At 72.7% G+C, this 41,886-nt stretch carries 42 protein-coding genes (1 of these 42 cut by a window edge); 22 read left to right on the forward strand and 20 right to left on the reverse strand.

All coding sequences use genetic code 11. The features are described from left to right. The 5 genes from ACZ7G3_RS19650 to ACZ7G3_RS19670 all read left to right on the forward strand — a co-directional run. Window positions 1-208, forward strand: the final stretch of a protein-coding gene (locus tag ACZ7G3_RS19650; RefSeq protein WP_426597754.1) for a Ppx/GppA family phosphatase. Its footprint begins 803 nt before the window's first position; the window shows 208 of its 1,011 coding nt (coding positions 804-1,011); its start codon lies beyond the left edge, outside the window; the stop codon is at window positions 206-208. Between the two features lie 75 nt (window positions 209-283). Beyond that, complete coding sequence (locus ACZ7G3_RS19655) at window positions 284-463, forward strand: hypothetical protein (RefSeq protein ID WP_470927083.1); 180 nt, start codon at window positions 284-286, stop codon at window positions 461-463. A gap of 56 nt (window positions 464-519) precedes the next feature. Next, window positions 520-1,551, forward strand: coding sequence for an iron-containing redox enzyme family protein (locus ACZ7G3_RS19660; RefSeq protein WP_470927085.1), 1,032 nt, complete (start codon window positions 520-522; stop codon window positions 1,549-1,551). Window positions 1,552-1,581: 30 nt separating this feature from the next. Continuing rightward, the gene (locus ACZ7G3_RS19665) at window positions 1,582-2,226 is read left to right on the forward strand and encodes a HemK2/MTQ2 family protein methyltransferase (RefSeq protein ID WP_470927087.1); all 645 of its coding nucleotides are present in this window, start codon (window positions 1,582-1,584) and stop codon (window positions 2,224-2,226) included. Next, window positions 2,207-2,470, forward strand: coding sequence for a CDGSH iron-sulfur domain-containing protein (locus ACZ7G3_RS19670; RefSeq protein ID WP_426519078.1), 264 nt, complete (start codon window positions 2,207-2,209; stop codon window positions 2,468-2,470). Before ACZ7G3_RS19665 ends, ACZ7G3_RS19670 begins: the two co-directional genes overlap by 20 nt. Before the next feature lie 156 nt (window positions 2,471-2,626). On the opposite strand, the gene ACZ7G3_RS19675 is transcribed toward ACZ7G3_RS19670, so the two are convergent. The 6 genes from ACZ7G3_RS19675 to ACZ7G3_RS19700 all read right to left on the reverse strand — a co-directional run bounded on the left by ACZ7G3_RS19675 (window position 2,627) and on the right by ACZ7G3_RS19700 (window position 11,815). Beyond that, window positions 2,627-3,061, reverse strand: a complete 435-nt coding sequence (locus tag ACZ7G3_RS19675) for a protease inhibitor (protein ID WP_470927089.1) — start codon at window positions 3,059-3,061, stop codon at window positions 2,627-2,629. A 507-nt stretch (window positions 3,062-3,568) separates the two neighbouring features. Beyond that, window positions 3,569-5,176 carry an RICIN domain-containing protein gene (locus ACZ7G3_RS19680; RefSeq protein WP_470927090.1) on the reverse strand — a complete coding sequence of 536 codons (1,608 nt, stop codon included), beginning with the start codon at window positions 5,174-5,176 and terminating at the stop codon, window positions 3,569-3,571. 389 nt (window positions 5,177-5,565) lie between these two features. After that, a complete protein-coding gene (locus ACZ7G3_RS19685) occupies window positions 5,566-5,943 on the reverse strand; it encodes a toxin Doc (RefSeq protein WP_426597760.1) in 378 nt (125 codons plus the stop codon). Window positions 5,944-5,946: 3 nt separating this feature from the next. Next, entirely contained in the window at window positions 5,947-6,195 is a 249-nt protein-coding gene (locus ACZ7G3_RS19690) for a hypothetical protein (protein ID WP_426519086.1), read from the reverse strand. 98 nt (window positions 6,196-6,293) lie between these two features. Next, window positions 6,294-8,549 (reverse strand): glycoside hydrolase family 9 protein, encoded by a 2,256-nt coding sequence (locus ACZ7G3_RS19695; protein WP_470927141.1) that lies wholly within the window; start codon window positions 8,547-8,549, stop codon window positions 6,294-6,296. A 179-nt stretch (window positions 8,550-8,728) separates the two neighbouring features. After that, window positions 8,729-11,815 carry a glycoside hydrolase family 2 TIM barrel-domain containing protein gene (locus ACZ7G3_RS19700; RefSeq protein ID WP_470927092.1) on the reverse strand — a complete coding sequence of 1,029 codons (3,087 nt, stop codon included), beginning with the start codon at window positions 11,813-11,815 and terminating at the stop codon, window positions 8,729-8,731. A gap of 264 nt (window positions 11,816-12,079) precedes the next feature. Between ACZ7G3_RS19700 and ACZ7G3_RS19705 the strand changes: the two genes are divergently transcribed. Together ACZ7G3_RS19705 and ACZ7G3_RS19710 are read left to right on the forward strand one after the other, a co-directional pair. Continuing rightward, entirely contained in the window at window positions 12,080-14,458 is a 2,379-nt protein-coding gene (locus tag ACZ7G3_RS19705) for a SpoIIE family protein phosphatase (RefSeq protein ID WP_470927093.1), read from the forward strand. A gap of 170 nt (window positions 14,459-14,628) precedes the next feature. Beyond that, entirely contained in the window at window positions 14,629-15,279 is a 651-nt protein-coding gene (locus ACZ7G3_RS19710; protein ID WP_470927095.1) for a DUF4232 domain-containing protein, read from the forward strand. 55 nt (window positions 15,280-15,334) lie between these two features. Here the strand turns inward: ACZ7G3_RS19710 and ACZ7G3_RS19715 are convergent, their stop codons facing one another. The 3 genes from ACZ7G3_RS19715 to ACZ7G3_RS19725 all read right to left on the reverse strand — a co-directional run bounded on the left by ACZ7G3_RS19715 (window position 15,335) and on the right by ACZ7G3_RS19725 (window position 17,413). Beyond that, complete coding sequence (locus ACZ7G3_RS19715; protein WP_470927097.1) at window positions 15,335-16,303, reverse strand: aldo/keto reductase; 969 nt, start codon at window positions 16,301-16,303, stop codon at window positions 15,335-15,337. A 78-nt stretch (window positions 16,304-16,381) separates the two neighbouring features. Continuing rightward, a complete protein-coding gene (locus ACZ7G3_RS19720) occupies window positions 16,382-16,969 on the reverse strand; it encodes a flavoprotein (RefSeq protein ID WP_470927099.1) in 588 nt (195 codons plus the stop codon). Between the two features lie 9 nt (window positions 16,970-16,978). Then, the gene (locus ACZ7G3_RS19725) at window positions 16,979-17,413 is read right to left on the reverse strand and encodes a nuclear transport factor 2 family protein (protein ID WP_470927100.1); all 435 of its coding nucleotides are present in this window, start codon (window positions 17,411-17,413) and stop codon (window positions 16,979-16,981) included. Between the two features lie 120 nt (window positions 17,414-17,533). Between ACZ7G3_RS19725 and ACZ7G3_RS19730 the strand changes: the two genes are divergently transcribed. Further along, window positions 17,534-18,142 carry a TetR/AcrR family transcriptional regulator gene (locus ACZ7G3_RS19730; RefSeq protein WP_470927102.1) on the forward strand — a complete coding sequence of 203 codons (609 nt, stop codon included), beginning with the start codon at window positions 17,534-17,536 and terminating at the stop codon, window positions 18,140-18,142. A 286-nt stretch (window positions 18,143-18,428) separates the two neighbouring features. Further along, complete coding sequence (locus tag ACZ7G3_RS19735) at window positions 18,429-18,878, forward strand: nitroreductase family deazaflavin-dependent oxidoreductase (protein ID WP_426597767.1); 450 nt, start codon at window positions 18,429-18,431, stop codon at window positions 18,876-18,878. A 64-nt stretch (window positions 18,879-18,942) separates the two neighbouring features. Here ACZ7G3_RS19735 and ACZ7G3_RS19740 read toward each other — a convergent pair whose 3' ends face one another. After that, entirely contained in the window at window positions 18,943-19,863 is a 921-nt protein-coding gene (locus ACZ7G3_RS19740) for a cation diffusion facilitator family transporter (RefSeq protein ID WP_426597820.1), read from the reverse strand. Window positions 19,864-20,098: 235 nt separating this feature from the next. Between ACZ7G3_RS19740 and ACZ7G3_RS19745 the strand changes: the two genes are divergently transcribed. Both ACZ7G3_RS19745 and ACZ7G3_RS19750 read left to right on the forward strand, forming a co-directional pair. Continuing rightward, window positions 20,099-21,124 carry a glutathione S-transferase family protein gene (locus ACZ7G3_RS19745; RefSeq protein ID WP_426597768.1) on the forward strand — a complete coding sequence of 342 codons (1,026 nt, stop codon included), beginning with the start codon at window positions 20,099-20,101 and terminating at the stop codon, window positions 21,122-21,124. Window positions 21,125-21,177: 53 nt separating this feature from the next. Next, window positions 21,178-21,477 carry a DUF4235 domain-containing protein gene (locus ACZ7G3_RS19750; protein ID WP_426597769.1) on the forward strand — a complete coding sequence of 100 codons (300 nt, stop codon included), beginning with the start codon at window positions 21,178-21,180 and terminating at the stop codon, window positions 21,475-21,477. Window positions 21,478-21,698: 221 nt separating this feature from the next. Here the strand turns inward: ACZ7G3_RS19750 and ACZ7G3_RS19755 are convergent, their stop codons facing one another. Continuing rightward, window positions 21,699-22,094 carry a VOC family protein gene (locus tag ACZ7G3_RS19755; protein WP_426597770.1) on the reverse strand — a complete coding sequence of 132 codons (396 nt, stop codon included), beginning with the start codon at window positions 22,092-22,094 and terminating at the stop codon, window positions 21,699-21,701. A gap of 78 nt (window positions 22,095-22,172) precedes the next feature. After that, window positions 22,173-22,637, reverse strand: coding sequence for a pyridoxamine 5'-phosphate oxidase family protein (locus ACZ7G3_RS19760; RefSeq protein WP_470927105.1), 465 nt, complete (start codon window positions 22,635-22,637; stop codon window positions 22,173-22,175). A 240-nt stretch (window positions 22,638-22,877) separates the two neighbouring features. Here ACZ7G3_RS19760 and ACZ7G3_RS19765 point away from each other — a divergent pair, with 240 nt between their 5' ends. Further along, on the forward strand, window positions 22,878-23,909 hold the full coding sequence (locus tag ACZ7G3_RS19765; protein ID WP_470927107.1) for a 7-epi-alpha-eudesmol synthase: 1,032 nt from the start codon (window positions 22,878-22,880) through the stop codon (window positions 23,907-23,909). A gap of 59 nt (window positions 23,910-23,968) precedes the next feature. Here ACZ7G3_RS19765 and ACZ7G3_RS19770 read toward each other — a convergent pair whose 3' ends face one another. Genes ACZ7G3_RS19770 through ACZ7G3_RS19790 form a run of 5 tightly spaced genes read right to left on the reverse strand, consistent with a single transcriptional unit; the run spans window position 23,969 to window position 28,340 of the window. After that, entirely contained in the window at window positions 23,969-25,213 is a 1,245-nt protein-coding gene (locus tag ACZ7G3_RS19770) for a cytochrome P450 (protein ID WP_426597773.1), read from the reverse strand. After that, entirely contained in the window at window positions 25,210-25,815 is a 606-nt protein-coding gene (locus tag ACZ7G3_RS19775) for a GTP-binding protein (RefSeq protein ID WP_426597774.1), read from the reverse strand. Before ACZ7G3_RS19775 ends, ACZ7G3_RS19770 begins: the two co-directional genes overlap by 4 nt. Continuing rightward, window positions 25,796-26,167, reverse strand: a complete 372-nt coding sequence (locus tag ACZ7G3_RS19780; RefSeq protein WP_426597775.1) for a DUF742 domain-containing protein — start codon at window positions 26,165-26,167, stop codon at window positions 25,796-25,798. The genes ACZ7G3_RS19775 and ACZ7G3_RS19780 overlap by 20 nt, the downstream gene beginning before the upstream one ends. Then, window positions 26,164-26,574, reverse strand: a complete 411-nt coding sequence (locus ACZ7G3_RS19785) for a roadblock/LC7 domain-containing protein (protein ID WP_310869658.1) — start codon at window positions 26,572-26,574, stop codon at window positions 26,164-26,166. The genes ACZ7G3_RS19780 and ACZ7G3_RS19785 overlap by 4 nt, the downstream gene beginning before the upstream one ends. Window positions 26,575-26,579: 5 nt before the next feature. Then, on the reverse strand, window positions 26,580-28,340 hold the full coding sequence (locus ACZ7G3_RS19790) for a sensor histidine kinase (RefSeq protein ID WP_470927110.1): 1,761 nt from the start codon (window positions 28,338-28,340) through the stop codon (window positions 26,580-26,582). A 448-nt stretch (window positions 28,341-28,788) separates the two neighbouring features. Here ACZ7G3_RS19790 and ACZ7G3_RS19795 point away from each other — a divergent pair, with 448 nt between their 5' ends. Then, entirely contained in the window at window positions 28,789-29,730 is a 942-nt protein-coding gene (locus ACZ7G3_RS19795) for an NADP-dependent oxidoreductase (RefSeq protein ID WP_470927112.1), read from the forward strand. A 287-nt stretch (window positions 29,731-30,017) separates the two neighbouring features. Further along, entirely contained in the window at window positions 30,018-30,404 is a 387-nt protein-coding gene (locus ACZ7G3_RS19800; RefSeq protein ID WP_470927143.1) for an anti-sigma factor antagonist, read from the forward strand. On the opposite strand, the gene ACZ7G3_RS19805 is transcribed toward ACZ7G3_RS19800, so the two are convergent. After that, entirely contained in the window at window positions 30,370-31,323 is a 954-nt protein-coding gene (locus ACZ7G3_RS19805) for a ribose-phosphate diphosphokinase (RefSeq protein ID WP_470927114.1), read from the reverse strand. The genes ACZ7G3_RS19800 and ACZ7G3_RS19805 overlap by 35 nt on opposite strands. Before the next feature lie 190 nt (window positions 31,324-31,513). On the opposite strand from ACZ7G3_RS19805, the gene otr(A) reads away from it, so the two are divergent. The 4 genes from otr(A) to ACZ7G3_RS19825 all read left to right on the forward strand — a co-directional run bounded on the left by otr(A) (window position 31,514) and on the right by ACZ7G3_RS19825 (window position 36,162). Beyond that, complete coding sequence (gene otr(A), locus ACZ7G3_RS19810) at window positions 31,514-33,391, forward strand: tetracycline resistance ribosomal protection protein Otr(A) (protein WP_470927116.1); 1,878 nt, start codon at window positions 31,514-31,516, stop codon at window positions 33,389-33,391. A gap of 108 nt (window positions 33,392-33,499) precedes the next feature. Then, window positions 33,500-34,162, forward strand: coding sequence for a DUF4230 domain-containing protein (locus tag ACZ7G3_RS19815; protein WP_470927118.1), 663 nt, complete (start codon window positions 33,500-33,502; stop codon window positions 34,160-34,162). 82 nt (window positions 34,163-34,244) lie between these two features. Further along, on the forward strand, window positions 34,245-34,784 hold the full coding sequence (locus ACZ7G3_RS19820; protein WP_470927120.1) for a VanZ family protein: 540 nt from the start codon (window positions 34,245-34,247) through the stop codon (window positions 34,782-34,784). 130 nt (window positions 34,785-34,914) lie between these two features. Next, window positions 34,915-36,162 carry a ricin-type beta-trefoil lectin domain protein gene (locus ACZ7G3_RS19825; RefSeq protein ID WP_470927122.1) on the forward strand — a complete coding sequence of 416 codons (1,248 nt, stop codon included), beginning with the start codon at window positions 34,915-34,917 and terminating at the stop codon, window positions 36,160-36,162. A 15-nt stretch (window positions 36,163-36,177) separates the two neighbouring features. Here ACZ7G3_RS19825 and ACZ7G3_RS19830 read toward each other — a convergent pair whose 3' ends face one another. Beyond that, complete coding sequence (locus ACZ7G3_RS19830) at window positions 36,178-36,414, reverse strand: hypothetical protein (RefSeq protein ID WP_426519133.1); 237 nt, start codon at window positions 36,412-36,414, stop codon at window positions 36,178-36,180. A gap of 66 nt (window positions 36,415-36,480) precedes the next feature. Further along, window positions 36,481-37,290 (reverse strand): SDR family oxidoreductase, encoded by an 810-nt coding sequence (locus tag ACZ7G3_RS19835; protein ID WP_470927124.1) that lies wholly within the window; start codon window positions 37,288-37,290, stop codon window positions 36,481-36,483. A 171-nt stretch (window positions 37,291-37,461) separates the two neighbouring features. On the opposite strand from ACZ7G3_RS19835, the gene ACZ7G3_RS19840 reads away from it, so the two are divergent. The 4 genes from ACZ7G3_RS19840 (at window position 37,462) to ACZ7G3_RS19855 (ending at window position 41,784) form a co-directional block, all read left to right on the forward strand. Then, window positions 37,462-38,493 (forward strand): PHP domain-containing protein, encoded by a 1,032-nt coding sequence (locus tag ACZ7G3_RS19840; RefSeq protein ID WP_470927145.1) that lies wholly within the window; start codon window positions 37,462-37,464, stop codon window positions 38,491-38,493. 45 nt (window positions 38,494-38,538) lie between these two features. Beyond that, entirely contained in the window at window positions 38,539-39,195 is a 657-nt protein-coding gene (locus ACZ7G3_RS19845) for an HAD family hydrolase (protein ID WP_470927126.1), read from the forward strand. A 61-nt stretch (window positions 39,196-39,256) separates the two neighbouring features. Next, a complete protein-coding gene (locus ACZ7G3_RS19850; protein WP_470927127.1) occupies window positions 39,257-40,456 on the forward strand; it encodes an FUSC family protein in 1,200 nt (399 codons plus the stop codon). A 296-nt stretch (window positions 40,457-40,752) separates the two neighbouring features. Continuing rightward, the gene (locus ACZ7G3_RS19855) at window positions 40,753-41,784 is read left to right on the forward strand and encodes an SDR family oxidoreductase (protein ID WP_470927128.1); all 1,032 of its coding nucleotides are present in this window, start codon (window positions 40,753-40,755) and stop codon (window positions 41,782-41,784) included. Window positions 41,785-41,886 lie beyond the last annotated feature (102 nt).

The following is a 41,886-nucleotide window of genomic DNA, read 5'->3' on the forward strand; positions in this document are numbered from 1 at the left end:
GAGTCTGGCCGGGGCGGTGGTCGGGCACACCGCGATGAAGCTGACCGGGCTGGAAACGGTCACGCTCTGCCCCTGGGCGATCCGCGAGGGCATCCTGCTGCGCCACATCGAGGACGGCCCGTCCTGGTGGGCGGAGGTCGTCCGCCGCAACGACGAGGCGGCCACTCCGGCCCCGGTGCCCCTGCGTGTCGCGACCGCGCCCGGCTGACCCGCCACGTGGCAGGGGCCGCTCCCGCACCCGGGAGCACACGACCGAACGGTACGAGGAGAGAAGGAGACACCCGTGTCCCAGGATGACGAGCGCACCCACGAGCAGCCCGAGACGGCCATCGAGGAGGTCCTGCGCGAGATCAAGGAGTCCAGGCCCCGCGACGCGGAGTCCGACGAGGCCCGGCGCCGGGGAGAGGCGGGGGACGCCACCTCGCCGAACACCGGGGCCCAGCGGGACGCCGAGGGCGAGTGACGCGGGACCGCGCGCGGGCGGGGGTGCCGCCGCGGTGTGCGGGTACTCGCGACGCCATGGAGTACGACCGCGAAGGACCACAGTTGCCGACGGCCCGGGGCCCGCTCTCCACGGCCGTCGGCGCGTACCTGCTCGGCGCGGGCCCGCTGCCCGGCCCGGAGGCCGTCGCCGCCGCACCGGCGTACGGCGACGACCTGCAGCTCGCCCTGTACCAGTGCTACGAGCTGCACTACCGGGGCTTCGCCGGCGTGTCCGCCGACCTCGAGTGGGACCCGGACCTGCTGCGCGTGCGGGCCGCGCTGGAACACCGCTTCCTGTCCGCGCTACGGGCCGGCACCCGGGTCCACGACAGCGTGGACGAGGCGGTCGGGGCGCTGCTCGTCGAGCCGGTCGACGGGAAGGGCGTCAGCCACTTCCTGCGGGACGAGGGCGAGTTGTGGCATCTGCGCGAGTACGCGGCCCAGCGCTCCCTGTACCACCTGAAGGAGGCCGACCCGCACGCCTGGGTGCTGCCGCGGCTGTCCGGGCGGGCGAAGGCGGCGATGGCGGCGGTGGAGTTCGACGAGTACGGCGGCGGCCGTCCCGACCGGGTGCACGCCCGCCTGTTCGCCGACCTGATGACGGACCTGGGCCTGGACACGACGTACGGGCGCCATCTCGACGCTGCCTCCGCCGAGTGCCTGGCCACGGTGAACATGATGTCCCTGTTCGGTCTGCACCGTGCCCTGCGCGGCGCCCTGGTGGGCCATTTCGCGGCGGTCGAGATCACCTCGTCGCCGGGTTCCCGGCGGCTCGCCGAGGCGATGCGCCGCACCGGCGCCGGGCCCGCCGCCGAGCACTTCTACGACGAGCACGTCGAGGCCGACGCGGTGCACGAGCAGATCGTGCGCCATGAGGTGATCGACGGGCTGCTGGAGCAGGAACCGCACCTCGCGGCGGACGTCGCCTTCGGTATCGGCGCCACCGGGTACGTCGAGGACCGCTTCGGCGCCCGGCTGCTCGCCGACTGGCGGGCCGGCCGGTCGTCCCTGCGCACCCGGCTGCCCGACCCGCCCCGCGAACCCTCCGGGGCCGCCCATATTTCGTGACGGCCGGGGTACGTGGGAGCCGTGAATTTCATGGTGCTTCCGGGCGTCTACGCCCCTCAGGAGGACACCGCCCTGCTGGCCGGGGCGCTGTCCGACGAGTCGCTCTCACCGGACGCGGCCGTGCTCGACGTGGGGACCGGCTCGGGCGCCCTCGCCCTGGCGGCGGCACGGCGGGGCGGCCGGGTGACCGCGGTGGACGTGTCGTGGCGTGCGGTGTGCGCGGCCCGGCTGAACGCCGCGCGGGCCGGGCTGCGGATCCGCGTCCGGCACGGCAACCTCTTCACGCCCGTGCGCGGTGAGTCGTTCGACCTCGTGCTGGCCAATCCGCCGTACGTGCCGGCACCGGGCGGTGGCCGGCGGCCGCGCGGTGCGGCGCGGGCCTGGGACGCGGGCCACGACGGCCGGCTGGTCCTGGACCGGATCTGCCGGGAGGTCCCCGGCCTGCTGCGTCCGGGCGGTGTGCTGCTGCTGGTGCAGTCCGCGCTCAGCGATCCCGAACGGACCGTCGGGCTTCTGCGCGAGGCCGGTCTGAAGGCCGCGGTGACCCGGCGGCAGCGGATCGCGTTCGGTCCCGTGGTGCGCGGACGGGAACGCTGGCTGCGCCAGCGCGGGCTGCTGTCCCTGGCCGAGAACGAGGAGGAACTGGTGGTCGTCCGTGCAGAACTCCCCGTCTGACCCCCCGCGTCCGTCCGGTCCCGCGGGCTCCCCGCGCCGGGTCAGGGTCCAGCGCCGGGGGCCGCTGCTGGTGGAGGGCCCCGTGGAGGTGGAGCTGGAGGACGGGACGACGGTGTCGTCCGACCGCTTCCGGGTCGCGTTGTGCACCTGTCGTCGCAGTCGGCGCTACCCCTGGTGCGACACCAGCCACCGGTCCAGGTCGTCCGGCACCGGTGACGGTGCCGGGCCGGCGGTGAAGGACTGACCGCGCCGCGCCGTGGTTCCGGTTCCGGGGAGGACGGCGGACGGCCCCACTCCGTCCGCCGCCCCCGGTGCGGGACCGCGGGTCCGTACGGCGGCGCTCGCACTCCCCAGTAGCGAGTCGCCGGTCACGCCGCACGGGTCAGGCGGTCCCGGTCCTTCAGAACGTGAAGACGCTCGCGCTGCCCGCGTTCTTCACGCACTCGTTGGCGAAGGTGCGCTCGTAGGAGAGGTACCGGCCCTGCCAGACGCCGTCGACCGTGACGACGACGGGCGCGTACTCCCGGGTGCACAGCACGCCGGAGTCGGCCGTCAGGGCGTCGAAGTCGCCACCCGCGTCCCGCAGTTCCGCGCAGGCGAGGTCGGGGGCGGGGTGGGTGCCGGAGGCCTTCGGGGCACAGGTCAGGGTGACCGCGCGTACGGGTGCGGCGGTGGCAGCGCTCTCTCCGTGTCCCACGGTCAGCACGAGGGCCGAGGGGGCGTGGAGCGACGCGGGGGCGGTGGCCGGGGAGGCGAGGGAGGCCCCGGCGAGGGGCCCGCAGACGGCGGTCGCCGTCAGGCCCAGAGTCGCTGCCCAGCGCGCGGTGTTCCGCATTGTGTGCATCCTTCCGCTCGATATGAGGGTGTCGCCGGCCCAGCTCGGTCGGTGCCGGAACGGCGAGCGCGAGTCTGCCGAGTCCGGCGCCGAAACTCATCTCGACCCCATGGATTTCGGTAACTTTGCGTATTGAATCAGTGGCGTGAAGTCACAGAATTCGAACGTTCCAAGTCCGGAACGGGGTGGTTCTTGATCGGTCATCGAGGCCCGAACTGGCCGAATGGCGTGATCCGCACGTTCGCCAATAGGCCTGAAACACCCCTGTAACAGATCCGTTCCCCCAGCGGCCGGCCTCGGCATGCTCACCGGTACGGGGCCGGCGACGCGAGGCGGGACCTGGGGACGGCGTGCAGCGCCGGTGGCGGCAGCACCGCGCGCCACCGGTGACACCCGCTTCGTCACCCGCGGGTCCGTACCGGTCGCCCCACGCGGCGCAAGCCGCACATCCAGTGGCCCCGCGCCTCCGCGGGGACCCACCTCGCACCGGACCCCGCCCGGCGCCTCTCAGCTGCCCGGCAGCTCCACCCGCCGGGCGTCCGGGGCGCCGGTGCCCGCGACCGACAGGGCACCCTCCGCCGTCGGTACCGGCTCGGTCCGCCAACGCTGGCCGTCGGAGCCGTCACGCACCTTCACCACGAGGTCGGCGTCCGTGGTGACGGTGGTGACGGCGAGGGCGAGCCGCTGCTGCCGGCGCGGCACCAGCTCTCCCTGTCCGGTCAGGTCGTAGCGCACGTCGTCGCCGCGCCCGGTGCCGTCGTCGGCGCAGGTACCGAGAACGACGACCCCGGCGTCCGCCTGCGAGTCCAGACACAGCCCCGGGTCGGCGACGCTGCGCAGCAGTCCGTCGTCCTCGTGGGTCCACTGCTGGGTCCACGCCCCGGAACACGCCGCCAGCCGGGCGCCCGTCCCCGCCTTCGGCTCTCCCCGGACGTCGAGGCAGAGGTCCGCGGCGACGTTGCGCAGCCGCGTGCGGTCCGCCGCCGCGGGGGGCCCGGCCGCACCGGGCGGTTTCGGACGGCTGGTCGCGGACGCCACGCCGTCGCCCCCGGCGGCGCTGGTGGAGGCGGCCGGATCGGCGCCACCGCCGTCGTACGACCACACGCTCACCACGAGCACGATCGCCGTCACCGCGGCCGAGGCCGCGCCGAACTGCCTGAGCACCGACCGGCCGGAGCGCGGCCGGCCCGGGGCCCGGCGTACGGGCACGGGAATCCGGGCCAGCAGCCCCGGGCGTCCGCCTCGGTGCCGGGCGGCGCCCTTGGCGAGGCCTCCCGGCGTCCCGCGCCCCGGACGGGAGTCGAGATAGCGCCGGGCCCCCCAGCCGAGTACCGCTTCGGCGATCAGGGGCCCCAGCCCGCCCTTGAAGTGGCCGAGTTGTTCGGCCGCGTACCGGCAGTGCCGGCAGTCCGTCAGATGCTCGCGGACATCCGGCAGCAGGGCGCCGCCGCGGCGAATCGGAACGTCGAGGAGGCGGCTGTGGAAGCGGCAGTCCTGGGTCGGCGCCAACTGGCCGTGGGCGTGCAGACAACCCTCGCGGAATTTCTCACGCGCTTGTTCGAGCGTGACCGACGCGGTGTCGGCATCCATGCCCAGCAGACCGGCCGGGACGCTTATGCCCTCACCCTCGACTTCTGTGTGCCACAGCAAACAACGGGCCGGTCCGGGAAGCGACGCGAATGCTCGCGCGGCCAGCACCCGGTTTTCCGGGGTCAGGGACTTCGCCGCCCGCACGGCGCGTCCGCCGGCGGGTTTGAGCAGCTGCGGGAGAACGCCGGATATCCCGTCGTCGGCGGACCACTGCCGAACCGTGTCCCGTACGGCCACCAGCAGCCGCGGACGCAGTGCGGTGGCGGGCTCGCCCTGGGCGAGCCGGTCCAGCACCCGGCGCCAGGCGGCGGCGGTGACCATGGCGGCGACCTGGCCCGACGTGGCGAGGCAGAGGGTCGCGTAATCGTGGGCGGGCTGCCAGTGGCGCGCCATCAGCAGCGCGGCGGCCTGGGCGGCCGCGCCCTGGGGGCCGTCCCTCAGCCGCGCGGCCAGGAACTCGTCGGACTCCCCGGGATCCCCGCCGGACGGCGGGTACGCGGGTCGAGGAGGGTGGGGGGTGGGCACTGAGACGTTTCCTTCCCACGCACATGCGACTCAGAAGTTCCGGTCGCCGAAAAGCACCCTGATTGGCATATACCTTTTGAGTGCGGTGCGGAGAGCGTGAATTCGCCACAGCGAAATCGGGCCTGGTTCGTCCAGGCGCGTGCGAGACCCGGCCTTACCCCCCGCACGGGTGCTTCACTCTCGCACAAACCACTCATGGTCAACAAGGAGAACCGGCAACACGAGCCCTGTGTGAAAGAAGGTCGGATCACCCGGCAACTCGTGCGGCTCGCAGCGGCTTTCGCCTTTCTCCCCGCACCCCGTGTGAGACACGTGCACACGCCGGTGCGGGCGCGCACGCTCCCGGCGGGCGCCCTGACGCGGTGGGCCGGCGGCGGCCCTCCGGGGTTTCAGATCTGCCAGGAACGCAGTCGGTCGGCGGCCCCGTAGACGTCGGCCCCGCCGGACATCAGGTCGCGCGCGAGGTCGACCAGGGCGCCGTAGGGCGGGTCGATGCCGACGCCGCTGGCGTACATGTAGGCCACGGCCGTCGCGCAGGCGAAGCGGGCGTTGGCCGAGGGCAGGGGCTTGAGGACGGCGAGGGTGTGCAGCAGGGCCGCGGCCCGCCAGGCGGGGTCGGAATTCACCCCCAGGCGGGGCGGGTCGACGCGGTGCCGGGCGACGGCGGCGACGAGCGCGGAGAAGTCGTTGATGGTGGGCTGCTCCGGCAGTACTTCCTCATGGCGCTGGAGCAGCCAGGGCACGTCGATGTGCAGGACCTCTGCCATGGGTCAGGCGGCCCGCCCCTCGCCTCCGAGGGGCGGTGGTTCGTCGTCGGGGAAGGCGGCCGCGAACTCGTCGGCGTGGGCCGAGAAGAACCGGCGGAAGGCCGCCGCCCCCTCCTGCAGCGCCCGGTGCCGGGCTATGTCGGCGGCGGCGGCCTCCCGCACGAGCGCCTTCATCGACGTACCGCGTTCCTTGGCGATCTGCCGCAGGTCCTCGAGCTCGCGGTCGCTGAACTCCACGTTCAGAGCTGGCATGCCTCCCACGGTACCGCGAGGGTACCGACTCGTAAATAGCCGCAGGTCAAAGCGGCATTGTGTGGGTACCGAGGGAGGCGGTCCCGGTGATCGTGCGGTCAGCCCTGGTCCGCCACGAAGGAGGCCATCCGGGCCAGTGCGGCGTTCCAGTTGATGGTGTGCTCGTTTGTCGACCAGGACTGGATGTCGTCGATGAAGCAGAACTGGGCGACGCAGCCCTGAAGTTTGCTCTGGGCGTAGGGATCCTGGATGTGCGAGTTCGGTCCGCCGGACAGGGTGCCGTCGGGCGGGGCCGGCAGTGACGGGTCGAGCTGCTTGGCGTACCAGCGGCTGTGCTGGTTGTGCGCGTTGACCTCGCCGTAGCCGGTGACGTACGACATGTTCAGCGCGTTGCGGCCCAGGATGTAGTCCATGCTCTGGAGCGCGCCGTCACGGTACTTCGAGGCGCCGGTGATGTCGTAGGCGGTGGCGAGGACGACGGCGTTGTTGAGGATCTGGTGGCTGGAGCCCCAGTCGTAGACGTTGTCCTCGGGGGCGTAGGGCATGCCGTACGGATGCGCCTTGAGCGTGGCCAGGTACCGGTCGGCGCCCTGGACGACGGAGCGGCGGACCTTGTCCCGGCCGGGGAGCCGGTTCGGGACGGTCGCCAGGTCGAGCCGGGCGGCCGCCGCGGTGCGGGCCCAGTCGAAGCCGAGCGGGCCGAAGATGTCGGCGGTGTGGACCGGGGAGTTCAGGACGTACTCCTTGAAGTCCCGCTCCCCCGTCGTCAGGTACAGCTCGGCCGCCGCCCAGTAGAACTCGTCCTGGACCTGGCTGTCGGGGTAGGCGCCGCCGCCGATGCCGTCGCTCTCGTCGGCGAGCACGTCCGGGTGGGCCAGGGCCGCCTTCCACGCCGTGCGGGCCGCGTCGAGCGCCTTCGCGGCGAACTCCCGGTCGTAGGGGCGGTAGAGGCGGGCCGCCTGCGCCGCCGTGGCCGCCAGGTTGAGGGTCGCGGCGGTGGTCGGCGGGTGCAGTTCGCGCTTCTGCGGGTCGTCGCTGGGCAGCAGCGGCAGCCCGGTCCACGCCTCGTCGTGGATCTTGTGGTGGGCCATGCCGGCCAGCGGCTGCCCGTCCGGCACCTGCATCTTCAGCAGGAAGTCCAGCTCCCAGCGGACCTCGTCGAGGAGGTCCGGCACCTTGTTGCCGCTCTCGGGGATGTCGAGGGTGCCGTCGCCGAGCTTGGACGGCTCGCCCGTGCGGGCGTGCAGCGAGCGCTCGTAGGTGCTGAGCAGCTCCCAGGTGGAGATGCCGCCGTTGACGACGTACTTGCCGTGGTCGCCGGCGTCGTACCAGCCGCCGGCGACGTCGAGGGTGTAGTCGCACACGCCCGGCTGGCAGGGCACCTCGGTGTCACCCTGGTTGGGTGCCACGCCCACGTGTCCGGCGGGGCGGCCGTAGCCCGGGCGCAGCTCGTCGCTGATCGGGGTGCCGCTGCGCTGCGTGTAGTAGTACTTCGCGGAGTCGGTGCGCAGCTTCTCGTAGGCGGCGGTGCCGATGTCGAAGGGGCGGCTGGTCTCCCCGTCGGCGACCAGGGTGTAACCCTCGCCGCGCTTCTTGTGGCGGCCGAAGTCGATCGAGTGGACGTTCTGCCCGGAGGAGGCGTCGACGCCGCGTGGCTTGCTCCAGCCGTGGGCGACGACCCGGCCGTGGTCGTTCTTCAGCTGCCAGGGCAGGCGGGAGGTCGCGTCGGTGACCAGCGTGGCGTTCTTCGGGCCGGACGGGAGGTAGCCGACCTGGTTCACCCGGACCCGCGGCCCGGTGTCGGGCACGTACGGCTCGGGGGCCACGCCGCCCAGCAGGGACACGTCGTCCACGCAGAACCGCCAGGCGTCGGGCGTGCCGCCGAGCTGGAAGCCGACCTGGCCCTGGGTGGTGTCGACGGGTGAGGTGAAGGTGTAGGAGTAGGTGTTGCCGGAGACGCTGAGCTGCGGGCTGACCTCGTGGTAGGTGTCGTACGGGGACACCGACAGGCCCACGATCGCCCGGACCACGTGGTCGGCGGGTGTGCCGGTCGCGGTGAAGGAGAACTTGTACGACTCCCCCGCGACGAGGGTGATGTCGTTCTGGCCGACGGCGGCGTCCCAGCGGTTGGCGGTGCCGCCGGGGGCGTCGGCGCACAGCCGGCCGTCGGACACGGCCGCGGTGACGTTGCTGCTCGTCCACCAGGAGTCGGTGCCGTTGTCGAAGGTGCCGTTCTTGACCTGCTCGGTCTCCTCGGCTCCGGCCGGGGCGGCGGGCAGCGCGGTGACGGCCGCCGCGAGGAGGGCCGTCAGGGAGACGAGGGCGGTTCTGCGTCGTGTCGGGCGTTGCGTCAGGCGTCTTGTCACGTCCGGGCTCCTCGGGGGAGGTACGGGTGGCGCGCTCGGATCACAGCGTATGGGAGCGCTCCCAAAAGCGGTCGCAGGACATGCTTGTGGGAGACATGACATTCCGTCAACGGTCCGGACGGGACTCGACGGGACTCGTTTCCCGTCCGGACCGTGTCGCCGGGACCTCAGGCGGCGGGCGCGTCCAGCCGGCTGATGCGGATCGCCCCCTCCACCTCGTCGGGGTGGCGGCTGGTCAGCGTGAGGCGGACACGGGAGCCGCGCAGCGCGTCGAAGGTGACGACGGTGGGCGCGTCGGACTCGGAGGCCCAGTCGGTCCGCGTCCCCTGAGCCGCTCGCCAGACGCGGCCGTCCCAGACGGCGACCTCGATCGCGGCGGGCAGACTGTGCGTGGCGTCCACGGTGAAGGAGACCTCGATCCGGTCGTAGGTGCGCCTGCGCCCGTGGTCGACCGAGACCCAGTCCTCGGCGCGGGCCCCGTCGAAGGCGGGCAACAGGGCGGTGGCCGCCTTGTGGAAGCCGTTGGACCATCCCGTCGCCGGGTCGCCGTCGAGCATGGCGGCCGGGAGTGTGTCGGGGCGGCCGGAGTAACTCGCGTCCGCGTGCGGGTGGTCCACGGGCGCGGGGTGCCCGGGCCGGAACTCCGGGGCGGGCGTGGTGGCGCGGGTCGCGGCCCGGCGGGCGCGGACGGTCGCCGTGTCCGTGCGCAGCCCGTCCGCGCGGGCCGTCACCCGCACCGTGCCCGGCCGGGTGCCGGACCGCACGATGGCGAGGGCCTTGCCGTGGAAGGCGGTGCGGGTACTGGCCTGGTAGCGCTCGGCGCTCTCCTGGCGGCCGTTGTCGAGTCCGGCGAGGGAGCCGCCCGCGACCTCGAAGGAGATCGGATGCTCGGCGCCGGGCACCACGACGCCGCGCCGGTCGACCACCTCGGCGGTCACGAAGACCAGGGAGCGGCCGTCGGCGGCGACGCTCTCGCGGTCCGGGGTGAGGCGCACGGCGTGCGGCGCCCCCGCGGTGCGCAGGACGTCGGTGGCGACCGCCCTGCCGTCCCGCCGGGCGACGGCCTTCAGCTCGCCCGGCTCGAAGGGCACCTTCCAGGTCAGGTGGAGCTTGCCCGCACTGCCGTTCGGACTGGTGTAACTGCCGGGGTAGGGGCCGTCGGTGAAGGTCTTGTCGTCGCCGGTGGCCTCGGTGGTCTCCAGGTACGTCCGGCCGTCGGCCGTCTTCTTGGTGTCGAACGTCCGGGTGCCGAGGGACTTCCCGTTCAGGAACAGCTCGACGGTGTCGACGTTGGCGTACGCCCAGACCTCGACGGTGTCGCCCTCGCGGTGGTTCCAGCCGGCCGGAAGCAGGTGGACCATCGGCTCGTCCGTCCACTGGCTCCGGAACAGGTGGTACATGTCCTTCGGGAAACCGGCGGTGTCGACCGCGCCGAAGAAGGACGCCTTGACCGGGAAGACGTCGTACGGCGTCGGTTCGCCGATGTAGTCGATGCCGGACCACAGGAACTGGCCGGCGAACCACTTCCGGTCCCGGTCCTTCTTGTGGCCGTACTCACCGCTCATGGTCCAGGAGGCGAGGTTGTTGTCGTAGGACGAGGTGGCCCGGCGTCCCGGGGTGTGGTTCTCGCCGGTGTTGAGGTGTTCCGGCTCCTGGTAGGTGCCCCGCGTGGAGGTCTCGGAGGACGACTCGGACTCGAAGAGGAAGAGGTGCGGGTAGGCCGCGTGCAGGTCGTCCACCGACTTGGCGGTGTTGTAGTTGAGGCCGAGACCGTCCAGTTTGGCCAGCATCAGGTCGGCGGCGGAGCCCTTGGCGGGCATGCGCCGGTACTTGTCGGAGCCGATGACGAGCGGTCGGGTGTCGTCGGCGGCGCGGATGGCGTCGATGATCCGGTCGGCCATGGCGAGTCCGGCGGTGGAGGTGGAGTCGGGGACCTCGTTGCCGATGGACCACATGACGACGGCGGGCGAGTTGCGGGCCGCGAGCACCATCTCGGTGGCGTCCTTCTCGCCCCACTCGTCGAAGAACCGGCCGTAGTCGTAGCGGTTCTTGCCGGTGCGCCAGCAGTCGAAGGCCTCCACCAGCATGATGATGCCCATCTCCTCGCAGACCTCGATCATCTCGGGCGCGGGCGGGTTGTGGGAGGTGCGGAAGGCGTTGACGCCCATCGACTTCATGATGGTCATCTGGCGGCGGATCGCGTCGATGCTGACGGCGGCGCCGAGTGCGCCGAGGTCGTGGTGCAGGTCGACGCCCTTGATCTTGGCGTACCTGCCGTTGAGGTGGAAGCCCTCCTCGGGGTCGACGTGGAAGGTGCGGATGCCGAACGGGGTGCGGTAGGTGTCGACGGTCCGCCCGCCGACGCGCAGTTCGGTGTGGAGGGTGTAGCGGTGCGGGTCGGCGAAGTCCCACATCCGGGGGCGGGTGACGGTGAGTTCGTGGATCTCGCTCGTCCCGTCGGTGACGCCCGCCGTGGAGGCGGCGCGGGCGACCGTGCGTCCGCCGGCGTCCTTGACCGTCGACCTGATCTCGACCTCGCGCGCGGTGCCCGAGGCGTTCACGACGGACGTCTCCACCCGGACGACGGCGCGCTCGTCGCTCACCCGCGGCGTGGTGACGTACGTGCCCCAGCGCCGTACGTGCACCGGTTCGGTGACGACCAGGCGGGCCTCGCGGTAGATGCCGCTGCCGGAGTACCAGCGGCTGCTCGGCAGCCGGTTGCGCACCTGGACCGCGAGGACGTTCTCGGTGCGGCCGTCGGTGTGCACCAGGTCGGTCAGGTCGAGGGCGAAGCCGGTGTAGCCGTAGGGGTGGCGCCCGGCCTCCCGGCCGTTGCAGTGGACGACGGCGTCCATGTAGACACCGTCGAACTCGACCGAGATCCGCTTGCCGGCGGCGGCGGGCGGCAGGGTGAAGGCGAGGCGGTACCAGCCGAGTCCGCCCGGCAGGAAGCCGGTACCGCTGGTCGTGCCGTGCTCGGTGGTGGGCGTCTGCTCGATGCTCCAGTCGTGCGGGACGGCGACCTCGCGCCACGCCGAGTCGTCGTGGGCGGGGTCGGCGGCGCCGGTCGAGTCCTCGGCCGCTCCGTCGGGGTCGACCAGCCGAAAGCGCCAGCCGTCGCGCAGGGCTACGGTACTGCGGCCCGCACCGCTCCCCGCCGCGTCCGCGGCCCACGCCGACGGGGCTCCCAGCACTGTCCCGGCCGCCGGCGTCGCGGCGGAGGCGATCAGAACCGATCTGCGTGTGACCGTCATGCCGGATCTCCCTCGTCAAGCTCGTCAAGGCTCAGATGTACTCACAACTGATCGCGATCAAACAGATTCTGACGCTGTGCCACATGCGACCGTCAAGGGTACGGAAAGCTCTTTCTGTCCCGGGCGGCCCAGCCTTCGGGGGACCCGAGTGCCCGCGGAACGGTCACGGGCCCAGTGGTTCGGGTCCGCACGGAGCGCGGACGCACTAGGCTGGGGCCAGGTGACGCGCTGTTCACCGTGGGTGTGCGCAATGGAGTGGCGACGATGAGTCCGGTCAACCCGTTCGACGATGCCGCCACGGCCCGCGCAGTGATCGACGACTCGGGCACCCTGCGGGAGTGGAACGAGGGCGCCCGCCTGCTGCTGGGCCACCGGGCCGCGGACGTCGTGGGACGCCCCGCCGCGGAGCTGCTGGCCGACGGCGACGGCGACCCCCTCCCCGGCCCCGGCGACGAGCGCTGGAACGGCACCCTGGCGCTGCGGCACCGCGACGGACACACCGTGTCCGTGTGGGTGCTCGCTCACCACAGGCCGTCGCAGGGCGGCGGCCCGGGCACGTGGCTCGCCGTCGCCCCGGCGCCCGGTCCCGACCGTCCGGACGACGCGCTGGTCAGAGCAGCCCTCACCCAGTCCCCCTGCGCCACGATGATCTTCGACGACCGGCTCCGGCTGCGCGGCATCAACGACGTCATGGCACAGCTCCTCGGTCTCCCCGCGGACCGCGTCCGCGGTCTGCGGCCCACCGACATCGGCAGCAAACGGCAGAACAGGGAACTCGAACAGCACATGCGGCAGGTACTCGCCACCGGCCGCCACCACGACATGCACACCCACCTCAAGGCCACCGGCGAGAGCCGCGCCCACGCGTGGCACGCCGCCATCGCGCCCCTCACCGACGCCGACGGACAGGTGCGCGGCGTCTGTGTGAGCGCCCACGACTTCACCGAGCAGCACCTCGCCAAGGAGCGGTTGCAACTGGTCAGCGAGGCCAGCGTGCGCATCGGCACCACGCTCGACGTCACCCGCACCGCCCAGGAACTGGCGGACGTGTGCGTCCCCACGCTCGCCGACTTCGTGAGCGTCGACCTGCTGGACCCCCAGGAGCACGGCGGCGAGCCCGCCGCCGTGTCGGCACCGCCGGTGGGCCTGCGCCGCGCGGCCCACCAGTCGGTCAACCCGGGCTGCCCGGAGGCGGTGGCCGAACCGGGCCGACTGGACGTCTACCCGGCCGGCTCACCCCAGGCCGAATGTCTCGTCGCGGGGCGCGCGATCGTGGCCGCGGTGCCCAGCGGCGACGACCTGGAACGGTGGCGGGAGTGGGATCCCGTACGCATCCGCCGGGTCGAGGAGTGCGGCATCCACTCCACGATGTCCGTACCGCTCCAGGCCCGCGGCACCACGCTCGGCGTCGCGGTCTTCACCCGGTTCCGGCGGCCCTACGCCTTCACGGACGACGACCGGCTGCTGGCCGAGGAGGTCACCGCCCGCGCCGCCGTCTGCATCGACAACGCCCGCCGCTACTCCCGGGAGCGCGAGACGACGCTGACCCTGCAGCGGAGCCTGCTCCCCCGCTGGCTGCCGCCGACCGCCGCGGTGGAGGCGGCCTCCCGCTACCTCCCGGCGGCCCGCTCGGGGGTCGGCGGCGACTGGTTCGACGTCATCCCGCTGTCCGGGATGCGGGTCGCCATGGTCGTCGGGGACGTCGTCGGCCACGGGATCCAGGCCTCGGCCACCATGGGCCGCCTGCGCACCGCCGTCCGCACCCTCGCCGACATCGACCTGACGCCCGACGAGCTGCTCACCCACCTCGACGACCTGGTCGTCCGGCTGTCCGAGGAGTCCGGCGACGACGGCGCCGGCGAGGTCGGCGCGACCTGCCTGTACGCGGTGTACGACCCGGTGTCGCGGCGTTGCACCCTGGCCCGTGCCGGGCATCCGGAGCCCGTGCTGGTGCCCCCGGACGGCCCGCCCCAGCAGGTCGAGCTCCCCTCCGGGCCGCCCTTGGGGGTGGGCGGGCTGCCGTTCGAGTCCGCCGAACTGGAACTGCGCGAGGGCAGCGTGCTGGCGTTCTACACCGACGGGCTGGTCGAGAGCCGCGACCGGGACGCCGACGCCGGCCGGGCGCTGCTGCGCGAGACCCTGGCGGCCGCCGCCGGCTCCCTGGACGCGACCGGCGACCGGGTGCTGCACGCCCTGCTCCCGCCCGGCGGCGCCGCCGACGACGCGGCCCTGCTGCTGGCCCGTACCCGGGGACTGCCCGCGGGCCAGGTCGCCACCTGGGACATCCCGGCCGATCCGTCGCTGGTCGCCCCCGTCCGCAAACAGGTCGTCGAGCAACTGTCCTCCTGGGCCCTGCTGGAGTCGTCCTTCACCGCCGAGCTGGTGGTGAGCGAACTGGTCACCAACGCCATCCGGTACGGCTCCTCGCCCATCCGGCTGCGGCTGATCCACGACACGGCCACGTTGATCTGCGAGGTCTCCGACACCAGCCACACCGCGCCGCATCTGCGCCGGGCCAAGACCTGGGACGAGGGCGGGCGGGGTCTGCTGCTGGTGGCCCAGCTCACCCAGCGCTGGGGCAGCCGGCACACGGCCGAGGGCAAGACGATCTGGGCTGAGCTGGGACTGCTCGACGAGGAGTGAGGCACAGCGGCACGCCCCCGCATCCGGACGTCGTTCGCCCCCCCGTATCCGGACATCGCGTGCCCCTCGTTTCCCGCACCGTGCGGCGGGACACTCGAAGGCACAGGGCGTACGGTGCCGCCGCACGGGGCGGGCCGTGCGCGAGAAGCTGACGGGAGTGTGGAGAAGCGATGGCGAACACGTCCCCACCCGTACGCCGCACGGCCCTGCTCGCGAGCGCGGTCGCGCTCCTCGGCCTGCTGAACGCCTGCGGCAGCGAGAGCAGTACGTCGAGCGCCCCACAACCCACCAAGGCTCCCCGCACGACCAGCCCGGACACCGGTGGCGGCATCCGCACCGCACCGGCGGTCACCACCGCGCCCAGCGACACCGCGGGATCGGCCTCCGCCTCCGCGCGGACCGACGGCCGCTGCCACACCTCCGAGCTGCGCGCCGCCGTCGGCCGCGTCGACCCGGGGGCCGGGCAGCGGAACTTCCCGATCGTGCTGACCAACGCGTCCGAGCGCACGTGCACCCTGTACGGCTATCCGGGCGCCGCCTTCGTGGACGCGTCCGGTGCGCAGCTGGGCCCGGACCCCGAACGCGCGCCCGCCTCCCCCGAGACGGTCACGCTGACACCGGGCAGCAGCGCGTGGGCCGGGCTGTCGTTCTCCAGCCCGCAGATCAGCGGCGCCCGCACCGCGACTCCGGCGGCGCTGCTCGTCACCCCGCCGGACGAACGGACCCCGATCGAGGTCGAGTGGACGGCCGGTGAGGTACCGGTGGGCGGCAACGAGTCGTCGGTGTCCGTCACCGCCCTGGACGCCGGGACGGGTCCCTAGGCGCACGCGGAAGCGGGCCCCGGGCCCGTCCCGTCCCGTCCCGTCCCGTCCGGGATCAGTGTCCGGCGATCGGATGCGGTGCGTAGGGCCGCTCCAGTTCCTCCGTCTCCTTCTCGCTGAGCGTCAGTTCGACCGCGGCCACGGCGTCCTCGATGTGCCGCGGCTTCGACGCACCGATGATCGGCGCGGTCACCGTGTCCTGGTGCAGCAGCCAGGCCAGGGCGACCTGGGCGCGCGGCACGCCCCGGTCGCCGGCGATGCGCGTGACGGCTTCGACCACGGCACGGTCACCCTCCTGGTAGAGCGTGCTGCCGAAGTCGTCGGTGGCGCTGCGCTCGGTGGCGGTGTCCCAGTCGCGGGTGAGCCGGCCGCGGGCGAGCGGGCTCCAGGGCAGCACCCCGACGCCCTGGTCCGCGCAGAGGGGCAGCATCTCGCGCTCCTCCTCGCGGTAGACCAGGTTGTAGTGGTTCTGCATGGAGACGAACTTCGTCCAGCCGTGCCGCTCGGCGGTGTACTGCATCTTGGAGAACTGCCAGGCATACATCGAGCTGGCTCCGATGTAGCGGACCTTGCCCGCCTTCACCAGGTCGTGCAGGGTTTCCATCGTCTCCTCGACCGGCGTGTGCGGGTCGAAACGGTGGATCTGGTAGAGGTCGACGTAGTCGGTGCCCAGGCGCCGCAGGCTGTGGTCGATCTCGGTCATGATCGCCTTGCGGGACAGCCCGCCCCCGTTGGGTCCCGGCCGCATCCGGCCGTGCACCTTGGTCGCGAGCACGATGTCGTCGCGGCGGGCGAAGTCGCGCAGGGCCTTGCCGACGATCTCCTCGCTGGTGCCGTCGGAGTAGACGTTGGCCGTGTCGAAGAAGGTGATGCCGGCCTCCAGCGCCTGCCGGATCAGCGGACGCGAGGCCTCCTCGTCGAGGGTCCACTCGTGCGTACCGCGATCGGGCACGCCGTAGGTCATGCAGCCCAGGCAGATCCGTGACACGTCCAGGCCCGTCGAACCGAGCTTCACGTACTGCATCGTTGCTGCTCCTGTCTTCGGGATCATCAGTACCAGTGGGGAGCGTACGTCTTCGTGCGGGCTCGAAGCCGGGGCGGGTCAGCGCCGTTCGAGCAGGTCCAGCGCCCGCTCCCAGCCGAACGCCGGGTGGCCGCCGTCCTCCCCCGCCTCCCCCGCGTACGGGTCGCCGAAGCGCACGCCCATCCCGCGCAGCCGTGCCAGACTCTCCTGGTACGCGGGGTGGGAGGCCAGCGCGTCGGCCACGCAGGGCAGGACGGCGACGGGGACGCCGAGGCCGCAGGCCTCGCACAGCGTGGCCAGGGCGAGCGTGTCGGCCATGCCGGCGGCCCATTTGTTGACCGTGTTGAAGGTGGCGGGCGCGACCACGACGGCGTCCGGCGCCGGGAAGGGGCGCGGTTCGCCGGGGCGGCGCCAGGCCGACCGGATGGGGCGGCCGGTCTGCGCCTCGACGGCGGCGGTGTCGAAGAAGCCGCCCATGGCGACCGGGGTCGCGAAGACGCCGACCTCCCAGTCGCGTTCCTGCGCGGCGGTGACCAACCTGCCGACGTCACCGGCCACGCCGGCGGCGCAGACGACGACGTAGAGGAAGGGTTTCTCGGGCTTCTCAGCGCTCTCGGGCTTGTCGCCGCTCTCGGGGTCCTCGGCGTTCCGGGCCTGTTCGCTCACCCCGGAACCCTACTGAACGGGCCGCGGACCGTGGATGCGGCGGTCCGACTCCTCGATGCGTACGTCGTTGATACTGGCCTCCCGCCGGGTCATCAGGCCGTGCTCGTCGAACTCCCAGAGCTCGTTGCCGTAGGAACGCCACCACTGGCCGTCAGCATCGCGGGACTCGTACTGGAAGCGGACGGCCATGCGGTTGCCGTCGAAGGCCCACAGGTCCTTGCGCAGCGCGTACTCGTGCTCGCGCGCCCACTTGGCGGTGAGGAACTCGACGATGGCGGCGCGGCCCGTGAGGAAGGTGTCGCGGTTGCGCCAGACCGAGTCCTCGGAGTAGGCGAGCGAGACCTTGTGCGGGTCCCGGGTGTTCCACGCGTCCTCGGCGGCCCGCACCTTCCGGGCGGCGGTTTCGCGGGTGAACGGCGGCAGGGGCGGTCGGGCGGGCGTCATGGCTGAACCTCCGTCGGCACGTGTGGAGAACGAGCGTTCTCCACACGGCTGCTACCGTAGGAGAACGCTCGTTCTCGCGTCAAGGAGCGCGTCGAGACACACATCAGGGAAGAGGTCCCCATGGACAGCGAGGTCGCCCGCGAGCGGGCCCTGGACGCGGCGGAGAGGCTCTTCTACGGGCGGGGTGTCCAGGCCGTCGGCATGGACGACGTCCGCGGCGGCTCCGGCGTCTCGCTCAAACGCCTCTACCAGCTGTTCCCGGCCAAGGAGCAGTTGGTGCTGGCCTATCTGGAACGGCGCGACGTGCGCTGGCGTGGGCGGTTGGCGCAGTACGTCGACCGGCACGAGGAGCCCGGCCCGCGGATCCTGGCCGTCTTCGACTGGCTCGGGCAGTGGTTCGCCGAGCCGGACTTCCGCGGCTGCGCCTGGATCAACGCGTACGGCGAACTGGGGGCCGCCTCTCCCCTGGTGGCGGACCGGGTACGGACGCACAAGGGGGCGTTCCGCGAGTACCTCGACGGCCTGGCGGCCGACGCGGGGCTGTCCGCCTCGGTGGGCGGACAGCTGTTCCTGCTGGCCGAGGGCGCCATGGTGACGGCGGGCGTCACCGGCGGTACGGCACCCGCGGGCCAGGCGCGTGAGGCCGCGCGGGTGCTGCTGGGCGCCGCCGGGGTGAACGTCTCGGCGGCGGAGGCTCCCGGGGCCGGCCCACTGTCCGCGACACGCTGAGGGCGCCGACGGGCCGGCGGCCGGGTGGCGCGCAGCGGGTCGTAGGCGGCGGGAGGGCGGCAGGGGCGGGTCCGGCCCTGCGGGTAGGCGACGGGTTCCGTCGCGTCCCCGGCGTGCGGACGGTGACGACCGTGCCGCGAAGCGCCCGGCGGTGCGATGAGATGCGGCGTAATGGCGCCGTCGGGTCGGGGCCGGCGGGCGGGATGGGGTAAGGATGGATCGTGCACCGGCCGGTGTCGCACCACGGTGCCGGTCAGCCGTACGACACGACGATGGGACGGATGCCATGCCTCTTGAGGGCGAGTACGAACCCAGCCCGACGCAGTGGGTGCGTGAACAGGTCGAGCTCTACGAGAGCTCGGGCGGCACGAAGGGCACGACGCTGATGGACACGGGTCTGCCCGTGATCGTGCTGACCACGCGAGGCGCACAGAGCGGAAAGCTCCGCAAGACGCCGCTGATGCGCGTCGAACACGAGGGCCGTTACGCCGTGGTCGCCTCACTGGGCGGGGCGCCCAAGCACCCGGTCTGGTACCACAACGTCAAGGCCGATCCCCACGTGGAACTCCAGGACGGTCCGGTGAAGCGGGACATGACGGCCCGTGAGGTCACCGGCGTGGAGAAGGCCGAGTGGTGGGAGCGCGCCGTCGCCGCGTATCCGTCGTACGCCGATTACCAGAAGAAGACGGACCGAGAAATTCCGGTCTTCGTGCTGGAAGCGGCCGACGGAAGCTGAACCCGGCGGGCGGAAGTTCTCCGGATCCGCGTGCATGGCCCGGCGCCGGCCGGGAACACGTCGTTCAGGCCCCGCCGCGTTCCCCCGTCGCGGCGGGGCTTTCCGCTGTCTCCCGCGCGGGCCGGTCGGTGACGTCGAGGAAGATCTGCCGCGCCTCGGGAACGGTGCGCGCGATCGACCTCTTGATGCGCACGGCGACCTCCTCCACCCGCTCACTGTCCAGTCCCGGCACCAGGTCGACGCGGGCGGCCACCAAGGTCGAGTCGAGGCCCGTCTTCATCGTGAACAGCCCCTCGACGCTGTCTATCTCCGGCTGGGCCCGCAGCAGCGAGCGGATGCGGTCACCGGTCTCCGGGTCGGCGGCCTCGCCGATCAGCTGGTCGCGGGCCTCGCGGCCCAGGCGGTACGCCACGAACACGAGCAGCGCGCCGATCGCGAGCGAGGCGCAGGCCTCCCACACCACCTGTCCGGTGACCATGTGCAGGACCATCCCGGCCATGGCGAGGGTCACGCCGAGCACCGCGGTGCCGTCCTCGGCGACGACCGTGCGCAGGGCCGGGTCGCGCAGCCCGGTGGCCGGCCCGCCCTGGCCCCGTACCTGGTGCAGGGCCCGCAACAGCGAGGCGCCCTCGGCGAGGAGGGCGACGGCGAGCACGACCAGTCCGGCCACGTAGCCGCCGAGCTCCTCCTGGGCGCCCGTGCGCAGGGCCTCGACACCCTGGAAGACGGAGAAGCAGCCGCCCATGACGAAGATGCCGACGGCAGCCAGGAGCGACCAGAAGAACCGCTCCTTGCCGTAGCCGAAGGGGTGCCTCCGGTCGGCGGGGCGACGGCTGCGGCGCAGCGCGGCGAGGAGGAAGACCTCGTTCATGCTGTCCGCCACCGAGTGCGCCGCCTCCGACAGCAGCGCGGGTGACCCCGCGACGAAACCGCCCACCGCCTTGGCGACGGCGATCACCAGGTTGGCCGCCAGGGCGACCAGCACGGTGACGCGCGTCCTGCGGTCGGCGTTTCGCCCGGTCTTCCGTCCGGCGGTCTGCCGTCCGGGGTCGCGGTCGGGTGTCCGGTTCTGCTTCTCTTCCGAGGCTGTCCCACTCACGAGGGGCCGAATGCCCCGGCCGCTGCGGCTCACACACCCCTTGTGGGTGGCCCACCCGTGCCGACGGCCGAAAACGGGGAACGTGTCCCCCAGGGCACACGAAAGACTGGGAGGCAGGCCCATGAGCGGTGACGGCGGAACGCCGGGCAACAGCGGCTACGGCAGGAAGGCGTTCAAGCGTTCCAGGAGCCACTTCGCGGACCGGATCACCGCGGACGGCCGGGACGGCTGGCCGGTGGCGCCCGGCCGGTACCGGCTGGTGGTGAGCCGGGCCTGCCCGTGGGCGAGCCGCGCTCTGGTCTCGCGGCGGCTGCTCGGCCTGGAGGACGCCCTGTCACTGGCGGTCGCCGATCCCCTCCAGGACGACCGCAGCTGGCGCTTCACGCTGGACCCGGACGGCCGCGACCCCGTCCTGGGCATCCGCTATCTCAGCGAGGCCTACGACCGGCGCGAGACCGGCTACCCGGGCGGGGTGAGCGTGCCGGCGATCGTGGACGTACCCAGCGGGAAGCTGGTCACCAACGACTACCAGCAGATCACCCTGGACCTCGCGACCGAGTGGACGTCCCTGCACCGGCCGGGCGCGCCCGACCTGTACCCCGACGCCCTGCGGGAAGAGATCGACGAGGTGATGGCGGACGTCTACGAGGACGTCAACAACGGTGTGTACCGGGCGGGCTTCGCGACCGGCCAGGAGGAGTACGAGGCGGCGTGCGCCGGGGTGTTCCGGCGCCTGGAGCAGCTGACGCCCCGGCTGGAGCGCCGGCGCTACCTGGTCGGCGACACGATCACCGAGGCGGACATCCGGCTGTTCACGACACTGGTCCGCTTCGACGCCGTCTACCACGGTCATTTCAAGTGCAACCGCTGGAAGCTCGCGGAGAATCCGGTGCTGTGGGGGTACGTCCGCGACCTGTTCCAGACGCCCGGCTTCGGCGACACCGTGGACTTCGACCACATCAAACGCCACTACTACCAGGTGCACACCGGCATCAACCCGACCGCCATCGTGCCCCTGGGGCCGGACCTGTCCGGCTGGCTCACGCCCCATCACCGGCAGGAGCTGGGCGGCCGGCCCTTCGGCGACGGGACACCGCCGGGGCCGGTCCGCGCCGACGAGACGGTTCCGGTGCGGGGCAGGCCCTGACCGCGGGACCGGGCCCCGCCGCGGATTCATTTACCGAACACGAGGAGATCCACGTGGCCAGGAAGAAGAAGCAGAAGCTCCCGCTCGCCTACAAGCCCGTCGGCTTCGCGCTGGGCTGGGTGGGCGGCGCGCTGGCCGGGATGGCGTTCCAGAAGACGTGGAAGGTGATCCGGCACGAGGACAACGCGCCCGACGCGCTGGACCCGGACCGCGGCTGGGGGGAGATTCTGCTCGCCGCCGCGATCCAGGGCGCCATCTTCGCCGCGGTGCGCAGCGCGGTGGACCGGACGGGCGCCAAGGTCATCGAACGCTCGACCGGTGTCTGGCCCGGCGGGATGGGCGGGCGGGACTGACCGCATCGTGCCCCGCCCCTCCCCCGTCGCCGACGGCACCCGGCAGACCGCCGCCAGGGCCTGTCCAGCCGTCCCCGTCGCCCGAGGGCGGGCCCTGCGGCGTCAGGTGAGCGCTCCCGGCGTGCCGACCCCTGGCCCTCGTACGGGAGGTACGTGGGCCGGGCGCCTGTACGGCGGGAGCGCGTGCCCGGCGTCGCAGGGCGGGACTCGTCCGTCAGGCCCTAACCCTGCTTGGGTGCCGTCGGCGTGGTGCCGCCGCGCAGGGTGAAGGAGTGGCCCGCCGGATCGGAGAAGCCGCGCTCCTCGTACGGGCCGGCCGGGTCCTTCGCCTCCACCGGGCGGCCGCCGAGCCCCACGATCGCGCGCTCGGCCTCGTCCAGGTCCTCCACCACGAAATCCAGGTGGACCTGGAGGGAGTTCTCGGGGCGGGGCCAGCTCGGCGGGGTGGCGTTGGCGTCCCGTCGGAACGCCATGCGGAAGCCGCCGGGCCCCTCGATCCCGATCCGGTTGGCGGTCACGTCGGTCTCCTCCGCGCCCAGCAGCCCCTTGTAGAACTCGGCGAGCTTCTCGGGCTCGGCGCAGTCGAGCACCACGACGCCCGCGTTGACCAGTGCCATGTCTCCTCCGAAGGATTCCGGACGCGGGACGGTCGTGCCCCGGGCCCTGTACCTTGCGGATATCCCGGCTCCGCCGAATCAGTCGGCCGGCAGCCAGCGGCCGTCGCGCATCAGCTCGCGCCCCTCCAGCTCGTTGGCCTCGCGCCACGCCTGGATCCGCTGCGGGTGGACACGGAAGTACAGGTAGGGCGTGGCGAGTCCGCGCGGGTCGAAGCCGGTCTTGGCCGCGAACAACTCGGCGTCCTGCTCGGACAGTTCGACGGGTTCCACGGTCTCGACGGTGCCCTCGACCATCACCACGTCACGGGTGGGTCCGATGCCGACGCGCGCCCTGCCGCTCGCCGCCAGGTTCCGGCCGGTGGGACTGGCGGCGGGGGTGGAGAACAGCAGGCAGGACCCGTTCCAGAGGAAGGACAGGGGGACGAGGTACGGCGCGCCGGACGCGCCGTCGGCCGTGGCCACCCAGGCGTCCACGTCGTGCTCCAGGCGGTGCAGGGTGTCGTGCTTGCGCTGTTCCGCGCTGCGGGCGGGTGAACGGGTCATCGGTGGACGGCCTCCTGATGCGTCGTCATGCTCTTCGGCCCCGATGGTGCCATGCGGCGTGGGCAGTAACGAAGATCACGACCGGGCCGCCGTGTAGATCATTTAGGGTCGGGGCAGCCTCGTACTGCTCCTCGGTCCAACTTTCGGACCGGGAGGCCCGGTTCGAGTGTGCGGGTGGCCCGGTGACCGCCCGCTCGCAGGGCGGGGGGACTCTGCGTGCCGTCTCCCGAAAGGAAGCACATGTCTCAGGACGTCCGGTTCGACCTCCCCTTCGACACTCCCGTCAGCCCTCATCTCGCCCACGCCCGCGACCGTCATCTGCGCTGGGTCCGTGACCGGGGGCTGGTGCGCAGTCGGGCCGGGTTCGAGGAGTACCAGTCGTGGGACCTCGCCCAGGCCGCCGCCCGCACCTACCCCCATGCGTCGGCGGACGACATGGTCGTCCTGATGAACTGGTTCTCCCTCGCCTTCCTCTTCGACGACCAGTTCGACGCCGGCCGGCCGGACCGCGCGGAACGCATAGCGGAGGTGGCGCGGGAACTCATCGCGACGCCGCTGCGGCCGGCGGGCACCGCGCCGCGGGTGGAGTGCCCCATCACCCTGGCCTGGGCGGAGGTCTGGGCCCACCTTTCGGATGGCATGTCCCTGACATGGAGGTCGCGGTTCGCCGCCTCCTGGGGTCGCTTCCTGGTGGCGCACTGCGAGGAGGTGGACCTGGCGGCCCGCGGCCGGGCGGGGACACTCGGACTCGACGAATACACCGTCTTCCGGCGCCGTACGGTGGGCATCCACCACAGTATCGACGCGGGCGAGCGCAGCCGCGGCTTCGAGGTGCCGGCCGCGGCGATGGCGCATCCGCTGATGGAGCGGATGCGGGACCTGGCCGCGGACACCATCGGGTTCATGAACGACATCCACTCCTTCGAGCGCGAGCGTCGCCGCGGGGACGGCCACAACCTCATCGCCGTCCTGCACCGGGAGCGCGGCTGCTCGTGGCAGGAGGCAGCCGACGAGGCGTACCGCATGACGACCGGCTGCCTCGACGAGTACGTCGCCCTCGAGGCGCGCGTACCGCTGATGTGCGACGAACTGGATCTGGACGCGGACGAGCGGGCCCGGGTGGCGATGGGCGTGGAGGCCATCCAGCACTGGATCAACGGCAACTACGAGTGGGCGCTGACCACCGGCCGGTACGCGGCGGCCAAGGAGGGCCCGGTGGCCACGGCCGAGCTGGCCGGGCGGGGATCGGTGGACGACCTGCTGACCGTGTGAGGCGCGTACGTGCCGCCCGGCCCGGGTGTCAGGCCGGGCGGCACGTACTCCGCACGACGCTAGACGGTGAACTCGACCGGCAGGCTGTCCAGCCGCGACTCCCAGGTGGAGGCGGTGGAGGTCAGTTCGGCCGGCGGCACGGCCAGGCGCAGCCCCGGCAGGCGGTGCAGCAGGACGTCGACGGCCGTCTCGATGATGGCCTGGCCGATGTTCTGCCCCGGGCACTCGTGGGGGCCCGCGCTGAAGGCGAGGTGCGAGGCGTTGCCCTGGACCGAGACGGCGGTGTCGGGGCGGATCTCGGGGTCGTGGTTGCCGGCCGCGAGGCCCAGCACGAGCAGGTCGCCCTCCTTGACCGGGCAGCCGCCGAGTTCCAGGTCGGCGGTGGCGAACCGGCCCGGCAGCACGGCGAGCGGCGGGGAGTTCCACATCACCTCCTCCACGAGCGTGGACAGGTTCAGCTGGCCGCTCACCAGGCCGGAGAGCCAGGAGGTGTCGGTGAGGAGGAGCTGGAGCGCCCGGGCCAGCAGGTTGCTGGTCGTGGTGTGGGCGGTGATCAGGACCAGGCGCAGGTGGTTGACGATCTCGTCCTCGTCGAGACCGGAGTGGTGCTCGATGAGGCCGGAGGCGAAGTCGGATCCGGGCTCCTGGCGCTTGCGCGCGGCGAGTTCGCCGAGGATGCCCATGATGCGCTCGTTGTGCGTGAGCGCGTCCGCACCGCCCTTGATCACCTGCTTGCTGGACTCGGCGAGGTTGCGTCCCTCCCGCTCGGCGAGTCCGAAGACGCGGGTGAGGACCAGCATGGGCAGGTACTCCGCGAAGTCGGCCACCAGGTCGGCACGGCCCGCGTCGGCGAAGGCGTCGATCTGCTTGTTGGCGAAGTGCGTGGCGTGCCGGCGGATGCCCCGGCCGGCCACGGCGTACAGGTTGTCGGTGACCGCCCCGCGCAGCCTGCGGTGCGGTTCGCCGTCCTGGGAGACGCAGTCGGGGCGCCAGCCCAGCATCTGTATCAGCGGGGACGTCTCCTCGACGCGGCCGTCCCGGAAGTCCCGCCAGATCCGGGAGTCGCGGCTGAACTGCAGGGGGTTGTCCAGGACCCGCCGGTTCTCCCGGTAGCCGAGGACCAGCCAGGCGGGGACGTCGCCCTCCAGCAGCACCGGTGCGACGCTGCCGTGCTCCTCGCGCAGCCGCGCGTAGATGTCGTGCGGGTCGGTCGCCGCCTCGGGGCCGTAGAGCCGGGTGACGTCCTCGCCGTGGGCGACGGGGCAGCCACCGGTGGCGCCGGACGGGGTCTGGTCGTCGTTCATCGGGGCTCCAGGGCGGCGGCCGAGCGGTCCTTCAGATGCCGTATGAGGGTGACGAGCACGTCGCGGCTGGCGGTGCGGTCGCGGGCGTCGAAGGCGACGACCGGCGTGTGCGGGGGGATGTCGAGGGCGTCCCGGATCTCCTCGACCGGGTAGTCGCGGGAGTCGGGGAAGACGTTGAGCGCGATGACGAAGGGGACCTTCTGCCGCTCCATCTCCTCGATCGCCCGGAAACTGGAGGCCAGCCGCCGGGTGTCCACCAGGACGACCGCGCCGAGCGCGCCCTTGAACAGGCCGTTCCACAGGAACCAGAACCTCTCCTGGCCGGGGGTGCCGAACAGGTACAGCATCAGCGTGTCGTTGAGGCTGATCTTGCCGAAGTCCAGACTGACGGTGGTCTGCGTCTTGTCGGCGACGCCGACGAGGCGGTCGACGTCGGCGCTGGCCTGGGTGAGGGTCTCCTCGGTGGTCAGCGGCTTGATGTCGCTGACGGAGCGGACCATGGTGGTCTTGCCCGTCCCGAAGCCGCCGGCGATCATCACCTTCACCGAGCGGGTGTCCCCGGCCGTCGGTGACCCCGCTTGGTCAAAGCCTTTCAAGTCCACTGAGTACCTCCTCGAGGAGCGCGATGTCGGGCCCGTGGCCGGCGCCGTGCGCCGGGATGGGGTCACGGGCTTCGACGCGGCCTGCCTGGAGCAGGTCGGACAGCAGCACCGCGAGAATGTTGAAGGGCAGGTGGAGGTGGGCGCCGAGCTCGGCCACCGACAGCGGTTCCCGGCAGCGCCGGAGAATCTCCTCGTGCTCGTGCTGCATGCCCGGTAAGGGGGCGGCGCGGGAGACGACCAGGGTCGCCACGTCGAGGGTCGCCGCCGACCCGCCCGGCCCGCTGCGCCCTCCGGTGAGGACGTAGTAGCGCTCGAGACCGGACGGATCGGTCGGTCGGCGGGGAGCACTCATCCAGAGTGCTCGTCCTGGCGCGGCGTGGTGCCGAGGAGTTCACCCATCCGGCGGGCCAGGTCGCGCATCTGATGGCCGAGCAGGCCCTGGTCGAGGCCTTCGCGGGCGAGGACGCCGAGATACGTCTCCAGGCCCGCCCGGACGACGAAGAGGTGTCCGCCGTCCACTTCGATCATCGCGAGGCGGAGTTGGCCCGCGTGCTGCGGGAACTGCTCGGCGACCGGCTGGGCCAGCGCCTGCAGTCCGGCCACCACGGCGGCGAAACGGTCCACGTCGTCGGGGTCTTCGGCGCCGTAGGAGGTGATGGCCTTGCCGTCGCTGGAGGCCACGAGGGCGAAGCGGATCTCCTGGATGCTCTCCACAAGGTCGCGGAGCGCCCAGCTCACGTCGGTTCCCTGGTGCGTCATGGGGACTAGTCGCTCTCTTCAGTGCGGTGCTCGGTGGACGCGCCACCGGTGGTCGTGTCAAGGGCGTCGGCGGCCTTCGGCGGGGACGCACCGGTCGCGGTGCCGGGGTCACGTCCGGCGGTGGCGAAGGCCGCGAGACCGGCGAAGGAGGCGTCCGGCGGTACGGCGGCCCGGTCGGCCGGGCCGGTCCGGTCGGTGTACGCGGCGGGCCCGGGAGCCGGGGCCTGTCCGGCGGCCGGTTCGGCGCGCCTGCTCCGGCGCCGGGGCAGTCCGCCCGGAGTGGTCTCCACGGTACCGGCGTCACCGTCGGCGGGGGCGGGGGCGGGAACGGTGGCCGGTGCGGGACCCGGGTCCGGGGCCGCGGTGGCGGGTGGTGCCGTGGTGGCCGGCGGGGCCTCCGGCGCGGTGACGGTGGCCGTCGCGGCCGCCGGCAGCGGGCTGAAGTACTTGTGCGGTACAACGACAACGACAGACGTACCCAGCCACGGCGAGTCGGCGAAGGTGACGCGGATGCCGTAGCGGCGGGCGAGTGCGCCGACGACGCGGAGGCCGATGTTGGCGTCCTCCGAGATGCCGCCGAGCCCCGGGCCGGGCGAGGTGCCCGCGAGGGCGTGTTCGGCCTCGCGCTTCTTCTCCTCGCTCAGGCCCTTGCCGGAGTCCTGGATCTCGATGCCGACGCCGTTGGGCACCTCCTTGCCGGAGACGACCACCGGCTCGGTGGGCGGCGAGTAGCGCGCGGCGTTGTCCAGCAGGTGTGCGAAGACCAGCGTGAGGTGGTCGACCAGGCCGCCGTCGACACCGAGCTCGGGCAGATGGCGCAGCTGGACGCGGTGGAAGTCCTTGATCCGGCCGATGCCGCCGCGCATCACGCTCAGCAGGCGCTGCGGCTCCTGCCACTGCCGGCCCGGGCGGTCGGATCCGCCGAGCACGCCGATGCTGGCGGCGAGGCAGTCGGCGGGGCCGATGGCCTGGTCGAGTTCCATCAGGCCCCGGGCGACGGCCGGCAGCCGTCCGTGCTCGCCCTGCATCTCGTGCAGGCGGCCACGGAGTTTGCTGGTCAGGACGTGGATGCGGTTGCCCACACCGATGACGGCCTGTTCGGCGGAGGTCGAGCGGTCGAACTCGGCCTCGACGCCGATCAGCGCGGTCCTGAGGACCTTGCGCAGTTCGGCCTGGAGGTCGGCTCCGACCTTCGCGCACTGCTCGACGGTCGGCAGGATGTCGTCGATGGCGTCACCGGCGCGCAGTCTGCGCATCGCGTCGGGCAGCTGCTCGTCGGCGAGGCGGGAGACCGCGGCCAGCTGGTGACTCAGCCGCTCCTGCCAGGCCTCGGTCTGCTCGGTGAAGCGTGTCTCGTACGTCGTGGCCTGCTCGGCCAACCGGTCCTCGTAGGCCCGGGAGTGTTCCGTCAGCCGGGCCTCGTAGGTCTGTGCCTGCTCGGTGAGCTGTGCGTCCAGCGCGGCGCGCTCGGCGGAGAACGTGCGCTCCAGGCCGGCCACGTGCTGCTGCCACTGCCGGGAGTGCTCGGCCTGCGCGGCGCGGTGGCCTTCCTCGGCCCGGCGCAGCTGTGCCCGGGTGCGCAGGAGGAGGCGTACGCACACGGTGCCGGCCGCCGTCGCCACCACACCGGCGACAGCCGCGGTTATTCGCTCCGAGCTCATGAACGTGGCGGCTGCCGTCCCGCCTCCCAGACCCAGTGGCATCAGCCACCAGCTGTACCAGGCGACAGGGGCCCGCGCCGCCGGTGGCGGAGTGGCGAGTTCCATCTGCATCCTTCGAGCAAAACGATCGAACAGGGGGGGGTGTGCAAGGGGGCCGCACTCATGAGTACGCGCCGCGAGTCGACCCGTCGCGATCGCGTCAACTCGCAGCACCGATCAGGAGCTTATCGGTTGTGAACCCTGAAAGATCAATTTCGCGGCCCAGCGGAAGTGAGGATTCCGTCACGCTCCGCCAGGGGCCGCCCGGGGTCGCCCGGTCGACAAATCCCTTTGCCCGGCAGGCAAGTTGAGCACCGGGGCTCATACGCCCGTCCGGTTCTGCCGGAGGGGCCGTGGCACAGCGGACCCGGGGCGTGGCACCGGCCGGGGTGTGCGGATGCCGACGGATCGGCGCCCCGCTCCTCCGGGTGCCTTCCGGCCCGGGGAGTGACACGATTTCGTCGGAGGTCGCGGATCGTGCCGTGGAAGCCCTCCCCGAGTTGCGAGGTTCACGATGAACAGCATGCGTGCCATCAGCCAGGACGCCCTCGGCGGTCCCGAGGTCCTGAAGGAGGTACGGCGGCAGCGCCCCGAGCCGCGCCCGAACGAGGTACTGGTACGGGTGCGGGCCGCCGGGGTGAACCCGACCGACTGGAAGCACCGGGCGTACGGCGGCTTCCTCGGTGAGCCGCCGTTCGTCCTGGGCTGGGACGTCTCGGGCGTGGTCGAGGCGGTGGGAATCGGCGTGGCCGCGTTCCGTCCCGGTGACGAGGTCTTCGGCATGCTCTCCTACCCGTTCGGCCACGGCTCCCACGCGGAGTACGTCACCGCTCCCGCGCGCACCTTCACGCACAAGCCGTCCGCGATCGACCACGTCCAGGCGGGCGCGCTCCCCCTGGTCTCGCTGACGGCGTGGCAGGCGCTGGTGGAGCGTGCTGAGGTCCTGCCGGGGCAGCGGGTGCTGATCCACGCGGCGGCCGGCGGTGTGGGCCACGTGGCGGTACAGATCGCCAAGGCGCGGGGCGCCCACGTGATCGGCACCGCCAGCGCGGGCAAGCACGGGTTCCTGCGCTCCCTCGGGGCGGACGAGACCGTGGACTACCGGGAGACGGACTTCGCCGAGGTCGTGAAGGACGTCGACGTGGTACTGGACACGATCGGCGGCGACACGTCCCTGCGCTCGCTGCGCGTGCTGCGCCCCGGCGGGGTGGTGGTGTCGATCCTGCCGGTCGGGTCGGACGAGTTCTACGAGGAGGCCGAGCGGCTCGGCGTGCGCGCGGTGCGGATGCTCGTGGACGCCGACCGGGCCGACATGCGGGAGATCGCCGGCCTGGTCGAGTCGGGGAAGCTGCGGGCCACGATCGAGCGGACGTTCCCGCTGGCCGACGCGGCCGAGGCGCACGCGCTCGGCGAGACCGGCCGCACCACGGGCAAGCTCGTCCTCGTGGTCGACTGATCACCCGCCAGCCGGTTGCCGATCGGCTGACCGGGTGATCGGCTGACCGGCAACCGGCCGACGGGCCCGGCCGGCCGATCCGGCCGATCCGGCCTTGAGATGTCCGCTCCGGCCGTGAGATGTCCGCTCCGGCCGTGAGATGTCCGCTCCGGCTGTGAGATATCCGCTCCGGCTGTGAGATTTCAATGACATATGTCAATCGAACATGCTCAAATTTGCTCGTTCTGGGTAACTTCCCGAGCAGCATGGGTAGTTGGCCCCCCGATCCGGTTGGAGGCAAGGTCGCCGTGCGGCAGGAACCCGCGTCGCCCACCTGGCATCTGCGTGTGCGCCACGACCGGGGGCACACGGTGCTGGAGTTCCGGGGCGAGATCGACATCGCGTCGGCCGGGGAGATCGTCCCCCACCTGGACCGGGAGACGGGGCGTCCCGGCACCCCGGTCGTGCTCGACCTGAGCGGGATCGAGTTCTTCGACTGCTCCGGGCTGCGGCTGCTGTACCGGGCCCGGAGCCAGGTGCTCGACCGGGGCGGGCAGGTGCACCTGGTGTGCGCCCACCCGCTGACCCTGCGCATGCTGCGGATCACCGGCCTGGCACGGCTTCTGCCCCCGCGGCCGACCCTGGAGGACGTGCTCGGCGTCAGCGGGCCGGCGGGGCGTCGAACAGGGCGCTGACCGACTCCCCGTCATGGATGCGGCGCACTGCCTCGGCGAGCGCGGGGGCGATGGACAGGACCCGCAGCTTGTCCGTGTGGTCGTCGGCCGGCACCGGCACGGTGTTGGTGCACACGATCTCCAGCACGTCCGGCTGCTCGCTGAGCCGCCCCAGCGCACCGGCCGCGAACAACCCGTGCGTACAGGCGACCCGGATCGTGCGCGGCCCCGCCTCCCGCAGCCGGTCCAGGAGTTCCAGCACGGTGCTGCCCTTGGCGATCTCGTCGTCAAGCACGATGACGTCGCGCCCGGCGACGTCCCCGATCACGGCGCTGATGCTGACCCGGTCGTCGGCGTACCGCTGTTTGGCGCCGGCCGCGACCCGGGCGCCGAGCATCCGGGCGAACGCCGCGGCCTCCTTGGCGTTGCCCAGGTCCGGCGAGACGACCGTGGTGCGGGACAGGTCGTACTGCCGGAAGTGCGAGGCCAGTTCGCGCAGCGCGTGCAGGTGGTCGACCGGGACCGAGAAGAAGCCGTGCACCTGCGGCGCGTGCAGGGTCATGGCGAGCACCCGGTTCGCGCCCGCCGCCACCAGCAGGTCCGCCACCAGGCGCCCGCCCAGCGAGATGCGCGGCGCGTCCTTCTTGTCGGAGCGCGCGTAGGAGTAGTGCGGCATGACCACGGTGATGCGGCCGGCCGACGCCCCGCGGGCCGCGTCGCACATCATCAGCAGCTCGACGAGATGCTCCTGGACCGGCTTGACCAGCGGCTGGACCAGGAAGACGTCCCGCTCCCGGCAGTTGGCCCTCAGCTGCACCTCCAGGCAGTCGTTGGCGAACCTGCTGACCCGGGCGGGGCTGAGGGGCACGCCCAGATGTGCGCAGACCTCCTCGGCCAGCTCGGGATGGGCACTACCGCTGAACACGGCGATGTCTCGCACGGACCGCTCCTGGGGTGATCCTGTCCGGCCGAATCCTCAGCTTACGGAAATCCGGTTGCCACGGGCCCGGGAGGTGACGCCATGATGGTGCCGTCCGTGTTGCCTCAGGTCAGGATCACTCGCATGCGCCGACTCCTCGACATCACCCAGTGCCCCTTCCGGCCCACGGTTGACGAGGACTCGACCCCGCATGCAGACTCCGTACACCCTGAACATCGGCATTCTGGCCCACGTCGACGCCGGTAAGACCAGCCTCACCGAACGGCTCCTGTTCGACCACGGCGCCATCGACCGGCTCGGCAGCGTCGACGCCGGTGACACCCGGACGGACGACGGCGAGATCGAGCGCCGCCGCGGCATCACCATCCGCTCCGCCGTCGCCGCCTTCACCGTCGGCTCCACCCAGGTCAACCTGATCGACACCCCGGGGCACTCCGACTTCGTCGCCGAGGTCGAGCGCGCCCTGGAGGTCCTCGACGGCGCGGTGCTGCTGCTGTCCGCCGTGGAGGGCGTACAGGCGCGGACCCGGATCCTGATGCGCACCCTGCGGCGGCTGCGGTTGCCCACGCTCGTCTTCGCCAACAAGATCGACCGGGCCGGGGCACGCACCGAAGCCCTGCTCGCCGACGTCCGGCGTCTGCTGACGCCGCACGTCGTGCCGCTGACGCAGGTGGCGGGCGCCGGCACCGCGCACGCCCGGGTCACGCGCCGCGCACCGGACGAGCGGACCGCCGAGGCTCTCGCCGAGGTCGACCCGGACATCCTCGCGGCACTGGTGGACGGCCCCGCGCCGACCGCCGGGAAACTCGCCGCGGCGCTCGCCGCCCGCACCGCCGACGGCTCGTTCCACCCGCTGTACCACGGCTCCGCACTCGGCGGCCAAGGCGTCGCGGAGCTGGTGACGGACCTGGTGCGGCTGGTCCCGCCCGCCTCGCCCCGGGCGTCGGGCGGCGCGACACCGCGCGGCACGGTCTTCGCCGTACGTCCCGGACCGGGCGGCGAGCGGACGGCGTACCTGCGCCTGTACGACGGTGAGGTACGCCCGCGCCAGCGGCTGACGTTCCTGCGGCGCGAGTCCGAGGGCCGGACCACCGAGGTCCCCGTCCGAGTCACGCGCCTGGCCGTGGTCGGCGGGGCCGGGACGCTCACCGCCGGGAACATCGCCGCGCTCGGCGTTCCCGGCGGCCTGCGCGTCGGCGACCGGCTCGGCGGCCTGACCGACCGCGCCCCGCAGTTCGCGCCGCCGACCCTTCAGACCCTGGTCCGCGCCCGGCGCCCCGGGCAGGCGGCGCCGCTGCGCTCCGCCCTGCTCACGCTGGCCGACCAGGACCCGCTGCTGCACGCCCGCCCGGAGGAGTCCGGCGCCACCGCCCTGCTCCTGTACGGCGAGGTCCAGATGGAGGTGCTCGCGGCGACGCTGGCCGAGGACTTCGGCATCGAGGCGGAGTTCGCGCCGGGCCGCGTGCGGTTCCTGGAGCGTCCGGCCGGGGTCGGCGAGGCGGTGGAGGAGATGCCGTGGCTCGACCGCACCCGGTACTGGGCGACGATCGGGCTGCGCGTGGAACCGGGGCCGCGCGGCTCGGGTGGCGTGTTCGGCTACGAGACGGAGCTGGGCGCGCTTCCCCGTGCCTTCCACCAGGCGGTCGAGGAGACCGTGCACGCCACCCTGCTGACCGGCCTGAACGGTGCCGCGGTCACGGACTGCCGGGTCACGCTGATCCGTTCCGGTTTCAGCTCGCCGGTCAGTACCGCCGCCGACTTCCGCGGGCTGACCCCGATCGTGCTGCGCCGGGCCCTGCGGCGGGCGGGGACCCGGCTCTACGAGCCGTACCACTCCTTCGAGGCGGAGGTCCCGGCGGACGCGCTGGCGCCGGTGACGGCCCAGCTGGCCGCGCTGGGCGCCGACTTCACCGGCACGACGGGCGGCGCCCCTGGCTGGCTGATCACCGGTGAGCTGCCGGCCCGGCGGGTGCGGGAGGCCGAGCTGCGCCTGCCGGGGCTGACCCGCGGGGAGGCGGTCTGGTCGTCCCGTCCGTCGGCGGACCGGCCGCTGAAGCCGTCCCACTGAGCGGCCGAACGCGCCCCCGCGTCCCCCATCCGCCTCGCCGGGCGCCAACTTCGCTGTCTGGCAAGGGAGATGGGGGGCATCCGGAAAGCAGGAAGGAGGGCCGCCGCCATGACGACTCCCGTCAGGAAGCTCCCCCGGCGCCTGCCCGGCTGGGCGACGGCGCTGAGTGCGTTCTTGCTGGTCCTGGTCGTGCTGTTCGCGGGATTCCGGCTGAGCCTCGTACCGGGGCTGAAGGACGTGTTCGGCAGCGAGACCCACGACCGCTCGGGCCCCGCGCTGCTGGAGTCAGTCCAGGACATCAGCCGCTACGAGGCCGCATCCGGCAGCTTCCAGGTCGTCGTGGACCTGGAGAAGAACGCGAAGTTCCTGCCGGACGCGGTCCGGGGCACCCGCACCCTGTACGTCGGCGCGGGCACCGTCGACGCCCACGTCGACCTCGGGAAGGTGGGCGAGGACGACGTGACGGTCGACGGCGACCGCACCGCGGCCACGCTCCGGCTGCCGCACGCCGCGCTCGGCGAGCCGGCCCTCGACCCCGAGCGCTCCTACGCCGTGTCCAAGCAGCGCGGGCTCCTCGACCGCCTCGGCGACCTGTTCTCGGACAACCCGAACGGCGAACAGGCCGTGCAGAAGCTCGCGGCCCGGCACATCGCCGACGCCGCGAAGGACAGCGAGCTGAAGGCGCGCGCGGAGAGCAACACCACGGCGATGCTCAAGGGCCTGCTGCACTCCCTCGGCTTCGAGAAGGTACGGGTGACCTACGGGTCCTGACGGGCGGCAACCACACCGCATCCCCGCCGTGTCCGCGGGTAACCGCCTCAGCACACGGGGAGCTCGACGACTGGAGGACCTGATGGCTCGTGCCCCCTCACGGCCGCGTTCCCTGTTGCGCCCCCGTGCCGCCAAGGCCGAGGACGCCGACCGGCGCGAACGGCGCCCGCTCGCCCTCCCGTTGCGCCTGCTGGCGATGGCGTGCGCGTTCGTCTTCATGGTGGCGTTCGCGGTGGTGCTGGCGCGACTGACACTGCACCCCTCCCCCGCCTCGGAGGCGCTGACCCACACCAACATGCGTCCCGGCAGCTCGCTGCGGGCCTACCTGGACCAGCCGGCGCTGCGGGACGCCGTGAAGCAGATCGGCGGCAACCTGCTGCTGGGCGTGCCGTTCGGCGTGCTGGTGCCGCTCGTCGCCCCGCGCACGCGGGGGCTGCTGAGGGTGCTGCTGCTGACGGCCGTGGTGATGCTGCTGGTGGAGTTCGCGCAGGGCGCCCTGGTCACCGGGCGGGCCTTCGACGTCGACGACGTCATCCTCAACACCACGGGCGCGCTGGCCGGTTACCTGCTCCTGGGCCGGCGGATGAGCCGCGCGGTGCACGCGCGCCGGCCCCGCGACTGAGAGGGGAAAACTGGTCCGTACCAAGGTATTGACCACCTCTTGCCTCAGCCCTTGAATCAAGAGGCATCGCCCTTACCCCCCACCTCGGTCGGCGCTCCCGTCCCCGGGACGCCGTACGGAAGGGAGAGCCGTGGCCCGTCCACGCCTGCTCCGCAGATGCCTCCTCGCCGCCGCCCTGTCCGCCGGGCTGGCCGCCTCCCTCGTGACCGGACCCGCGCAGGCGGAACCGGATGCCGCCCGGGCCGCCGACGCCTCGGCCGCCGCCGTGACGTTCTCCGACACCTTCGACGGGCCGGCCGGCGCGGCCGTCGACTCCTCGAAGTGGCAGATCGAGACCGGCGACAACGTCAACAACCACGAGCGGCAGTACTACACCTCCGGCAACAAGAACGCGGCCCTGGACGGCCAGGGGCACCTGGTCATCACCGCCCGCAAGGAGAACCCGGCCAACCACCAGTGCTGGTACGGCACCTGCCAGTACACCTCCGCCCGGCTCAACACCTCCGGGAAGTTCACGGCGCAGTACGGGCATGTCGAGGCCCGGATGAAGGTACCGCGCGGGCAGGGCATGTGGCCCGCTTTCTGGATGCTCGGCACCCCGGTGAACTGGCCGGACTCCGGCGAGATCGACATCATGGAGAACGTCGGTTTCGAGCCGTCCACCGTGCACGGCACCCTCCACGGCCCCGGCTACTCCGGCTCGGGCGGCATCGGCGCCGGCTACACCCTGCCGAACGGCCAGGCCTTCGCGGACGGCTTCCACACCTTCGCCGTCGACTGGGCGCCCGACTCGATCACCTGGTCGGTGGACGGCAACGTCTACCAGCGGCGCACCCCGGCCGACCTGGGCGGCAAGCAGTGGGTGTTCAACAAGCCGTACTTCCTGATCCTCAACCTCGCGGTCGGCGGCTACTGGCCCGGCGACCCGGACGCCTCCACGGTCTTCCCGCAGACGCTGGTGGTCGACCACGTCTCGGTGACGACGAGCGACTCGGGGACGGGCGGCCCCATCCGCGGCCTGGCCGGCAAGTGCGTGGACGTCGCCGCGGCGAACTCCGCCAACGGCACCCCCGTACAGCTCTACGACTGCAACGGCACCGCGGCCCAGCGGTGGACGGTGGGTTCCGACGGCACGATCCGGGCGCTGGGCAAGTGCCTGGACGTGAACGCCGGCGCCACGGCGGACGGCACGGTCGTCCAGTTGTGGGACTGCAACGGCAGCGCGGCCCAGCGGTGGGTCGTCACCGGGGCGCGCGACATCGTCAATCCGCAGGCCGACAAGTGCCTCGACGCCACCGGCAACAGCTCGGCCAACGGCACCCGGCTGCAGATCTGGACCTGCACGGGCGGCGCCCATCAGAAGTGGACGGTGGGCTGAGACCTCGGACCGGCGTCAGCGCAGCGTCCAGGTGAACTTGTCGCCGCCCACCCAGCGGACCACGTCCGGGTCGTCCAGGTCGTGGACCGTGATACCGAAGGCGGCGGCGGCCTCCAGTACGTCGGTGACCGCCTTGGCCTCGCCGACCACCTGGCCGTCGATCTCCACGATCCGGAACGGCGGAGTGCCCGGCTGCACCCGGAGCACGAGAATCCGCGGACTGCCGATGTGCGGGGTGTCGATTTCGGTCATGCATCGAGGGTAGGCCGCAACCCGCGGTAGTGGCCGGGCGAGCGGACCACCGGGCGGAACGGTCCCTCAGGGCCGCCGCCAGTCGTCGCCCCTCAGATGGGATCCGGCCATCGGGCCCATCCGGAGCATGCCGCCGTCCACGCTCCAGGACGCGCCCGTGACGTACGAGGCGTCGGGGCCGGCGAGGAAGGCGATCACCGCGGCCACCTCGCGGGCGTCGCCGGGCCGGCCCAGAGGCACGCCGGGGCGGCGCTCGGTGTGCGGGTCGGTGTCCTCCTGCCCGGTCATGGGCGTGGCGATCTCGCCGGGCGCGACCGCGTTGACGGTGATGCCGTACTCGGCCAGCTCGATCGCCATGACCTGGGTGAGCAGGCCGAGGCCGCCCTTGGCCGCGCAGTACGGGGCCGCGCCCACCCGGGGCTGGTGCTCGTGGACGGAGGTCACGTTGACGATCCGGCCGCCCCCGCCCTGCTCGATCATGCGCCGGGCCGCCTTCTGCCCGCACAGGAACGGGCCGGCGAGGTCCACGTCGAGGACGCGCCGCAGATCGTCCAGTCCCAGGTCGAGGAAGGGCGTGGCGGTACCGGTGCCGGCGTTGTTGACCAGCACGTCGACGCGGCCGAGCCGCTCGCACAGCCCGTCGACGGTGTCCGCGGCCTCGGGCAGCCGGGTCAGGTCCACCCGGGCGGTCTCGGCCCGGCGGCCCAGCGCGCGTACCTCTTCGGCGGTCCGTTCGGCGCCCTCCTCGTCGGTGTGCCAGGTGATGCCGACGTCCATGCCCGCCTCGGCCAGGCGTACGGCGGTGGCGCGGCCGATGCCGGAGTCGGCACCGGTGATGACGGCCACTTCGGCGTCGGACGGGCTGGGACTGGACATGACGGCCTCCTCTTCGGCGCTCTTCGGCTCTGCGCCCCGCGTCACGGCCCGGCGGCCGGCGGCGGCGCGGAGCGTCGCAGTACCCGGGAGCGGCACGGACAAACCGCCCGGTCCGTGGTGCGGTCCCGGGGGTGCTGGGGAACCCTGGACGTGCCGGAGGAGGAGGTGGCGATGGAGCCCGTCGAGGCGCTGGAGCGCATCGCGTTCCTTCTGGAGCGGTCCCAGGCGCCGACGTACCGCGTCCGGGCCTTCCGCACCGCGGCCCGGGTGCTCGGTGAACTGCCGGCCGCCGAGCTGCGCGAGCGGGCCGGCTCGCTGGAATCGCTGAAGGGCGTCGGACCCAAGACGGCGCAGGTGGCGCGCGAGGCGCTGGCCGGGCAGGTGCCCGGATACCTGGAGAAGCTGGAGGGCGAGGCGGGCAGGCCGCTCGCCGAGGGCGGTGAACGGCTGCGGGAGCTGCTGCGCGGCGACTGCCACCTGCACTCCGACTGGTCCGACGGCGGCAGCCCGATCGAGGAGATGGGCCGGGCCGCGGCGGCGCTCGGGCACGAGTGGGCGGCGCTGACCGACCACTCGCCGCGGCTGACGGTGGCACGCGGCCTGTCGCCCGAGCGGCTGCGCGAGCAGCTGGACGTGGTGGCGGAGCTCAACGGGACGTGGGCGCCGTTCCGGCTGCTGACCGGCATCGAGTGCGACATCCTCGACGACGGCTCGCTGGATCAGGAGCCGGAGCTGCTGGAGCGGCTGGACGTCGTCGTGGTGTCGGTCCACTCCAAGCTGCGGATGGACGCCCGCGCGATGACCCGCCGCATGGTGCGGGCCGTACGCGATCCGCACGCGGACGTCCTGGGCCACTGCACCGGGCGGCTGCTGACCGGGCGGGGGCGGCCGGAGTCGCAGTTCGACGCCGACGAGGTGTTCGCCGCCTGCGCGGAGTCCGGCACCGCCGTGGAGATCAACAGCCGGCCCGAGCGGCTCGACCCGCCGCGCCGGCTGCTGCGCCGGGCCGTGGACGCCGGGGTGCTGTTCTCCGTCGACACCGACGCCCACGCGCCCGGCCAGCTGGACTGGCAGATCCACGGGTGCGCGCGGGCCGAGGAGTGCGGGGTGCCCGCGGAGCGGGTGGTCACCACGTGGCCGCTGGACGACCTGCTCGCCTGGACCGGTCAGGGCCGCGTTCCGTCCGGAGTGGCGGGCCGCTGACGTGGTACCCGCCGGACCATCCACGGACCACGAAAGGAACAGTGCATGGAACGGGCGGCCGTGTTCGACGTCGACGGAACCCTCGTCGACACCAATCACCTGCATGTGACGACCTGGTGGGAGGCGTTCCGGCAGGCCGGACACCAGGTGCCGATGCATGCCGTCCACCGGGCGGTGGGCCTCGCCTCCACCGACCTCATCGGGCACCTGCTGGGCGCGGACCGGGACACGGACCAGGACGCTCGGCTGAGCGCCGCCCACAAGGCGCTGTACGGGCAGTACTTCGACCGCCTGCCGGCGCTGCCGGACGCCGGGGAACTGCTGCGCCGCCTGGCCGGCGACGGCTGGAAGGTGGTCCTCGCCACCTCCGCGGGCGGCCCGGAGCTGGACGCGCTGCGGCGGGCGATCGACGCGGACGACGCGATCACCGCCACCGCGAGCGCCGACGACGTCGACGCGGGCAAGCCGGCGCCCGAGCCGGTGGAGCACGCCCTGGAACTGGCCGGGGTACCGGCCGAGCGGGCGGTCTTCGTCGGCGACACCGTCTGGGACATGCGCGCGGGCAGCCGGGCCGGGGTGCGCTGCGTCGCGGTGCTCTGCGGCGGCCTGCCCCGCGCCGACCTGGAGGAGGCGGGCGCGGACGCGGTCTACGCCGACCCGGCCGACCTGCTGGCCTCCCTGAAACAGAGCCCGTTCGCATGAGCCGCCGTGCCGTACCTCACACCGGGGGACGTCGGCCGGTCACGCGGATACCCGGCGCCGTATGACCGCTGTGACGAGTACGGTCCGGGAGGTGCTCCGGGGACGACGGCCGGTGACCGCGGTGTGGCGGGAGGCGTGTGCCGTCGGGCGCTCCGTCCGGGCCGCCTGGCAGGGGCCGGGGCGGGAACGCGACCTGGCCGTGCAGTCGTTGAAGGCCGCGGGCGCGGCGCTGATCGCCTGGGCCATCGCGGGCGTCTGGCTGAACGATCCGATGGCGCTGATGGCCCCCTGGGTCGCGCTGGTCCTCGTACAGGCCACGGTCTACAGCTCGGTGCGGCAGGCCGGGCAGCAGTTCACGGCGATCTGCGCCGGGGCGCTGATGGCGTCGGCGGCGCAGGCGATCACCAACGACATCACCGCGGCGCTGGCGCTGTCCCTGCCGGTGCTGATGCTGATCGCGAACTGGTCCCGCTTCGGGCAGCAGGGCATCTACACGGCCACCACCGCGGTGTTCGTCCTGGCCTCCGGCACGGCGGTGTCCGCCTCCGCGGTCGGGCACCGGGTGGGGCAGGCGGCGCTCGGCGCGGTCGTCGGCGTAGCGGTCAACGCCTTCGTGCTGCCACCGATCCACTTGAGGGACGTCAACGAGAACCTCGCGGCGCTGGCCCGGGAGGCGGGCGACGTCCTGCACTCCGTCGCGGCCGACCTGCGGGAGACCGAGTGGGACGCGCAGAGTGCGGCCGGCTGGACGAGCGGCGCCGCGCGGCTGCAGCGGCGGCTGGAAGCCCTGGAGTCGGCCCGGGCCTGGAGCCGGGAGAGCCTTCGCCTCACCTCCGGCCCACTGCGCAAGCTGCACCGCGCGCCCACCTCCGTCCCGCCCGAGGACGAGGACCAGCGGTGGAGTCACGTCACCGGCAACATCACGGCGCTGACCCGGACGCTGGCGGTGGCGGCCGACGAGCATCGGACGCCCGCCCCGCCCGAGGGCCCGGTACTGGACCTGTACGCGCGGCTGCTGAAGCTGATCGGCGACTCCTGTCACACCGAGTCCGGCCGTCTGCTCGGCGAAACCGCCCCGTCCCGCCCGGAGGAGGCGACGGAGGAGACCGAGGCGACGATGGAGGAACTGCACCGGCTGTTGCAGGAGGGGCTGCGGGAGCACGCCGGGCAGGAAGCCGCGCGGACGGCGGTCCTCGGCACACTGCTGCTGCAGGCCGAGAACCTGTGGGCCGAGATCGTGCCCGAGCCCCAGCAGCAGTGACACACATCACCCCAAAACGCGACAGACGGATGGAACACCGGCAGGGCCTTCCCCGTTGAAGAGGGCGTGGGTACGGACGGGACAGTGTCCCCGGGCCTCACCTATTGCCCACAGGGACGATCGTTCGGCTGAAGCCCTGTGGAGCCTTTCGCCGAGAGGCGACCGCCGTCCGTATCCACCTCGTACCGCCCCGATCGTGATCCCCCCGTCACGGTCGGGGCTTCTCCTTGCGTGCCTCCCCGGCGGGGCGGGTACCCGGTGAGCCCCGTACGGCAGGCGGCCGAGAGGAGCGCAAGGTGAGCAGCGCAACGGGCAGCAGGATCGTGGTCACGGGTGCCACCGGCAACGTGGGCACCAGCGTGGTGCGGCTCCTGTCGGAGGATCCGGGGGTCGCGTCCGTGCTGGGGCTGGCCCGGCGGATTCCCTCGTGGTCGCCGCCGAAGACGGAGTGGGCCGCGGTCGATCTGGCCTCGGAGCGGGCCGACCTTACCGGCCACTTCGCCGGCGCCGACGCCGTGGTGCATCTGGCCTGGGCGTTCCAGCCGACGCACGACCCGGCGACGACCTGGCGCACGAACGTACTCGGCTCCATCCGGGTCTTCGAGGCGGTGGCCGCCGCCGGGGTGCCGGCACTGGTGCACGCCTCGTCGGTCGGCGCGTACTCGCCGGGACCGAAGGACCACGCGGTGGACGAGTCCTGGCCGACGCACGGCTGGCCGGACGCCGCGTACTGCCGGGAGAAGGCCTATCTGGAACGCGCCCTGGACACCTTCGAACGGGACCACCCGGGGATCCGGGTGGTCCGGATGCGGCCGGCCTTCCTCTTCAAGCGGGAGTCGGCGAGCGAGCAGCGCCGGATCTTCGGCGGCAGGTTCCTGCCGGGCCCGATGGCGCGTCCGGAGCTCCTGCCCTTCCTGCCGGACATTCCCGGCCTGCGGGTCCAGGCCCTGCACACCGACGACGGAGCGAACGCGTACCGGCTGGCGGCACGTTCGAAGGACGCCCGGGGTCCGTTCAACCTCGCGGCCGAGCCGCCGGTGGACGCCGGGTTGCTCGGCGAGATGATCGGCGTGCGACCGGTGCGGCTGCCCCGCACCGCGGCCCGCTCGGCGATCGCCGCCGCGTGGGGGCTGCGTCTGCTGCCCGCCTCCCCGCACCTGTTCGACGCGGTGCTCCGGCTGCCGCTCATGGACTGTACGCGGGCGCGGGCCGAACTGGGCTGGCGCCCGGAGCATACGGCCACGGAGGTACTGGAGGAGTTCCTGCGGGGCCTTCAGCAGGGCGCGGGCGCGGCTACGGAACCGCTGCGGGGGCGCAAGGTCGGCTGAGCGCCGCGGGGGGGGGGGGGGGGGGGGGGGGGGGGGGGGGGGGGGGGGGGGGGGGGGGGGGGGGGGGGGGGGGGGGGGGGGGGGGGGGGGGGGGCGGGGGGG

Source organism: Streptomyces sp. NPDC037271 (assembly GCF_055603605.1).

Coding starts and splice junctions, on each gene's coding strand:
- ACZ7G3_RS19710 (WP_470927095.1), top strand. CDS start 14,629: ATGGCGAACACGTCCCCACCCGTACGCCGCACGGCCCTGCTCGCGAGC.
- ACZ7G3_RS19815 (WP_470927118.1), top strand. CDS start 33,500: ATGACGACTCCCGTCAGGAAGCTCCCCCGGCGCCTGCCCGGCTGGGCG.
- ACZ7G3_RS19685 (WP_426597760.1), bottom strand. CDS start 5,943: ATGGCAGAGGTCCTGCACATCGACGTGCCCTGGCTGCTCCAGCGCCAT.
- ACZ7G3_RS19745 (WP_426597768.1), top strand. CDS start 20,099: ATGAGCGGTGACGGCGGAACGCCGGGCAACAGCGGCTACGGCAGGAAG.
- ACZ7G3_RS19760 (WP_470927105.1), bottom strand. CDS start 22,637: ATGACCCGTTCACCCGCCCGCAGCGCGGAACAGCGCAAGCACGACACC.
- ACZ7G3_RS19770 (WP_426597773.1), bottom strand. CDS start 25,213: ATGAACGACGACCAGACCCCGTCCGGCGCCACCGGTGGCTGCCCCGTC.
- ACZ7G3_RS19780 (WP_426597775.1), bottom strand. CDS start 26,167: ATGAGTGCTCCCCGCCGACCGACCGATCCGTCCGGTCTCGAGCGCTAC.
- ACZ7G3_RS19675 (WP_470927089.1), bottom strand. CDS start 3,061: ATGCGGAACACCGCGCGCTGGGCAGCGACTCTGGGCCTGACGGCGACC.
- ACZ7G3_RS19700 (WP_470927092.1), bottom strand. CDS start 11,815: ATGACGGTCACACGCAGATCGGTTCTGATCGCCTCCGCCGCGACGCCG.
- ACZ7G3_RS19705 (WP_470927093.1), top strand. CDS start 12,080: ATGAGTCCGGTCAACCCGTTCGACGATGCCGCCACGGCCCGCGCAGTG.
- ACZ7G3_RS19850 (WP_470927127.1), top strand. CDS start 39,257: ATGACCGCTGTGACGAGTACGGTCCGGGAGGTGCTCCGGGGACGACGG.
- ACZ7G3_RS19835 (WP_470927124.1), bottom strand. CDS start 37,290: ATGTCCAGTCCCAGCCCGTCCGACGCCGAAGTGGCCGTCATCACCGGT.
- ACZ7G3_RS19715 (WP_470927097.1), bottom strand. CDS start 16,303: ATGCAGTACGTGAAGCTCGGTTCGACGGGCCTGGACGTGTCACGGATC.
- ACZ7G3_RS19665 (WP_470927087.1), top strand. CDS start 1,582: ATGGTGCTTCCGGGCGTCTACGCCCCTCAGGAGGACACCGCCCTGCTG.
- ACZ7G3_RS19660 (WP_470927085.1), top strand. CDS start 520: ATGGAGTACGACCGCGAAGGACCACAGTTGCCGACGGCCCGGGGCCCG.
- ACZ7G3_RS19765 (WP_470927107.1), top strand. CDS start 22,878: ATGTCTCAGGACGTCCGGTTCGACCTCCCCTTCGACACTCCCGTCAGC.
- ACZ7G3_RS19735 (WP_426597767.1), top strand. CDS start 18,429: ATGCCTCTTGAGGGCGAGTACGAACCCAGCCCGACGCAGTGGGTGCGT.
- ACZ7G3_RS19785 (WP_310869658.1), bottom strand. CDS start 26,574: ATGACGCACCAGGGAACCGACGTGAGCTGGGCGCTCCGCGACCTTGTG.
- ACZ7G3_RS19830 (WP_426519133.1), bottom strand. CDS start 36,414: ATGACCGAAATCGACACCCCGCACATCGGCAGTCCGCGGATTCTCGTG.
- ACZ7G3_RS19790 (WP_470927110.1), bottom strand. CDS start 28,340: ATGGAACTCGCCACTCCGCCACCGGCGGCGCGGGCCCCTGTCGCCTGG.
- ACZ7G3_RS19730 (WP_470927102.1), top strand. CDS start 17,534: ATGGACAGCGAGGTCGCCCGCGAGCGGGCCCTGGACGCGGCGGAGAGG.
- ACZ7G3_RS19840 (WP_470927145.1), top strand. CDS start 37,462: ATGGAGCCCGTCGAGGCGCTGGAGCGCATCGCGTTCCTTCTGGAGCGG.
- ACZ7G3_RS19820 (WP_470927120.1), top strand. CDS start 34,245: ATGGCTCGTGCCCCCTCACGGCCGCGTTCCCTGTTGCGCCCCCGTGCC.
- ACZ7G3_RS19690 (WP_426519086.1), bottom strand. CDS start 6,195: ATGCCAGCTCTGAACGTGGAGTTCAGCGACCGCGAGCTCGAGGACCTG.
- ACZ7G3_RS19845 (WP_470927126.1), top strand. CDS start 38,539: ATGGAACGGGCGGCCGTGTTCGACGTCGACGGAACCCTCGTCGACACC.
- ACZ7G3_RS19725 (WP_470927100.1), bottom strand. CDS start 17,413: ATGACGCCCGCCCGACCGCCCCTGCCGCCGTTCACCCGCGAAACCGCC.
- ACZ7G3_RS19795 (WP_470927112.1), top strand. CDS start 28,789: ATGAACAGCATGCGTGCCATCAGCCAGGACGCCCTCGGCGGTCCCGAG.
- ACZ7G3_RS19755 (WP_426597770.1), bottom strand. CDS start 22,094: ATGGCACTGGTCAACGCGGGCGTCGTGGTGCTCGACTGCGCCGAGCCC.